Annotated in this window: 50 protein-coding genes, 11 pseudogenes and 1 riboswitch (2 of these 62 only partly in view); of the genes and pseudogenes, 12 read left to right on the top strand and 49 right to left on the bottom strand. The window is 61.5% G+C overall.

All coding sequences use genetic code 11. The annotated features are described in order from the left end of the window. The 20 genes and pseudogenes from OMP38_RS35030 to OMP38_RS23605 all read right to left on the bottom strand — a co-directional run. On the bottom strand, positions 1–347 hold the 5' end (the start) of the coding sequence (locus OMP38_RS35030) for an ABC transporter permease (RefSeq protein WP_338130650.1). It extends 583 nt beyond the left edge of the window; 347 of the gene's 930 nt are visible here — the first part of the coding sequence; it begins with the start codon at positions 345–347; the stop codon falls past the left edge of the window. A gap of 126 nt (positions 348–473) precedes the next feature. Further along, positions 474–1275: pseudogene (locus tag OMP38_RS35025) on the bottom strand (ABC transporter permease); the annotation flags it as partial. Positions 1276–1478: 203 nt separating this feature from the next. Next, a complete protein-coding gene (locus OMP38_RS23690; RefSeq protein ID WP_277567276.1) occupies positions 1479–2300 on the bottom strand; it encodes an ATP-binding cassette domain-containing protein in 822 nt (273 codons plus the stop codon). Continuing rightward, positions 2218–3006, bottom strand: a complete 789-nt coding sequence (locus tag OMP38_RS23685; RefSeq protein WP_277567275.1) for an ATP-binding cassette domain-containing protein — start codon at positions 3004–3006, stop codon at positions 2218–2220. The genes OMP38_RS23690 and OMP38_RS23685 overlap by 83 nt, the downstream gene beginning before the upstream one ends. 140 nt (positions 3007–3146) lie before the next feature. Further along, on the bottom strand, positions 3147–4352 hold the full coding sequence (locus tag OMP38_RS23680) for a BMP family ABC transporter substrate-binding protein (protein WP_277567274.1): 1206 nt from the start codon (positions 4350–4352) through the stop codon (positions 3147–3149). 195 nt (positions 4353–4547) lie between these two features. Further along, positions 4548–5177 (bottom strand): nucleotidyltransferase family protein, encoded by a 630-nt coding sequence (locus OMP38_RS23675; protein WP_277567273.1) that lies wholly within the window; start codon positions 5175–5177, stop codon positions 4548–4550. Beyond that, on the bottom strand, positions 5083–6156 hold the full coding sequence (locus tag OMP38_RS23670; protein ID WP_277567272.1) for an XdhC family protein: 1074 nt from the start codon (positions 6154–6156) through the stop codon (positions 5083–5085). Before OMP38_RS23670 ends, OMP38_RS23675 begins: the two co-directional genes overlap by 95 nt. Then, positions 6153–7497 (bottom strand): annotated as a pseudogene (locus OMP38_RS23665) (5'-deoxyadenosine deaminase). The gene OMP38_RS23670 and the pseudogene OMP38_RS23665 overlap by 4 nt, the downstream one beginning before the upstream one ends. Before the next feature lie 79 nt (positions 7498–7576). Further along, complete coding sequence (locus tag OMP38_RS23660) at positions 7577–7927, bottom strand: PucR family transcriptional regulator (RefSeq protein WP_277567271.1); 351 nt, start codon at positions 7925–7927, stop codon at positions 7577–7579. Positions 7928–8048: 121 nt separating this feature from the next. Then, positions 8049–8984 (bottom strand): PucR family transcriptional regulator ligand-binding domain-containing protein, encoded by a 936-nt coding sequence (locus OMP38_RS23655; protein WP_277567270.1) that lies wholly within the window; start codon positions 8982–8984, stop codon positions 8049–8051. Then, on the bottom strand, positions 8977–9189 hold the full coding sequence (locus OMP38_RS23650) for a PucR family transcriptional regulator ligand-binding domain-containing protein (RefSeq protein WP_277567269.1): 213 nt from the start codon (positions 9187–9189) through the stop codon (positions 8977–8979). The genes OMP38_RS23655 and OMP38_RS23650 overlap by 8 nt, the downstream gene beginning before the upstream one ends. Positions 9190–9441: 252 nt before the next feature. After that, entirely contained in the window at positions 9442–10662 is a 1221-nt protein-coding gene (locus tag OMP38_RS23645) for an amidohydrolase family protein (protein ID WP_277567268.1), read from the bottom strand. 2 nt (positions 10663–10664) lie between these two features. Next, a complete protein-coding gene (locus OMP38_RS23640) occupies positions 10665–11456 on the bottom strand; it encodes a maleate cis-trans isomerase family protein (protein WP_277567267.1) in 792 nt (263 codons plus the stop codon). Then, entirely contained in the window at positions 11453–12811 is a 1359-nt protein-coding gene (locus OMP38_RS23635) for a RidA family protein (RefSeq protein WP_277567266.1), read from the bottom strand. The genes OMP38_RS23640 and OMP38_RS23635 overlap by 4 nt, the downstream gene beginning before the upstream one ends. A 96-nt stretch (positions 12812–12907) precedes the next feature. After that, on the bottom strand, positions 12908–13738 hold the full coding sequence (locus OMP38_RS23630; protein WP_277567265.1) for an alpha/beta fold hydrolase: 831 nt from the start codon (positions 13736–13738) through the stop codon (positions 12908–12910). 13 nt (positions 13739–13751) lie between these two features. Beyond that, positions 13752–14957 (bottom strand): aromatic ring-hydroxylating oxygenase subunit alpha, encoded by a 1206-nt coding sequence (locus OMP38_RS23625; protein WP_277567264.1) that lies wholly within the window; start codon positions 14955–14957, stop codon positions 13752–13754. A gap of 52 nt (positions 14958–15009) precedes the next feature. Then, a complete protein-coding gene (locus OMP38_RS23620) occupies positions 15010–16347 on the bottom strand; it encodes an amidohydrolase family protein (protein WP_277567263.1) in 1338 nt (445 codons plus the stop codon). Positions 16348–16370: 23 nt separating this feature from the next. Continuing rightward, complete coding sequence (locus OMP38_RS23615; RefSeq protein WP_277567262.1) at positions 16371–17108, bottom strand: SDR family NAD(P)-dependent oxidoreductase; 738 nt, start codon at positions 17106–17108, stop codon at positions 16371–16373. Then, a complete protein-coding gene (locus OMP38_RS23610) occupies positions 17105–17974 on the bottom strand; it encodes a C45 family peptidase (RefSeq protein WP_277567261.1) in 870 nt (289 codons plus the stop codon). Before OMP38_RS23610 ends, OMP38_RS23615 begins: the two co-directional genes overlap by 4 nt. A 31-nt stretch (positions 17975–18005) precedes the next feature. Beyond that, positions 18006–19433, bottom strand: a complete 1428-nt coding sequence (locus OMP38_RS23605) for an 8-oxoguanine deaminase (RefSeq protein WP_277567260.1) — start codon at positions 19431–19433, stop codon at positions 18006–18008. Between the two features lie 149 nt (positions 19434–19582). Here OMP38_RS23605 and OMP38_RS23600 point away from each other — a divergent pair, with 149 nt between their 5' ends. Beyond that, complete coding sequence (locus tag OMP38_RS23600; protein WP_277567259.1) at positions 19583–19885, top strand: hypothetical protein; 303 nt, start codon at positions 19583–19585, stop codon at positions 19883–19885. 89 nt (positions 19886–19974) lie between these two features. Here the strand turns inward: OMP38_RS23600 and OMP38_RS23595 are convergent, their stop codons facing one another. The 15 genes and pseudogenes from OMP38_RS23595 to OMP38_RS23525 form a co-directional block, all read right to left on the bottom strand. Next, the gene (locus OMP38_RS23595) at positions 19975–20904 is read right to left on the bottom strand and encodes a hypothetical protein (protein ID WP_277567258.1); all 930 of its coding nucleotides are present in this window, start codon (positions 20902–20904) and stop codon (positions 19975–19977) included. Positions 20905–21168: 264 nt separating this feature from the next. Beyond that, on the bottom strand, positions 21169–22692 hold the full coding sequence (locus OMP38_RS23590) for a DHA2 family efflux MFS transporter permease subunit (RefSeq protein WP_277567257.1): 1524 nt from the start codon (positions 22690–22692) through the stop codon (positions 21169–21171). Continuing rightward, positions 22685–23137: a MarR family winged helix-turn-helix transcriptional regulator gene (locus OMP38_RS23585; RefSeq protein ID WP_277567256.1), complete on the bottom strand. Its 453-nt coding sequence runs from the start codon at positions 23135–23137 to the stop codon at positions 22685–22687. Before OMP38_RS23585 ends, OMP38_RS23590 begins: the two co-directional genes overlap by 8 nt. Before the next feature lie 215 nt (positions 23138–23352). Next, a pseudogene (gene ftsY, locus OMP38_RS23580) lies at positions 23353–24353 on the bottom strand (signal recognition particle-docking protein FtsY). Positions 24354–24449: 96 nt separating this feature from the next. Continuing rightward, positions 24450–28026: pseudogene (gene smc / locus OMP38_RS23575) on the bottom strand (chromosome segregation protein SMC). Next, a complete protein-coding gene (rnc, locus tag OMP38_RS23570) occupies positions 28007–28774 on the bottom strand; it encodes a ribonuclease III (RefSeq protein WP_277567255.1) in 768 nt (255 codons plus the stop codon). Before rnc ends, smc begins: the two are co-directional and overlap by 20 nt. Positions 28775–28906: 132 nt before the next feature. Next, the gene (gene fabF, locus OMP38_RS23565) at positions 28907–30148 is read right to left on the bottom strand and encodes a beta-ketoacyl-ACP synthase II (protein WP_277567254.1); all 1242 of its coding nucleotides are present in this window, start codon (positions 30146–30148) and stop codon (positions 28907–28909) included. 379 nt (positions 30149–30527) lie between these two features. After that, positions 30528–30761, bottom strand: a complete 234-nt coding sequence (acpP, locus tag OMP38_RS23560) for an acyl carrier protein (protein ID WP_090117455.1) — start codon at positions 30759–30761, stop codon at positions 30528–30530. A 133-nt stretch (positions 30762–30894) separates the two neighbouring features. After that, positions 30895–31648, bottom strand: a pseudogene (gene fabG, locus OMP38_RS23555) (3-oxoacyl-[acyl-carrier-protein] reductase). 66 nt (positions 31649–31714) lie between these two features. Continuing rightward, positions 31715–32644 (bottom strand): ACP S-malonyltransferase, encoded by a 930-nt coding sequence (fabD, locus tag OMP38_RS23550; protein WP_277567253.1) that lies wholly within the window; start codon positions 32642–32644, stop codon positions 31715–31717. A 25-nt stretch (positions 32645–32669) separates the two neighbouring features. Then, positions 32670–33656, bottom strand: a complete 987-nt coding sequence (locus tag OMP38_RS23545) for a beta-ketoacyl-ACP synthase III (RefSeq protein ID WP_277567252.1) — start codon at positions 33654–33656, stop codon at positions 32670–32672. 11 nt (positions 33657–33667) lie between these two features. After that, entirely contained in the window at positions 33668–34657 is a 990-nt protein-coding gene (plsX, locus tag OMP38_RS23540; protein ID WP_277567251.1) for a phosphate acyltransferase PlsX, read from the bottom strand. Beyond that, positions 34654–35265: a transcription factor FapR gene (fapR, locus tag OMP38_RS23535; protein ID WP_277567636.1), complete on the bottom strand. Its 612-nt coding sequence runs from the start codon at positions 35263–35265 to the stop codon at positions 34654–34656. The genes plsX and fapR overlap by 4 nt, the downstream gene beginning before the upstream one ends. 82 nt (positions 35266–35347) lie before the next feature. After that, positions 35348–35521, bottom strand: a complete 174-nt coding sequence (rpmF, locus tag OMP38_RS23530) for a 50S ribosomal protein L32 (RefSeq protein ID WP_090117460.1) — start codon at positions 35519–35521, stop codon at positions 35348–35350. Positions 35522–35587: 66 nt separating this feature from the next. Continuing rightward, complete coding sequence (locus tag OMP38_RS23525; protein ID WP_277567250.1) at positions 35588–36112, bottom strand: YceD family protein; 525 nt, start codon at positions 36110–36112, stop codon at positions 35588–35590. A 154-nt stretch (positions 36113–36266) separates the two neighbouring features. Here OMP38_RS23525 and OMP38_RS23520 point away from each other — a divergent pair, with 154 nt between their 5' ends. Continuing rightward, positions 36267–37502 carry a nucleotidyltransferase gene (locus tag OMP38_RS23520; RefSeq protein WP_277567249.1) on the top strand — a complete coding sequence of 412 codons (1236 nt, stop codon included), beginning with the start codon at positions 36267–36269 and terminating at the stop codon, positions 37500–37502. 14 nt (positions 37503–37516) lie between these two features. On the opposite strand, the pseudogene OMP38_RS23515 reads toward OMP38_RS23520, so the two are convergent. Next, positions 37517–37973 (bottom strand): annotated as a pseudogene (locus OMP38_RS23515) (GNAT family N-acetyltransferase). 244 nt (positions 37974–38217) lie between these two features. Here OMP38_RS23515 and OMP38_RS23510 point away from each other — a divergent pair. Further along, positions 38218–39417, top strand: a complete 1200-nt coding sequence (locus OMP38_RS23510) for a nucleoside recognition domain-containing protein (protein ID WP_277567248.1) — start codon at positions 38218–38220, stop codon at positions 39415–39417. A gap of 85 nt (positions 39418–39502) precedes the next feature. Here OMP38_RS23510 and coaD read toward each other — a convergent pair whose 3' ends face one another. Beyond that, positions 39503–40021: a pantetheine-phosphate adenylyltransferase gene (coaD, locus tag OMP38_RS23505; RefSeq protein ID WP_277567247.1), complete on the bottom strand. Its 519-nt coding sequence runs from the start codon at positions 40019–40021 to the stop codon at positions 39503–39505. A gap of 67 nt (positions 40022–40088) precedes the next feature. After that, complete coding sequence (rsmD, locus tag OMP38_RS23500; protein ID WP_338130623.1) at positions 40089–40586, bottom strand: 16S rRNA (guanine(966)-N(2))-methyltransferase RsmD; 498 nt, start codon at positions 40584–40586, stop codon at positions 40089–40091. Between the two features lie 434 nt (positions 40587–41020). Here rsmD and OMP38_RS23495 point away from each other — a divergent pair, with 434 nt between their 5' ends. From OMP38_RS23495 to OMP38_RS23480, 4 genes are all read left to right on the top strand, one after another. Then, a complete protein-coding gene (locus tag OMP38_RS23495; RefSeq protein WP_277567246.1) occupies positions 41021–41638 on the top strand; it encodes a hypothetical protein in 618 nt (205 codons plus the stop codon). A 199-nt stretch (positions 41639–41837) separates the two neighbouring features. Beyond that, on the top strand, positions 41838–42443 hold the full coding sequence (locus OMP38_RS23490) for a pentapeptide repeat-containing protein (protein WP_277567245.1): 606 nt from the start codon (positions 41838–41840) through the stop codon (positions 42441–42443). A 716-nt stretch (positions 42444–43159) separates the two neighbouring features. Continuing rightward, positions 43160–43675 (top strand): CcdC protein domain-containing protein, encoded by a 516-nt coding sequence (locus OMP38_RS23485; protein ID WP_277567244.1) that lies wholly within the window; start codon positions 43160–43162, stop codon positions 43673–43675. Between the two features lie 49 nt (positions 43676–43724). Next, entirely contained in the window at positions 43725–43916 is a 192-nt protein-coding gene (locus OMP38_RS23480) for a hypothetical protein (RefSeq protein WP_090117470.1), read from the top strand. A gap of 126 nt (positions 43917–44042) precedes the next feature. On the opposite strand, the gene OMP38_RS23475 is transcribed toward OMP38_RS23480, so the two are convergent. The 7 genes and pseudogenes from OMP38_RS23475 to OMP38_RS23445 all read right to left on the bottom strand — a co-directional run bounded on the left by OMP38_RS23475 (position 44043) and on the right by OMP38_RS23445 (position 49128). Further along, complete coding sequence (locus OMP38_RS23475; protein WP_277567243.1) at positions 44043–44834, bottom strand: TatD family hydrolase; 792 nt, start codon at positions 44832–44834, stop codon at positions 44043–44045. Then, the gene (locus OMP38_RS23470) at positions 44824–45147 is read right to left on the bottom strand and encodes a hypothetical protein (RefSeq protein ID WP_277567672.1); all 324 of its coding nucleotides are present in this window, start codon (positions 45145–45147) and stop codon (positions 44824–44826) included. The genes OMP38_RS23475 and OMP38_RS23470 overlap by 11 nt, the downstream gene beginning before the upstream one ends. 21 nt (positions 45148–45168) lie before the next feature. After that, positions 45169–45492 (bottom strand): annotated as a pseudogene (locus OMP38_RS23465) (ATP-binding cassette domain-containing protein); the annotation flags it as partial. A gap of 166 nt (positions 45493–45658) precedes the next feature. Next, positions 45659–46243, bottom strand: a pseudogene (locus tag OMP38_RS23460) (ABC transporter permease); the annotation flags it as partial. 89 nt (positions 46244–46332) lie between these two features. Next, complete coding sequence (locus OMP38_RS23455) at positions 46333–46674, bottom strand: thiamine-binding protein (protein ID WP_338130622.1); 342 nt, start codon at positions 46672–46674, stop codon at positions 46333–46335. Positions 46675–46719: 45 nt separating this feature from the next. Next, positions 46720–47790 carry an ABC transporter substrate-binding protein gene (locus OMP38_RS23450; RefSeq protein WP_277567242.1) on the bottom strand — a complete coding sequence of 357 codons (1071 nt, stop codon included), beginning with the start codon at positions 47788–47790 and terminating at the stop codon, positions 46720–46722. Positions 47791–47895: 105 nt separating this feature from the next. After that, a riboswitch (TPP riboswitch) is annotated at positions 47896–48012 on the bottom strand. Positions 48013–48317: 305 nt separating this feature from the next. After that, positions 48318–49128 (bottom strand): annotated as a pseudogene (locus OMP38_RS23445) (phytanoyl-CoA dioxygenase family protein). Positions 49129–49419: 291 nt separating this feature from the next. On the opposite strand from OMP38_RS23445, the pseudogene OMP38_RS23440 reads away from it, so the two are divergent. Both OMP38_RS23440 and OMP38_RS23435 read left to right on the top strand, forming a co-directional pair. Beyond that, a pseudogene (locus OMP38_RS23440) lies at positions 49420–49527 on the top strand (helix-turn-helix domain-containing protein); the annotation flags it as partial. A gap of 133 nt (positions 49528–49660) precedes the next feature. Then, positions 49661–50128, top strand: a complete 468-nt coding sequence (locus tag OMP38_RS23435; RefSeq protein ID WP_277567241.1) for a helix-turn-helix domain-containing protein — start codon at positions 49661–49663, stop codon at positions 50126–50128. 65 nt (positions 50129–50193) lie between these two features. Here OMP38_RS23435 and OMP38_RS23430 read toward each other — a convergent pair. Beyond that, positions 50194–53576: pseudogene (locus tag OMP38_RS23430) on the bottom strand (DUF5107 domain-containing protein). Positions 53577–53711: 135 nt separating this feature from the next. Here OMP38_RS23430 and OMP38_RS23425 point away from each other — a divergent pair. The 3 genes from OMP38_RS23425 to OMP38_RS23415 all read left to right on the top strand — a co-directional run bounded on the left by OMP38_RS23425 (position 53712) and on the right by OMP38_RS23415 (position 56273). Then, the gene (locus OMP38_RS23425; protein WP_277567240.1) at positions 53712–54596 is read left to right on the top strand and encodes an AraC family transcriptional regulator; all 885 of its coding nucleotides are present in this window, start codon (positions 53712–53714) and stop codon (positions 54594–54596) included. 247 nt (positions 54597–54843) lie between these two features. Beyond that, complete coding sequence (locus tag OMP38_RS23420; RefSeq protein ID WP_277567239.1) at positions 54844–55791, top strand: IS1595 family transposase; 948 nt, start codon at positions 54844–54846, stop codon at positions 55789–55791. Positions 55792–55970: 179 nt separating this feature from the next. Then, positions 55971–56273 (top strand): hypothetical protein, encoded by a 303-nt coding sequence (locus OMP38_RS23415; RefSeq protein ID WP_277567238.1) that lies wholly within the window; start codon positions 55971–55973, stop codon positions 56271–56273. A gap of 10 nt (positions 56274–56283) precedes the next feature. Here the strand turns inward: OMP38_RS23415 and OMP38_RS23410 are convergent, their stop codons facing one another. The 3 genes from OMP38_RS23410 to OMP38_RS23400 all read right to left on the bottom strand — a co-directional run. Next, a complete protein-coding gene (locus OMP38_RS23410) occupies positions 56284–56718 on the bottom strand; it encodes a hypothetical protein (RefSeq protein ID WP_277567237.1) in 435 nt (144 codons plus the stop codon). Next, the gene (locus tag OMP38_RS23405; RefSeq protein WP_277567236.1) at positions 56652–56855 is read right to left on the bottom strand and encodes a hypothetical protein; all 204 of its coding nucleotides are present in this window, start codon (positions 56853–56855) and stop codon (positions 56652–56654) included. Before OMP38_RS23405 ends, OMP38_RS23410 begins: the two co-directional genes overlap by 67 nt. Positions 56856–57055: 200 nt before the next feature. After that, positions 57056–57671, bottom strand: the 3' portion of a protein-coding gene (locus OMP38_RS23400; RefSeq protein WP_277567235.1) for a golvesin C-terminal-like domain-containing protein. It continues 2204 nt past the right edge of the window; only the last 616 of its 2820 coding nucleotides appear in the window; its start codon lies off the right edge, out of view; the stop codon is at positions 57056–57058.

Raw genomic sequence — 57671 nt, 5'->3', positions numbered from 1 at the left:
GGTATCGGGGTGCCGGCGACGGACTTGCCGAGATAGGCGCTGAGGCCCGTGCCGAACAGCGTCATCGCGAGACCGCTCACCGTCTGGTTCGCCCGAAGCGTCACCGTCATGAAGGCGTGCACCAGTCCGAGCGCGATGCTGATGCCGGCGACCGCGAGCAGCGCGAGGGGCAGGCTGCCCGTATGGATGAATGTCATGCAGGAGATGACGGCGCCGAGCAGCATGATCCCTTCCGCGCCGAGCTGAATGATGCCGGAGCGTTCGATCAGGATGCCGCCGAGCGCGGCGAACAGCAGCGGCGTGCCGGAAGAGATCGCGGCGATGACGATCTGCGTGAAAGTATCCATGGTCGATCTCTCCTCTACTGAAGCGTTGCGCCGAAGCCGGAACTTGCCGAACATGCCGCCGGCGATCAGGAAAAACAATATCGCGCCTTGAATCATATTGGAGATGGACGACGGCAAGCCGATCGTCTGCACGCTGTAGCCGCCGACGATCAGGCCGCCGAACAGGACGGCGGAGACGACGAGGCCGACCGGATTCAGCTTGGCGAGCCAAGCGACGATGATCGCCGTATAGCCGTAGCCCGGCGAGATGCCGTACATAAGCCTGTGCGATACGCCGGACACCTCCGCCATGCCGGCGAGACCCGCGAGGCCTCCGCTGATGAGCATGACGAGCAAAATGTGACGCTTGATCGGGATGCCTGCGTTTTTGGCCGCTTCGGGATTGGCGCCGATGAGCCGCAGCTCGTAGCCCCACTTCGTATACTTGACGAGCAGTCCGTACAGGACGACGGCGACCAGCGCGAAAACGAGGCCGAAGTGAAGCCGCGTATCGCCGAGCGCCGGCAGCGTCTGCGCTTCGTTAAACATCGGGGTACCGGGGGAAGTTGAAGCCTTTCGGATCTTTCCATGGCCCGAACACGAAGTAGTCGAGCAGCAGGATCGCGACGTAGTTCAGCATGAGCGAGGTGACGAGCTCGTTGACCTGGAAATAGGTGCGTGGTATTGCCGTAAGCAAACCCCATATGCCGCCCGCGGCGATCGCGAAGACGACCATGAGCGGGATCGTGCCGTAAATCGGAAGGCCGGGGAACCAAATCGTGACGGCCGTCGCCGCGACGGCGCCGACGAGGAACTGGCCTTCAGCGCCGATATTCCAGACGGAGATGCGGTAGGCGATCGCCACGCCGATGCCGCACAAGAGGAGCGGGATCGCCTTGACGAGCGTCTCGGTGATGCCGAACGAGGAGCCGAAGGCGCCTTTGATCATTTTCGCGTAGACGGTCATCGGATTCATGCCGTTGGCGGCGATGAAAATGCCGCAAAGCACGAGCGCGAGCAGGATGGAGAGCGGCGTGATCCACCATGGATTGCGCGTACCCGACGGATCGATCTCGATTCGGTACGACCAGCGGCGGCGGCGCGGCGCTTCGGCCGGCTCGAGCGGCAGCGCGGACGCGGCTTGGATCTTGCTCATATCGCTTCCTCCTCCGCTCCGTGCAGTCCGGCCATGTACATGCCGATGATCTCCCTATCCGCTTCTCCTCGGTTCAGCTCGGCGACGATGCGCCCGCCGAAGATGACGAGGATGCGATCGGAGAGCTGCATCACCTCGTCGAGATCCTCCGAGATGAGCAGCACGCTCTTGTCCTCGGCGCGCAGCTTGGCGAGCAGCCGGTGCACGCCCTCGGTCGCGCCGACGTCGAGACCTTGCGTCGGATGGACCGCGACCATCAGCTTCGGGTCGTGATGGATCTCGCGCGCCAGCAGCAGCTTCTGCTGATTGCCGCCCGAGAGCTGCTGCACCGGCGTGTCGATGCCCGGCGTCCGCACGTCGAACTCCTCGACCAGCCGCTGTCCCCAGGCTTTGTTGCGGCCGATGCGCAGAAAGCCGAGCCTGGCGCGGTCGGCGGACCGGTAAGACTTGAACAGCAAATTGTCGACGAGTCCGAGGCTGCCGGCCAGCCCGCTTTTCATGCGATTTTCCGGCACGTGCGAGATGCCGGCTTCGATCGCGCCGCGTACGGACGCGTTGCGAAGCGGCTTGCCGTCGAACTCGATCTGTCCGCGCCGCCAAGGGAGGAGGCCGGTCAGCACTTCGGCCAGCTCCTTCTGCCCGTTGCCCGCGACGCCCGCGACGCCTACGATTTCCCCGGCGCGAATGCTGAGGGACAAGCCGTCCAACGCTTTGCGTCCGTGCTCGGCCATGACTTCAAGCCGATTGACCTCGAGCAGCATCCTTCCGGGCGTTCGGGCAGGCAGTTCTCGCTGCGCGGCGATCTCTTTGCCGACCATAAGCCTGGCCAGCTCTTTTTTCGTTCGTATCGTTCTTGTCGATCGCGTGGATCATCTTCCCTTTGCGCATGACCGAGATGCGGTCGGCGACGGCCATGACTTCCTTCAGCTTGTGCGTCGTCACGATGACGGTCTTGCCCTCCGCTTTCATCGTTCGCAGCGTTTCGAACAGCTGATCCGCCTCGCCGGGCGTCAGCACGGAGGTCGGTTCGTCCAAAATGATGAACTGCGCGCCCCGGTACAGCGTCTTGACGATCTCCACGCGCTGCTGCTCGCCCACCGACAACTGCCAGATCGGACGGTCGACCGGGAAGTCCAAGCCGAATTTTTGGGCCAGGCCCTTGATCTCCCGCTGCTTGTTTTTCATCCAGTTCGGGCCGCGCCAGAAGGAAGAGCGCTCGCCGAGCACGATATTCTCCGCGGCCGTCAGCGTGGCGACGAGCCTGAAGTTCTGGAACACCATGCCGACGCCGAGCTTGGCGGCGTCCTTGGGCGATCGGATGCGGACCTGCTCGCCGCGGAGCAGGATCTCTCCGCTCGTGGGGCGGTAGACGCCGGACAGCATGCACATCATCGTGCTTTTGCCCGCCCCGTTTTCTCCGAGCAGCGCATGGATCTCTCCCGCCCCTGCCGTAAAGTCCACGTGATCATTGGCGACGACAGACCCGAACTGCTTGACGATCCGGCGCATCTCGATAGCGTGCATCGTTGTTGTCCTCCTTCGTACGGGGGAGGGGCCGCCCCCCTCCCGTCTGCCGATTGCTTTCGCGGTACATCCGCCCTCGCGGCCTTAAATCAACAAATCCCTTGGCTCAAGGGATTTGTCGAAAACCTGCTTGCCGGATTTTATTGCGGAATCGTGCCCTCGACGCCTTTAACGAACCAGTTCATATCGAGAATCTCGGCGTCCGTCAGCGACTTGCCGCTCGGGATTTTCTCCGCGCCGCTCTGATCAAGGATCGGGCCGCTATAAATGTTGTCTTCGCCGGCGAGGAACTTCGCCTTCTGGTCTTCGACCAGCTTTTTCACGTCGTCCGGAACGCTCTCGCCGATCGGCGCGATGTCGACCATGCCGTCCGTGAACGAGCCCAGGTATTGATCGTTGGTCCATGTGCCGTCCATCAGCGCCTTGACCTTCTTCACATAGTAAGGGCCCCAGTTCCAGATCGGATTCGTCAGGTAAGCCTTCGGGGCGTAACGCGTCATGTCGGAGTCGTTGCCGCCCGCCATCGCGCCCTTCTCCGCAGCCGCTTGGAGCGAAGCCGGCGAATCCTGGTAGGCCATCAGCACGTCTGCGCCCTTGTCGAGCAGGCTCATGGCCGCATTGCGCTCGGTCGTCGGATCGAACCAGGTGTTCGTCCAGACGACGTCGACCTTGACGTCCTTGTTGACGGATTGCGCGCCGAGCGTGAAGGCGTTGATGTTATAAATAAGCTCCGGAATCGGGAACGCCGCGACGTAGCCGAGGTGGTTTTTATTCGTCATCTTGCCCGCCGCGATGCCGCTCAGATAGCTGGCCTCCCAGTTTTTTCCGAAGTAGGTGGCCATGTTATCGTTCGTCTTATAGCCGCCGGCATGCTCGAACTTGACGTTCGGGAACTTCTTGGCGACATTCAGCGTGTAGTCCATATAACCGAAGCTGGTCGTAAAAATGATATCGTGGCTTTGCGCGAGCTCGGTGATGATCCGCTCCGCGTCGGCGCTCTCCGGTACGTTTTCGACCGTGTCCGCTTTGATGCCGAGCTCTTTCTCCATGTACTTGACGCCTTGATCGTGCTGGAACGTCCAACCGCCGTCTCCCGGAGGACCGATATAGATGAACGCGACGCGCGGATTCGCGATGCCTTCGCCGGACGCCGACGCCGATGGCGAAGCCGATGCCGACGCGCTTGGCGACGCGCTAGCGGCGGTCGATGCGCTTGGCGATTCTGAGGAAGATGCCGATGGACCGGCGCTCTCGCCGTTGTTCGAATTGCCGCAGCCCGCCAGCACGAGCACCATCATGACGACGAATACCAAACTTGCGCTCCACGTGCTTTTAATCTTTTTCATACCGTTCCTCCCCCGACTCCCTGATTGTTGGTCGATTTGGCGTGCACCAATGACGTATTCCCAATATAGATTCGCGTCATTTCAACGTCAACATAGATGACATCTCATTGGAGAATCGTCTAATTCGCCGTTGCGCGAATTGTGCATGGTGCACTTCCGAATGATCGATTCAGATGTCGAGGAAAACGATGCCTTTTAACTCTTATATCCGAACGATTTACAAGCCATTCGCTTCGCCGCCTGCCAATCTCCCGGCGTATCGACATCCATGGCGATCCGTTCGTCTTCAATAGAGATACGAATTCCCTTATAGGCAGCATCGCTTAAAAGCCTCCTCGCCCCCGCATCGCCTTCAAGCGCCTCCAAAGCATCGTACATGCGGGGAGAAAAGATCGCAGGCGGGGCAGAAAAGCTGCCATAATTGCAAGCCGCATAGTCTAGCGCAGGCGAATCCGCGAATGCGCAGGCGAGACGATTCAACAGCAAAGGCGTTAAAAACGGCTGATCGGCCAGCGCGACGAGCACCGCATCCGGCAAGCGCTCGCGCGCAGCCCGAAGCCCTGCACGGATCGAATAAGCCATGCCGAACTTCGACTCGGGACTGCGCACGACCGTCGCTTCCGACGCGTCGCGCAGCCATTCGAGCGGATCTTCCGGACTTACGACGGCGACGACATGCGATACGACGGCGCTCTTCCGCAGCGCCCGCCACCCCTTTTCGCCGAGGCGCTCACCATCCGCAAACGCCAGGGACAGCTTCGGCCTGCCCATCCGGACGCTCTGTCCGGCCGCCAGGTAGATAGCCGCGATATTTAACGCGTCCATCCTCATCACCGCCTTTGCCCTTCCTCCGGATCGCGACCAATTCCGCGGCGACGCTGATCGCGACCTCTTCCGGCCCTTCCGCGCCGATCGGAAGGCCGACCGGCGCATGGACGAATGGCGGCATCGGCAGTCCTTCGAACAGATGCGCGATTCGCCGCGCCGAACCGATCACGCCGACGTACGCAGGCTTCACAGACAGCAGCGTCTCGATCAGCGCCCTGTCCCTTTGCAGCTGGTGGCCCATCACGAGCGCATAATCGGCCGGCCCGATTCCTAGCGATAACGCGATCTCGGCAGGAGAACCGCAAACGAGCGCCATGCCGGGAAAGCGCTCGCCCGAGAGCAATCCGGGACGCCAGTCGGCCACAGTCACCCTGAACCCGAGCGCGCTTGCGATTCGCGCGACGGGCTCCGCATCGTAGCCCGCGCCGAACAGCAGCAGCCGCGGCCGAGGCGCGATCGACTGCGCGAACAACAGACGCGCCGAACGAGCGGCTCGCGGCAGAGCCGCATCCCCCACCTGCGAGGCCCGGACCTCGTAAGCAATCCCGTCTCCATGCCGATAGCGAAGAAGCGAAGCGCCCTCCCCGGCTCGCAGCCGGAAGCCCAGCTCGCGAAGCGCGTCGGCCGCGGCGCCGGCCAGCGGCTCCAGCAGTACGTCGACGATGCCGCCGCAGCCGACGGCTTCGCCCCAAACCGCATCCTCCTCGGATTTCATGTTGTACCGAACCATTTCGCAGCGACCCGTTGCCAGCAACCCCGACGTCCGTTCGAGCAAGTCGCCCTCGAGACAGCCGGGACTGATCGTTCCGCGCTTCCTCCCGTCCGCGTACAGCAGCATCATCGCGCCCGGTTTGCGATAAGCGTGGCCCTCTACGCCGATGACCGTGGCGAGCAACGCGGGAGCGGCATCCGTCATCCAATATTCCACGATCTCGCAGGCTTCCAAGGCCGCCGCCCCCTTTTTTGTCCGGTTCACATGCCGATTCGCGCCAGCAAAGCCTTGAGCGATCGATCCGACTCCGTCAGCACGCGACTACGATCGACCGTCAACACGCTTTTGCCCGACATGACGACCTTGCCGTCGATCAACACCGTGTCTACGTCCCCGCGGGTCGCCGCGTACACGACCCGGGAAAAGACGTCGGCGTCGTAAGACGGATAAACGTGAAAATCCTCCAGGTCGAGCAGCTGCAGGTCCGCTTTTTTTACCGATTTCGACGCTGCCGATCTCGCCTTCGAGCCCAAGCACCTCGGCACCGCCCATCGTCGCCATCCGCAGCACCTTTCTCGCGTCCATGACCGTTGGTCCGTGCTGCACCTTTTGAATAAACGCCGCAAGGCGCATTTCCTGAAACATGTCGAGGTTGTTGTTGCAAGGCGCGCCGTCCGCGCCGAGCCCGAGCGGTATGTTCATCTCGAGCAGCGCAGGCACCTCGGCGATGCCAGAAGCGAGCTTCAGATTAGATCCCGGACAATGCGTCACTTTCACGCCGCGCTTTTGAATGATCGCCTTTTCCGCCTCGTCGAGCCAGATGCTGTGCGCGAGGATCAAATTAGGCCGAGCAAGGCCAATATGGTCCAAATAAACGACGTTTCGCATGCCGCGCTCAGCTTCGACCATCGCGATCTCGTCCTGATTTTCCGAAGCATGCGTGTGCACGCGCACGCCGTACTTCGCGGATAAATCCCGCACGCCGATCAGCAGTTCCTCCGTGCAAGAGACGACGAAGCGGGGACAGAACGCATATTGGATTCGCCCGTTCGCCGCGCCATGCCATTTTTCCAGCAGGTCCACGCTCTCCTGAAGCGATCGCTCCGTCGTCTCCTGCAGGGCGAGCGGCACCTCCGTGCCGTGATCCATCATGACCTTGCCGGAAAAGGCGCGAATCCCGCTCTCCTCGATCGCCCGAAAAGCCGCATCCGCATGATGAACCGTCTCCATATCGAGAATCGTCGTCGTCCCGCTGCGAATCAGCTCGCCGATCCCGAGCAGCGCGGAGTAATAAACCGAATCTTCGCTGTGCGCGGCTTCGAGCGGCCAGATGCGCTTGCGCAGCCAATCGATCAATGCCAGATCGTCGGCCCTCCCGCGGAACAGCGTTTGGCATAGGTGGATGTGCGTCTGTACGAAACCGGGCAGCAGCACCTTGCCGCCGGCGTTGATCACCTGCGCGTCCGGCGCCTCGATGCCTGCTCCGATCCGAACGATCCTGCCGCCTTCGACGAGAACGTCGCCGGCGATCACTTCATTATCCGCGTTCATCGTCAAAATGAGGGCGTCGCGTATCCATATTTTCGAGCTCGTTCGAGTATCCATCGCTTCCGCCCTCCCTGGTTCAGCCGACATAAAACGGGACGTGCATATATAATAGAAGAAATGTCGTTTTCGCTGCCGTTTACCGGGTCCTTGACGGCGCTTTTGACAGCTCGCCGCCGAGCATTTTACGGAACTGGAACACCAGCTTCAGCTTCAGCAAATCGTTGATCCGCTTGAAGTCGACATCCAGCAGCTCGCCTAGCTTTTCGATCCGGTAGGTCGCCGTGTTTCGGTGGATGAACAGCTTCTTTGCCGTCTCGTTAAGCTGACCGTCGTTGTCCAAGTAAGTCTCGAGCGTCCGCATCATCTCCTGGACATAATCCGGGTCCTTGCCCTCGAGACCGGCCAGCAGGCGATCGCAGTACGTCGTCATTCGCTGGCGGGATACTTGTTCGAAAATGTAGGCGAAATCCAGCGTTTCATACCGCACGACCTCGCCGCCAAGCCCCCACTGTTCGGATAACCGATGCGCTTCTCCGCATTCCCGGTATGCTTCGGCAAGCTGCGCCGCCTTCTTTTTGCGGCTGCTGACCGCGGAGCGCGCGTTTTCTTTATTCGCCCCCCTTCAATCCCGACAGGAAGCTCGATAACGCCATGGACAGCCGCTCCTCTTCCCCGCCCGCATCCCGCTCCGGAAAAAGCGAAAGCACCCCCTCCTCCAGCACGACATGCGTGCCCGACAGCGCCTGGATGAGCGCATGGCTCAACAATTCGTTTTTCAAAGCTTCCAGCCGTTCGGCCCGCACTGCAGGATCCGGGGACGAACAAACGGTCAGCACGCATCGATACGCGCCTTCAAACAGGGTCAACTCCCACTTGGCGGCATAGGATTCCAGCGATTCATGGGACATGCCGTTGCGAAGATGCCGTTTGACCAACTGGCCGAAATCCCGCTGGATCGACTGTTCGAGATAATCCTCGTAGTTAAAATTCAAGTGGAAGGAAAGCAGCTCGGCCGCCTGGCTGTACAGACTCTCTTCGATGGCCGACAAATAGATGCGCGGCGTAAAGAACAGGACATGCCCCGTACACCGCGAAGACTTCATGAGCGGTACGCCGAACGCTTGCCAGCCCTCGGTCTTGATCCATTTGCCGTTCGGGCTCCAAGGCCATCCGGCCAGCAAATCCGCGTCCGCGTTCTCCGAGCCGTTGTACACGATCTGCCCCCGGGATCCGATCACGGCGATCGGCTCGCCGATCACCTCGGAAACGGTCTCGAACAGCTCCCGGACATGATCCGACCGGAGCGCAAATCTCATGAGCCGCACCTGTTTATCGAGCACGTCCTGCAAGATGCCGGTGCTCTTGCGCATCTCGGCGTTGAACAATCCGTTCATCTGATCGGAAAAAGTGAACGCGTACGGCAGCTCGATGAGCGGAAAACCCAATTCGTCGGCCTTGCTGACGAGCGCTTCCGGAACGGACGTCCAGAAGCGGCCGAGCTTGATGCCGAGTCCCGAAGCGCCGCGCTGGTGGAGCTTATGCAAAAAAGGCTGTCGCTTCTTCGGGGTCGTCCTTGATCAAATACGCCGTCGTGAACAGCATCTCGCCTTCTTTGATCCAGTCCGCGATGTCCGGGGCGTCCATGACGTTCACCGACTTCACGACGCGGGACCGGCCGGCTCCTCCGGCGATCAGCTTTCCTTCCGAGAGCGGATAGACCGCAAGCGCTTGCTCTACCGTTAGATGCATCTTCGTCACTCCTCGGATCAAAATCGAAGCTCGTCGGCCTTTTATGTGAATATATATTACATAATAGTTCCGAAAACGTTTTTTTGACAACCATTTGTGTAATGTATATTAACATAACCCCTTTAAATGATATGCCGGCGGAAAAAGCAGATCCTGCCTTCAACGGCAGCAAAATAAACAACGGGCTGAAGCAAGATCAAACTGCTTCAACCCGTTTGTTTATTTTACGAAGAGACGCCTTTTATTCATCGGTCAGGCTAGAAGCCTGCCCCCGCGGAGCGATAAGCGCTCGCGCGGCCTGTCGTATATCAGGTCTTGCACGCTATCGGCCCGAATGAGCGCAAAGTCGGCCGGCGCGCCGGGACGAAGCGCCCAGCTATCGATGCCGAGCGCAGTCGCGGCACGGTCCGTGCACATCCCGAGCAGCCGGGCCGCGTCCGCTTCGGTCCCCATGTACGACGTTTGCGCGAGCAGCAGCGCGATGTCGAGCGGATCGCCCGTGCCGAACGGCGTGAAGGCGTTGCGCAGATTGTTCGTCCCGAAGCAGACGTTGACGCCTGCATCGAGGAGCAGTCCGACTGGCGCGATGCCGCGGCGGACGGCATGCGTATCGCCCCTTCCGTTCAGGTACAAGTCCGTCGCGGGGAGCGTGAAGACGTGAATGCCGGCCTTGGCCAAGTGCTCCGCGATTCGGCGCGCCCTGTCCGGCGGGACGGATCCAAGCGAGGTCAGATGACCGACGCAGACGCGTCCTTCGAGCCCGTATTCCAACGTGCGCACGATCACGTCCTCGATCGCCAGCTGCATCGGATCGTCTGAAAAATCCAGGTGAAGGTCGACGGGCAGTCCGGCTTCGGCGGCGAGCCTAAAAACGAAGTCCAGATGCTCGCCGGCATCCCGGTCGTTATAAGGTATGCCGCCCACCGCATCGGCGCCGAGCCGTATCGCTTCCCGCAGCAGGCGCGCCGCGCCCGGTTGATTAAAGATACCCTCCTGGGGAAAGGCGACGAACTGAAGCGTCATGCGGCCTGCGAATTCGGCCTTCAAAGCGAGCGCCGACTCGAGACTGAGCAGTCCGAGCACCGGATCGATCTCGACCTGCGCGCGCAGCAGCGACACCCCGAACGACAAGGACCGCTCGAGCGCGCGGCGCGAACGCGCGGTGACGTCTGCCAACGTATAGCCGGGCTTGAGCGCGGCTGTCATCTCTATCGCTTCGCCAAGGGTCGCCGCAGGCCGCTCGAGCCGCTCGGACAGGAACGCCTTGTCCATATGAATATGCGTCTCCACGAGACCAGGCGTCGCCACATAACCGCTGGCGTCAAGCACGCGAGAATCCCCCGCGGCCGAATCCGCCCGATTGGCGGCCGGCACGACCCGTTCAACCAAACCGTTCCGGACATAAATGTCGATCTTCTCCCTGCGGAATGGATCGTACGCGCCGGCAATGATTCCGAATGGTTCTCGGTCCATGACTATTCCCCCCGCTCGCCTTTTTCGCACGGAACCGCGAACACCCGGCCCCACTGATCGGTCAACTTCGGCTGCGGCATTCCCGTCAGCGCGAGCGCTTGCCATGCAGTCGTCGCCACCGAATCGAGAATCGGCTTGCCATACGCCCGCTCGGCCTTCGCCGCCAGTCGCGCGCCGTCCATATTCGTGCAGACGACGGCAACCGCATCCGTCTCCGGCGAGGCCGCCGCGATGCGGATCATTTCCTCGACCGCCTCCGGCTCGACGCAAGCGAATTGTTCGTTCATCCGAAGACCGCAGCCGAGCTTGACCGGGCAGGTCAGCCCAGCGAGCGCGTAATTCGCCGCGATCGCTTCGTTGACGTCCGCCGTATACGGCGTAACGAGCCCGATTCGACGGACGCCGAACGCCGCGTAGGCGTCGGCAAGCGCCAGCGCGGACGTCGTCGCCGGCACGCCCGTCTCCGCGGCGATCATCGCGCATAGCTCGCGGTCGTAGTCGAGCCCGAGCCAACTGCCGGCCGTGCCGTTCCATACGATGACGTCGACGAGCGCGTCGGCGAGCATCCGCGCGGCAGCAAGCATCGGCGCTGCGGCGAACTGCGCGCCGGCGTCTTCGCTTAGCGCGATCTGCGTGACCCGAAGCCGGGAATAATGGACGGTCACGCCCGTCACGCCCATTAGGATCGCCGACGTGACCGGCTCCAGCACCGTGTTGGAGGACGGCGTCAGCATACCGATTCGCTTGCCGCGGGGGGCCAGGGAGACAGCGGACGCCAGCCCGTCCGTCCTCATGCTTCCTGCGGATCGTACAGCGTCAGATCCGCCATAATGCCGCAGCCGGGCACCCACAGCTCACGGTTGATCTCGACCGCGGTCACGGCCGGCTTGTGACCGTCCGCGAATGCCTCCGCCCAAACCTCCATCGCGCCCGCATAAAGGCTCAGGTCCGTAAAATACAGCGTCGCCTTCACGACCCGCTTCAGGTCGACGCCTGCCGCGTCCGCGATCCGCCTTGCCTTCAGCAGAATGTAACGCATCTGCAGCTTGCCGGGGATTCCGAAGTACGGCAGTCCCGGAGGCGGCGACGCCTCGGCCGCGAGTCCGACGCCCGGATCGGTCGCCATCAGGCCGCTGAAAAATACGAGATCGTCCGCGCGCACCGCCGCCGGCTCCTTGCTCTTCGGCGCCCAGCCGCCGACGACGGGCCGCTTCAGATGCGCGGCTTCCGGCATGAGCAGATCGAGTCCGATCTCGACGCGGCAGCCCTTCGCGCCGAGCTCGACGTTCGGCACCAGGATGCGCGCCGGCGCCTTGGACGGATCCGGGAACCACTTGGCCCACGCCTCCTCGAAAGCCGAATAATCGTCCGGATCGGCCAAATAGACATATGCCTTGACCGCGAGCGCCAGGCTCGTGCCCGCCTCCTCCGCAACGCGGCTCAGCCGCTCCAAGATATAATCCGTCTGCCGCGCGCACGGCTCATCGCCCCAGAACAGCCCGCTCGTGCGCGCTTCGGGCGCCAGCCCGACAAGCTCGCCGCCGTCGTACGCCTCCGAGCCCCAATTGCCTTTCCAGTCCGAAGCCAGGTCGCCGGACAGAAACACCCACTTCCCCATCCGTACGCCCTCCGCGAATCCTGCCGCCGGCTTGGGCAAGCCCGGCGCGGACACCTTTTCCGGCATGTCCCCGTCGAGCCTTGCCGTAAAGTCGGCTTCGACCTTGGCGCCTTCCACGAGCGTGCCGCGAACGCCGATGCCGGTGCTTGGGGGGCTGAGCTTGGTGAAATACCGGTTTTTCTCCTGCACGTAACGTTTATTGTTGACCGTCAGGTCGAGCGCACGGTAGTCGGGCGACGCCATGCCGGCGACGTACCATTGATTGACCCGCACGACCTGTTCGGGCTTGGCGCCCGCCGCTTCCACGATCGCGCCGACGCGGGCGTACAGCACGGCGGCCTGTTTGGCCATCGCGTTTTGATAATACGGGAACGCTTCGGGCACGACCGCCTCCGGCGCGAGACCCGTCACGAGATCGGAGGCCGATTGCCCCGATACGAACAGCCAGTCTCCGGCCCGGACGGCCGGACTGTACGGGATGGTCAGGCGAGGCATGCCCGCCGGCCATATTTCCTGAATTTGATGCGGCACGCTGGTCCGCCTCCTCGATTTGAATTGTTCTAAACGTCGTCTGGACGGATTCGGATCGCGGCTCCGAAAGGAACGCATCCGGCCTTCTCAGCGCCGTCAGGACAGCGAAGCCAAAAAAGCCGTGAGCGATGCGAGCAAGCGCTCGGGGGCCAGCTTGTGCACCTCGTGACCGACATACGCGAGCCGCTCCGTGCGGATGTCGGGGTTCATCGCCCGCAGCTCCTCCTCCGCCTCCTCGGATATGAACGGCGCGAGACCTGCGGACAACAGCAAGGCGGGCAGCCGCAGCATGCGGTAATAGGCATGGAACGGCTCCGCGTTCATCGCCGAATAGGACTGTTCAATCGCCGCAACCGCGCATGACTGCAGCTCCAGCGCCTTGCGTTCGTAGTCGAAGCCGGGCGTCGTATAGCAAGCCTTGAAGTCGTCGTACCGACCTTCGTCGATCGCTCTTTTCGGTTCGAGAAAACGCGCCAGCGGCAGCGGGAACGCCGAACGGCCCGGCCCCGAGAGCGGCGGATCGACGAGCACGACACCGCCTGCCATCGCCGGGTACGTCGCCGCGAACGCCGCCGCGATCCGCGCGCCCATCGAATGACCGACGAGCACGGGGCGCTCCGCGAAGCCGCTCAAGCTGTTGCAGACGATCAGCAGATCCTCCATGTAATCGGCCATCTGATAGCCCGAATCAGGCTTGAACGATCGGCCCCTGCCCCGCAGGTCGAGCGCCATCGGACGAAGATGACCGGGCAATTGCCGCATGAGCGGCTCGAAGGCGGATGCGTTCTCGGTAATGCCATGCAGGAAAAGCACGGGCCGCCCCTGCGGATTGCCACGCTGCAGCAGGCGCAGCCGGACGTCGCCCGGCCCGCTTAGCACGACTGAATTCGCGTCGTCCGTTCCGGCAGTCAGAATCGGCAGTGTCATAGGCGGTTCTCCTTTAGGCTCGTTCCAGTTCGACGGACAGCCCTTGCGTTTCCAGGTAATCGAGATACCGCTTGGCGAGCCATTTGTTCAGCTGCGGCAGCGTGCGTTCAAGCGCCGCGTATCGGCCTCGCCTCGACAGTTTCGAGTAGAGCCCCTTCTGCAGGGACGCGTTGGCCGCCAGATCCTGGGCGTTGATTTCCTGGATGCTCTCGTTCGCCTGCTCGTAGCGCGCCGCGAAGTCGGGCAGCGCGACCGTTTCCGGCGGGTACAGCAGACCGGACCGGAACAGAATTTTCCCCGGACCGTTCGGCAATATGACGTTCCAAAACACTTGGTCGGGCATCAGGCCGAGCGTCAGCATCGGCGGCACCGTCGCGATCGTCATGCGCTGGCGCTGCTCTGCGGTGAGTCCTTCGATCGGCGGGAAGTTCGCGGTCATGTCCGGGGAGAACCCCGCGTCCATATGCGTGAAGCCCGTCGGATGCATGATCTGGCCGTCGCCTTCCTCGTAATCGACGAAGCCCGCGAGCTGGCTTGGCGCGAAGTCGTGCGGACCTTTGTGAAGGTAATTGGTGTGGTAGGGCTCGATCGAAGATTCGATCATGATTTTCCAATTCCAATCGCCTTCGATGTCGACGAACGGCATCGCCGTCAGCTCGTTCAGGCGATAGTTTTTCATCTCTTCGTCGAGCTTGGCGAGCGTTGGCGCGAGCGGCGGCGCATCCTGGTCGTAGTGGGCGAAAATAAAGCCGTTCCAAATCTCCACCTTGAGCGGCGGCAGGCTATGGTCGTGGCGGAGGATGTCGAACGGCTCGATGCGAATCATCTCCGGCGCGGAGATCAACTCGCCGTCCATGCCGTAGGTCCACCAGTGAAGGGGACAGCGGAAGTTTTTGCAGTTGCCGGCGCCCTCCGCAACGATATGCCCGCGATGCTGGCAGACGGCGGAGATGACATGGATGCGCATGTCCTTGGCGCGCGTCACGATGATCGGGTCGTCGTTCAGCAGCAGCGTATAGTAATCGCCCGGATGGGGCACTTGCTCCTGACGGCCCACGCACAACCAGCTGCGTCCGAACACCGCTTCCTTTTCGAACGCGAAGAAGGAATCGCTCGTATAGCATTCGGCGGGCATGGACCGGGCTTCCTTGGTCTCCAGCAGCGAGGGGCCGAGCTGGGACAGCACTTCAAGGACGTCGTTCGTCACTTTATAAGCCATATTTACTTCCTCCTCGATGAACTAAACGTTGAAAAGCGCCGAGTGGCGATCTCTAGGCGGGAACGAACGGCTCGCGCAGCTCGAACAGACGCTCCGCCGCGGATTGCGCGGACAGGCGGATCTCTTCGGCATCCGCCGTCAGGAGCTTGCGGCCGAGCACGAGCGGCTTGCCGTCGACGAACACATGATTCACGTCCGCGCCGGAAGCCGCGTACACGAGATTGCTGACCGCGTTGTCGTATTTCCCCCGAATGATCGGCGTTAAGTGGTGCTTGCGGAAATCGACGGCGATCAGGTCCGCCTTCTTGCCGATCTCGAGCGAGCCGATCTCGCCGTCCAGCCCAAGCGCCCGGGCGCCGTCGATCGTCGCCATCCGCAGCGCGGTCTCGGCTTTGATGACCGTTGCGTCGAGCAGCCGAGCCTTCTGAAGCAGCGGCACGAACTTCAGCTCCTCGAGCATGTCGAGATTGTTGTTCTCCTTCACGCCGTCGGTCCCGATGCCGACCGTGACGCCGAGATCGAGCAGCTCCTTGACCGGCGCGATGCCGGAGGCGAGCTTCAGATTGCTGACCGGACAGTGCGCCACCGCCGTCCCGGTGCGCGCGAGCAGCTCCCGCTCCGAATCCTGCAGCCAGACGCAGTGCGCGAGCACGGTCCGGGGCCCGAGGATGCCGCGGTCGTAGAACAGCTCGACGGGCCATCGCCCCGTCTGCGCTTGCAGCCGTCTCGCCATCTCGATCGATTCCTCGCCGTGGGTATGGATGCCGGTATCGTACTTTTCGGCATAGGCGGCGGCTTTGCGGTATGCGTCCTCTGTGCAATAGGTCAAGTGTTCGAGCGCGAACCATACCTGGATTCTGCCGTTTGCCGTCTTGTTGCGATCCAGCACGAGCTGCACGTTTTTGTCGAGCGACTCGAAGTAATCCATGCCGGGCTTATCGACGACATAGGGCGCGAGCGTGGCGCGCAAGCCCAGCGACTCGGCCGCGTCCGCGCATTTGTGCATATACCGGTACATGTCCATCACGCAGGTCGTGCCGGAGAGGAGCGCCTCGGTATAGCTGAGCCGCGCCGCGTCGAACGCGATATCCTCGGTCAACGCGCGATGCTTCGGATCGACGTACTTGGTCAGCCATTCGAACACCGGCAGATCCTCCGCCGTCCCCCGGATCAAGCCCGAGTGAAGGTGCAAATTGACGAGGCCCGGCAGCAGGACGTGACCTGTCGCATCCAATCGTTCGACGCCGGCGTATTTAGCCTCCAGCGCGTCCGACGGTCCGATATCCGCTATTCGTCCTTTCTCGATCAGCAGCGCGCCGCCGTGAATCACTTCATCTACCGGGTTCACCGTCAGGATCGTGGCGTTCGTAATCAGCAAGCTGTCGTTCAACGCATCCATCCCCCATCGTGTCGTTAATGAATCGTATATCCGCCGTCCGCCAGCATCGCGCTTCCCGTGACGAACGACGCGAGCGGGCTGCCCATGAAAAGGATGCAGCTCGCGATCTCCTCCGGACGCCCGAGTCTGCCTATCGGATGCAGTCCGATCAGATCGTCGATCGTGCCCTGCGGACCGCGCTTGCCCTCGAACTGCCTGCGCAGCAGCGGCGTATCGACCGCGCCCGGGCAGATGCAGTTGACCCGCACGCCGTCCGCCGCCGTCTCCAGCGCCAGGCTGCGCGTGAAGTTGACGACCGCCGCCTTTGAAGCGGTATACGCCGTGAAGCTCCCGGCGCCGACGAAGGCGAGCTGGGAAGCGGTATTGACGATGCAGCCCCGCGAAATCTTAAGCTTCGGCAGCGCCGCTTTGCAGCACAGGAACACGCTTTTCAGATTTACGCCCATCAGCCGGTCCCAGGCCGCTTCGGTCGTCTCCTCCAGGCTGGCTACCAGCTCGATCCCGGCGTTATTGACCAATACGTCAAGGCCGTCCCAGTGCCGCCATAAACGCTCGAACGCGGCTTTCACCGCATCCGAATCGGACAGGTCGACCGGCAGCTCCAGAACGCCTTCCGCCAGTCGTTCTTCCTTGAATGCGATATCGAAGACGGCCGTCGACGCGCCGGCTTGCTTGAAGGCCGCTGCAGCGGCTGCGCCGATACCGCTCGCGCCGCCGGCGATCAGCACCCTTTTGCCTGTCAAATCCATCATGGCCCCGTCCCCCTTGTCCCCAAATTCATCTTTCGCCAAGGCGCTTCGCCCGGGCGGCCCGCCGTATAATGCATGACACGCGCCGAGGCGTCCCAGATGAGGCCGCTTAACGTCACGTGCGGCAGCGCCGCATTGGAACGCCCGTGGATGATGCCATCCGCGCAAATATCCCCTGGCGTCGCGCCGCCCGTTCCGCCCTCGCTCTCATGCTTGCTCGCGAGCAAGGACGCCAAAGCCTCCCATGCCTCCTCCCGTTCGCAGCCGGACCGTACGAGCGAGGCGAGCGTCTTCTGCGTCTTTGCGAGCCGAAGCTCGCGGTCGGACCGGATCGCTTCAGGGAGCGAAGCCTGCTCGGCCAATTTGAGCCCCAGCGCCTGATTGCTCCGCGCGGTCCACCTTTGCGCCGAGTCGTCATGCCAGGCCGTCTCGGCGCCCTCATGCTCGAACACGAGCAGCTTGCCGTCGCGGTCCGCGATGACATGGCTGCCGCCGACCGTCGGCTCGGCCGTCTCCCGGTACCGCTCCAGCATGAGCGCAAGCGCCTCCTCCGCGGTGCGGGAGCGCGCCAACGCTTCCGCTTGCGCGCTCCCGCGCAGGTCGTTCAGCCAGAAGCTCTCGGCGGGGCGGCCGTCCGGCTCCGGAATCTCGCAGCCGAAGTAGCTGCTGATGAGCATGACGCCTCGCTCGTTCATGCCTGCGTTGACGCCCTTCTGGGGCTGGATGCCGTAGGCCAACGAGGCATAGCCGCCTTCGGCGCGCGCGATGCCGTGCCAGTAGCCTACCGGGGGCGAATCCGAATTTTTGAACCCCAGCACCTTCGCCTCGCCGTTTGCGCCCCGGCATACGATCGCCCCGATTGTGCACATCCGCCGACCTCCCCTTTCCTGGCGACCGCCTTCAGAAGTTCGGATAAGCGCGATTCGCGCGCATTCGGCCATAGTCGATTTTCGTCCTGAGCGACGCTTCGTTCAGCAGCCGGTTCGATGCCGCCTGGGCCATCCTCGCCAGCTTCTCTTCGTCCACGCCGACGAGGCGTCCTTCCTTGACGACGACTTTGCCGCTGACGATCGTCGTGTCGACGGTCTGCGACAGGCCCGCCAATACCGGCAGCGTCGCGTCATTGTGGAGCGCGCCGGCGAAAGCAAGCTGCCGCGAATCGATCATGAACAAATCGGCCGCCTTGCCGATCTCGAGCGACCCGATGTCGTCGGCCCAGCCAAGCACCTTCGCCGACCTCATCGTCGCGACCCGCAGGCAATCTTCTGCGCCGATGTCCGTCGTGCCGTGCATCAGGTTGTGCAGCAAATGCGCGGCTCTCACCTCGCCCAACATATTCGAGCCGTCGTTCGATGCCGAACCGTCCACGCCGAGTCCGACCGAGACGCCGGCCTGCAGCATTTTGACGATTGGCATGACCCCGGAGCCCATCTTCATATTGCTGCACGGACAGTGCGCCACGCCGCAGCCGCGATGGGCGAGCCGTCCGATCTCTCCGTCGTCGAAATAAATGCCGTGCGCGTACCAGACGTCCGGACCGACCCAGCCGTTCGCTTCCATGAATTCGAGCGGCCGCATGCCGAGCCTTTCTAGGCAATACGCATCTTCGTCCTTTGTCTCGGCCAGATGCGTATGCATCCGCACGCCGTAGCTGCGGGCGAGACTCGCCGATTCGCGGAGCAGGTCCGCCGTGATCGAAAAAGGCGAGCAAGGCGCGACGCCGACGCGCACCATCGCGAAGCGGCCCGGATCGTGATACGTCTCGATGAGCCGGCGCGAATCGCGCATAATGGCCCCCTCGGTCTGGCACACCTCGTCCGGCGGCAAGCCGCCTTTGGAGCGCCCGAGCGACATCGAGCCGCGCGTCGGGAAAAACCGGATGCCGAGCTCGCCGGCCGCCCGGATCTCTTCGTCGATCAGCTCGCCGGAGACGCCGTTCGGAAAGCAGTAAAAATGGTCCGCAGCCGTCGTGCAGCCGCTTTTGAGCAGCTCGCCCAGCCCGACTTTGGCGCTGAGATAAATATCCTCGGGACGCAGGCAGCGCCAGATGTCGTATAACGTGATCAACCAGTCGAACAGCTCGGTCTTTTGAACGAACGGAATGTTCCTCGTGAGGTTTTGATAAAGGTGGTGATGCGTATTGATGAGGCCCGGGTAAACGATTTTTCCCGTCGCGTCGATGACCGTATCCGCCGCCTGGTACGGAATGTCGTTTCCGATCGCCACGATCTGCTGGTCGACCGCGTAAAGGCTCCCTCCCGGATAGGCGTTGCGGTCCTTGTCCATCGTGATGATATTTTTAGCGTTTTTGATAAGGAGCGTTCGCAAGGTCCGTCACCTGTCCTCTCCGCCTCGATGGATTCATTCTAGCGGCGAATGCATGGACCGAACAATCGAAAAATCGAGCGTTTGTCATATTCTATAACACAAACGCTCGTTTTTCGTTGGTCTGCATGATTTACGTTCGAATTCAAGTTATGTTTACTCACATTATCCATGAATATTGTTTTTTTTACTGCAGCGCCGATCCGCTTGATGCAGCAGTGCGAGACGGCTCTCGTCTGATCGAGCAGGCGTTGCAGGAATTCGCGGGCATCTGCGAAACCGTGCAGGTTCTGGATGCGACGGCGCGATGCTTGATCGATTGCATGAAGAAAGACCGCTTTGCGCGTTTGCGCGAAGCGGTCTTTCTTTATATACGCCCGTTTCGAGCGCGCGCCTTGGACTTGATCGGCCTGGCGTTAGCGAGAATCGCCAACTCTGCGAGTCATGGTTCATGACTCATGAGCTGCCTATTCTCGCCGCCTGTTAGACTCCTATTCGCTGCCTAACGGCCTCCTCCGAACTAGCGAGGCACCGCGCCAAGCAGTCAGCCGGGCGGCTCGGCGGCATGTTTGAGGACCCATGGGTACCAGCGGTGACCGGCTTTTTTTTTCAATATTGCTCCAATATCTTCGTCGTCTTGAGACCGTCTTGCGGCAAAAACCAGCCTTCCGAGATCAGCTTGTTCTTGAGCGAATCTCTCACTGCGGATGCTGTCGCGTAATCGTCTTCCTTGAAGGAAGCTTCGACGAGATAATCGTAGCCGGTTCCCGTCGCTTTTTTTGATTTCCCAAATCTCGATGTAGAGCTCCTCGCCGGCCCACTCGCCGATCGAACGCTTGGCGCTGACCGGCCCGTATATATGGGCGTCATGGAGAATGTCTTCCGCCCAGTCTCCCGATTGCCAATTTTCCAGTTTGCCCGCAATGAGGTCCTCCGCGAGATCTCTCGAATCCCCCTTGCCCGGCAGCTCCATGCCTTCGTAACCGTCAAGCTCCGCGTCCTTCTTGTTGCTGAAACTGAGCGTCTGCGACGAGAAGCCCCAATCGATCTGCGCCTCGTAGTCGTCCTCGTCCGCGTCAAAGCCGTCCGCCGCAGCCCAATTTAACGCAGCCTGAATGTTGCCGCCCGCGATCGGATATCGCATTTTATACGTGACCTCGAACGCCTTGTCGCTGTAGGCCTCCATTTTCCGGATTCGGACGTCCCAGCCCTCGGCGTTCAGATCCAGATCGTCGCTGTCCAGGTACTCCACGTTCATTTTTTCGACCGTTGAAGGCATGTCGAACGCGTTCAGCACCGCACTCTTCAGCTTGTGGTCGAAGCCCAACACGACAGCCGGGTCCAGATACCATTTCACCTCGTAGTTCGGCGTCGCGACGCCTGCGGCTTGAACGGTCTGGCCGCAGGGCCATGCAGATAGGAGCGTGCTTGCGCCGAGCAAGGCGCAGGCCAAGAGCAGCGAGCTTCTTTTCATTAATGAATCCCTCCTTCGAATACCGGGCCGTACAGCGTCCCACGATCGACATGCGACCCTGCCGGCCCGGCTTACTACAACTTTATCAAGCGATTATTCGGCGCGCATTCGATCGGCATCAACGCTGGGTCAAGCCATTTTCGGCATTCTCTTGTTCCATATCGAATGTATTTATAAGGCGTATAACAAATAAACTACGCATAAACAAAAAAACGCCTCGCGGCCGGGATAGCATCCCTTACGCGAGACGGTGGGCGCCGGCAATCAGCGCGACGATTGAGCTTTGGATTTGGCCGCTTCGGCCTCGGCGTTGCCCTCGGACTTGAGCACCTCGTGGTGCGGCTTCACCTTCCGGATGAAGAATGCCAGCACAAGCGCGGCGATCGTGATCCAAGTGGCGACGACGAACGCGTGCTGGATGCCGTAAAGCGTCGCTTCCTTACCGATATCGGCCACTTGAGCGGCATTCGCTTTGTCTTTTGGATCGATACCAGCGGCGGTGAAGAGCGTATTTCTTTCGGTTGCCGCCTTGTTATTCATGATGGTGACGAGCAAGGCGGTGCCGAGCGCGCCGGCGACGTTACGCAGCGTCTGGGACATGGCCGAACCGTGGGAGTTGAGCGTCTGCGGCAGCTGGTTCATGCCCGCCGTCTGGATCGGCATCATGAGCAGCGACATGCCGAACATCCGCGCCGAGTAAATTAAAATGATGTGCATATAAGTGGAGTCCAGCGCGATCCGGCTCAGCTCCCACGTCGTAAGCGACGTGATGATGAGACCGACGACGGCCAGCCAACGCGCGCCGATCTTGTCGAAGATCATGCCCGTGATCGGTGACATAATCCCCATCAGGATCGCGCCCGGCAGCAGCAAGAGGCCGGATTCGAGCGGCGTGAAGCCGCGAATGTTTTGCAGGTAGATCGGCATGAGCACCATGGCGGAGAACATCGCCATCGTGATGATGACGTTGATGACCGTCGTCAGCGAGTACATATTGAACTTGAACACGCGAAACTCGAGCAGCGGCTTCTTCGCCGTCAGCTCTCGCCAGACGAACAGCACGAGCGCGACTGCGCCGACGATCAAGCTGACGATGACTCTCGTGCTATCCCAGCCGTCGTTGCCGGCGTCGCTGAAGCCATACAGGATTCCGCCGAAGCCGAGCGTGGAGAGTACGACGCCAAGTACGTCCAATTTCGGCTTGGAGTTCGGCGTGACGTTTTTCATCGAGATGGCGCCGTAAATGAGCGAAAATATGGCCAGCGGAAGTACGATGTAGAACAGGACGCGCCAGGAATAGTGTTCGACGACCCATCCGGAAAGCGTCGGACCGACGGCCGGCGCGAAGATCATGGCCAGACCCATCATGCCCATCGCCTTGCCGCGTTGTTCGATCGGGAAGATCGTCAGGAACACGACGGACATGAGCGGCATCATGATGCCCGCCCCGACGGCCTGGATCAAACGGCCCGTCAGCAGCGTGCCGAAGTTCGGCGCGAGCGCGGCCACGACTGTACCTACCGTGAAAAGCCCCATGGCGACCGTGTACAATTGACGGGTCGTAAACTTGGATATCAAATAGGCGGTAACCGGAATGACGACGCCGTTAACGAGCATATAGCCCGTCACGAGCCATTGAATCGTATTGGACCCGATGTTCAGATCCGCCATCATTTTCGGCAGCGCGACGTTCAGCAGCGTCTGGCTTAGCAGCGCGACGAAGGCGCCGATGAGGAGCGACGCGACGATCGGACCTTTTCTCAGGGTGGATGTTAAGGCATTACTCATCTTTATTTTCCTCTCTCGCTTTGTGTAATATTTGCACGATGCGGCCGTGTATGCGCAGCAGGTCGTTCAGGTCTTCCTCGCCGAGCTCGTTAAGCGGCTCCAGCATCAATTTGCGCCGCTCGTCGATTTTCACCCACAATCCATCGCCTTCAGGCGTCAATCTCAGCGAGATGGATCGACGATCGTTTTCCGGCCGCTCCCGCGTGACGAGCTTCGCCTTGACCATCCGATCCACGATACCGCTCGCCGTGCTGGGGCCGACGAACAGGCATTCGGCCAACTCCGACAGGCTCATCCGCGGCCTCTCCCTCAGGTTCTTCAAAACGAGCAGTTGGATCGGAGTGACGCCCAGATGATGGCCTGCACGCTGCATCGAATGGTAAAACGACTGGTTGACTTCTCTAAAAGACGTGAATAGTTCCGAGATCAACGATTGATCTTGCATCTCCCTCCCCCCTTATCCGTTATGATTAGAATTAGTGCTTAGAACCTTTTCCTTGCAAATAATTGCTTAACAAATAATTCGCATACGAAGTATATTAGTACAGCCGGCTTTTCGGGTCAAACCTTATATTTGCCCAAAAACAAAGAAAATCCGCAGCAAGCTGCCCTGAGGGCGGCTGCTGCGGCCGGATGATCACGGTATTCCGCTTTGACGCATTATTGCTCTTCGGCAGTCGGCTGCTCCTCCGCCAGGCCCGCGAATAGCGCGTGGACGAACTGCTCGGCGTCGAACTGCTGCAGGTCGTCCATCTTTTCGCCGAGTCCGACGAACTTGACCGGCAGCGACATTTCGCGCCGGATGGCGATCACGATGCCGCCCTTGGCCGTGCCGTCGAGCTTGGTCAGCACGAGGCCGGAGACGCCGCTTTTCTCGCCGAACAGCTTGGCTTGCTGGAGCGCATTCTGTCCTGTGGCCGCGTCCAGCACGAGAAGCGTCTCGTGCGGCGCGCTCGGAATCTCCCGCTGGATGACGCGATAGATTTTGGACAGCTCCTCCATCAGGTTCGCTTTGTTCTGCAGGCGTCCGGCCGTATCGCAGAGCAGGACGTCGACGCCGCGCTGCTTGGCAGCCTGAACGGCATCGTACATGACCGCCGCAGGGTCGGAGCCGGCTTGCTGGCTGATCACCTCGACGCCGACGCGCTCGCCCCAGACTTGCAGCTGTTCGATCGCGCCGGCGCGGAACGTATCGCCCGCGGCCAACAGCACCTTTTTTGCCCTCTTGCTTGAACCGGTGCGCGAGCTTGCCGATCGTCGTCGTTTTGCCGACGCCGTTGACGCCGACGAACAAAATGACCGTAATGCCGTTCGGATTCATCTTGAGCTGGGACGATTCGCCGCTATCCGTCAATAGTCCGACCAGCTTTTCGGACAAAATAGGCTGAAGCTCCGACGGCTGCTCGATGCGGCGCTTTTTCACTTCGTCGCGAAGATCCTCGATCAGCTCCATGACCGTATTGACGCCAACGTCGGCGCCGATCAGAATTTCTTCGAGCTCCTCGAAGAACGCCTCGTCGATTTTTTTTGCGCCGGGTGAAAAGGTCGGTCACCTGTCCGACGAAGGCGTCGCGCGTTTTCGAGAGACCTTCCTTGAACTTGTTCGTTACCGCCTCCGTCTTCGAGGCGATGCTTTCCTTCAATCGTTTAAAAAAACTCATCCTTCGTTCCTCCTGCCGGTCAGTCCGCCGACCCATAAAACGCTCGGCGTCCGCCCCGTCCTTCATTATGAATCATCGTGCCGAACGCGGTGGCCATCAGGCCGTCGCTTCCGCCGTAAACGTTTCGCTCTCTTCCAGCTTGACGGATACGAGCTTGGACACGCCGCCTTCCTCCATCGTCACGCCGTACAGCATATCCGCTTCCTCCATCGTGCCTTTGCGGTGCGTGACGACGATGAACTGCGTCAGTTCGGAAAAATCGCGCATATATCTCGCGTAGCGCGCGACATTCGCCTCGTCCAGCGCGGCCTCGACTTCGTCGAGCACGCAGAACGGCACCGGCTTTACGTTCAGTATCGCGAAAAGCAGGGCGATCGCCGTCAAAGCCCGCTCGCCGCCGGAGAGCAGCTGCAGGTTTTGCAGCTTTTTGCCCGGCGGCTGGGCGACGATCTCGATGCCGGTGTCGAGCGGGCGCTCCGGCTCGCTTAAAATAAGGTCGGCTCTTCCGCCGCCGAACAGCTTGGAGAAGACGACGACGAAGTGTCCGCGAATCTGGTCGAACGTCGTGCGGAACCGTCTCGACATCTCCTCGTCCATCTCGTGGATAATCGCGTGAAGCTTACTTTTGGCCTCCATCAGGTCGTTCTTTTGGGCGTCCAAAAATTCGTAGCGCTCGCTAACGCGCTTGAATTCTTCGATGGCGCCCAGATTGACCTCGCCAAGCATCGTAATCTTGCGCTTCAGCTCGCGCACGTCGTTTTGCGCGGCGGGCACGTCCTCGGGGACGGCATACTTTTCCTTCGCCCACTCGTAGCCGATCTCGTATTCTTCGCTGAGCTTGCGGAGGAGATTGTCGAGCTCGACGTCCATCCGGTTCGAGGAGATCTCCGCCTGGCGAAGCTGGTCCTCGACCTGGCGCAGCTGGTTGCGCTGCTCGCGCGTCTCGTTTTCCTTGCGCTCGAGCTCGCGCTGCCGCTGGCTCCGGTCCGCTCGCCGGAATTCGATCCCTTCGGTGAATTCCTTCTTGGCGAGCCGCAGCTCGTTGAGCCGTTCGCGCTGCTGGTTTTGCTCGGCGGCCGTACGCTCGGTGTCCGCCGCATTTTGCGCGAGCGTCTCCTTCAGTTGGCGCGACTCGGCGGACAGTCGCATCTCTTCGCCGCGATGGCGGCCGGACTGTTCGACGATCGACGCCCGCTCCTGCTCCATGCGCGCGATGGACACTTTCATCTCGGTCAGCTGCGCCTGCAGCTCTTCCTTCGCGCTCGCGCTCCGGCGCTTGAGCTCCTCCGCCTCGCGAATCGCGCGCGACAGGCGCTCTTCTTCGGCGGTATGCTTGACGAGCCGCGTTTCAGCTTCGGCACGGGCAGTCGCAAGCTCTGCCTTCTCGCGGCCGAGTCCGCCTTCGTCGCCGCCGATCGCGGCCAGCTGCGCCTCGAGCTGTTCCCGTTCCTCCGCGTGCCGCTGCCGCTGGGCCGACGCCTGCTGCTCTTCCATCCGCGCGCGCTCGCCGGATTCGCGGAGCTGCTCGATATTTTGCTGTGCCAGCGCCAGCTCTTTCTTCAGATCGTCGAACTCGGCGCGCAGCTTGATTCGCGCCTGCTCCGCGGCTTTGATCTCCTTGGCAAGCTCTTCAAGCTGGCGTTGCCGGCCAAGCAGGTTGGACGATTTGCGCGCCATGCTGCCGCCCGTCATCGAGCCGCCCGCATTGACGACGTCGCCGTCGAGCGTCACGACCCGGTAACGGTACTGCAGCCGCGAAGCGATCCGGTTCGCATGCTCGAGCTTCTCCGCGATCATCACGTTGCCGAGCATGCTGCCGACGATCGCCGCGTACTTGTGCTCAAAGCTTACGAGCTCGGACGCTACGCCGACAAAACCTTCCAGCTCGGACACGCTTCTGCGATCGCTGTCTCCGACGTTCCGCGCCTTGATGACGTCGAGCGGCAGGAACGTCGCGCGTCCGGACTGCCGCTGCTTCAGGTATCCGATCGCGGCCCGCGAGGTCGCTTCGTTTTCCATGACGATATTTTGCAGCGCGGCGCCGAGCGCCGTCTCCACGGCCACTTCAAGGTGCGCAGGCACGGTCACGAGCTCGGCGACCGCGCCGTGAACGCCGTGCAGATGCCCGCGCTTCGCGGCCTTCAGCACTTCGCGAACGCCGTGCTGGAAGCCGTCGTAATCGTTCGCCAGCTCCGCGATCGTATCGCGGCGCGACACGAGCGCTTCGCGCTTCTGATCCCAGCGGCGTCCCTCGCCCTGCGTCTCCTCGAGCCGTCGCTGCAGGTCGGCCACGCGGGTGCCCTCGGCGATATAGCGGTCACGCGTCTGCGCGACCGCCTGCGCGCAAGCCGCAACCCGGAGCTCGAGCTCCGCCCCGCGCAGCTTGAGCGCTTCGCGCTGTTCCTCGAGCTTGGCGCGCTCGCCGGCCGTGCGGGCCGACTTGCGCGCGAGCTCTTCCCGCTGCTGCTCGCAGTAGCGGATATCGTTGCGCGCCTGGGCCATCGCGTTCATCGTCTCGAACAGATCCGTCTTCAGCCGCTCTTCGGCGTCCTCGCTGCCGTCCGCGATCGCGAGCTTCACTTCTTCCTCGATCAGCTTCGTCTGAAGCGCCTCGAGCTCGCCTTCGACTTCCTCGCGGCGCCTCTCGACTTTCTCGCCCTCGGCCTTCGACGCAGTCAGCCGCTCGGTCACCAGGGCCAGACTCTCTTCGAGCTGCGCGCGGCCGCGCGACAGATTCGCCATGCGCTCCGTGAGCAGCTCGCCGTAGCCTTCGCTCTTCTCCGTCTCCTCTGTCGTCCGCAGCAGCTCGTCCTGAAGGCGCTCGAGCGCTTCCTCGAGCCGCTGCAGCGCCTGACGCTCCTCTTCGAGCTGGGCGTCGTGGGCCGACACGACTGTCGAGAGCTCGAGTTGTTCCTTGCGGAGCTTCTCGAGCTTGCCGTTCGTCTCCGCCCAGGTTTTGTGCACCGTATCGATCTGATGCACGTATAGCGCGATCTCTTTGTTTTTCAGCTCTTCCTTCAGCAGCTTGAACGACTCGGCCTTCGCGGCTTGCTTGCGAAGCGGCTCGACCTGGCTCTCGAGCTCGACGACGAGGTCGTTGATCCGCAGCAGGTTGCCTTCGGTATCTTCAAGCTTGCGCTGCGCTTCCTTTTTTGCGAGACTTGTACTTGACGATGCCGGACGCTTCCTCGAAAATGCCGCGACGGTCCTCGGAGCGCGTACTCAAAATCTCCTCGATGCGCCCTTGGCCGATGATCGAATAAGCTTCTTTGCCGATGCCGGTATCCATGAACAGCTCCGTGATGTCCTTCAGGCGGCACGGCTGCTTGTTGATCAAATATTCGCTGTCCCCGCTCCGGTGCACGCGGCGCGTAACCGTGACCTCCGCGAAATCGAGCGGCAGCGCCTTGTCGCTGTTGTCGAGCGTCAGCGACACCTCGCCGAAGTTAACCGCCTTGCGGGCGTCGCTGCCGGCGAAGATGACGTCCTGCATATTGCCGCCGCGCAGGCTCTTGGCGCTTTGCTCCCCGAGTACCCAGCGGATGCCGTCGGAGATGTTGCTCTTGCCGCTGCCGTTCGGGCCGACGACCGCGGTGATGCCGCGGCCGAACTCCAGCTGCGTCCGGTCCGCGAACGATTTGAAGCCGGCAAGCTCAATGCCTTTCAGATACATGGGGATCCCTCACCTTTTGTCTCTCGCTGCCCGCGGCTTGTCCGCCACCCGTCTCCGCGTCCGTCCGTAATTGGCGAAGCGCCTGCGCGGCCGACTGCTGCTCGGCTTCCTTCTTGGAACGCCCGGCCCCTTGGCCGAGCCTGCGTTCGCCGATTCGGACCTCGACGACGAATTCCCTGTCGTGCGCCGGTCCCCGCTCCTCCAGAATCCGGTAATCGAGCGTCCCGAGACCTAGATGCTGCACGCGTTCCTGCAGCTCCGTCTTGTGATCCTTGATCGGCGCTTGGCCTTCCTTGGGCAAATGCGCGAACAGGTGCTCGCCGAGGAAGCGGTTGACCTCGGCCAACCCCTGATCCAAATACAACGCGCCGACGAAAGCCTCGAAGGCATCCGCCAGCAGCGACGGACGGCTCCGCCCGCCCGTCTGCTCCTCCCCTTTGCCGAGCAGCACGACCTGCCCGAATTCGAGCGCCTCGGCAAAACGGACAAGCGACGGCTCGCATACGATCGCGGCCCTAAGACGCGTGAGTTCGCCCTCGGGACGGTCCGGATACATCCGGTACAGCGCCTCGGACACGGTCAGCTGAAGAACGGCGTCTCCCAGAAATTCAAGGCGCTCGTTGTGCTCCACGCGGGAGCCCCGCTGCTCGTTCACGTACGACGTATGGGTAAAAGCTTGCCTAAGCAGCGAGACGTTGCGGAAACGGACGCCCGCTCTCTCCTGCAGCCGGTTCATGGCTTCGCTCATGTACGGCATCCTCCTTCGTGATCCTCCGCAAGTTAGACCCTTCGTTCCCCCCGTCGTTAAGCGGATACGAACGTCTTACTTTAGAAAAAACGCAGGCGGCACGCCGCCTGCGTCATGGCCGATCGCTTACTGTCAAGCCTCGTATTTGCGCAAAATAACCGTGGCGTTGTGACCGCCGAAGCCGAACGAATTCGACAGCGCCACCTTTACGTCCGCTTTTCGCGGCTCGTTCGGGACGTAATCCAGGTCGCACTCGGGATCCTGGTTGTCGAGATTGATCGTCGGCGGGAGCACGCCGTTCTGGAGCGCCAGCCCGACGATGACGGCTTCGACGCCGCCGGCGGCGCCGAGCATATGGCCGGTCATCGACTTGGTCGAACTGACGGCCAGCTTTTTGGCATGCTCGCCGAACGTGCGCTTAATTGCCTCGGTCTCCGATTTGTCGCCGACAGGCGTCGAAGTGCCGTGCGCGTTGATATAACCGATCTCTTCGGGCGCGATGCCCGCATCCTTGATCGCTCTGGCCATGCAGCGCGCCGCGCCGTCCGGATCCGGCTCGGTCATGTGATGGGCGTCCCCGCTCATGCCGTAACCGATCACCTCGGCGTAGATGTGCGCGCCGCGCGCCGTCGCGTGTTCAAGCGACTCCAGAATAAGCACGCCGGCACCCTCGCCCATGACGAAACCGTCGCGGTCCGTATCGAACGGACGGCTCGCCTTTTCAGGCTCTTCGTTGCGCGTGCTCATCGCGCGCATGTTGGAAAATCCGGCGACCGCGATCGGGCGAATCGTCGCCTCGGCGCCGCCGCAGATCATGACGTCGGCGTCGCCGCGCTGGATCAGCTTGTACGAGTCGCCGATGGAATGCGTACCCGTCGCGCAAGCCGTGACCGCCGTCGTATTAGGGCCTTTGGCGCCCGTCACGATGGAGATCTGGCCGCTCGCCATGTTCGCGATCATCATCGGGATAAAGAAAGGGCTGACGCGGCGCGGTCCTTTTTCCATAAGGATCGTATGCTGATCCTCCCAAGTGCCGAGACCGCCGATGCCGGAGCCGACGCTCACGCCGACGCGGTCGGCTTCGGCGTTGACGCCGATCTCGAGCCCGGCGTCCTTCACCGCGCTGAGGGAAGCCGCCAAGCCGAACTGCACGAAGCGGTCCATCCGGCGCGCTTCCTTCTTGTCGATCCCGTGCGCTTCCGGCTCCCAGTTCTTCACTTCGGCCGCGATCTTCGTCGGATAGTCGGTCGTATCGAACGCCTCGATTAGGCTCACGCCCGACTTGCCGGCGAGCAGGCTGTCCCAAAACGTATTCAAATCCGTACTCAGGGAGGTAACGACTCCCATGCCGGTTACAACTACACGATGTGCCAACCCATGTTCACCTCTTCAGCCGATGCGTAAACGTTCGGCATCGCCCTTGACGGACGAGCCCGTTTCGCGTAGAAATCCGGGCGATCCGGATGCTAGAAGCGTCCGAATCCCCGGAACGATGGTAAGCAAGACTGACGAACTTAAGGCCGGCGTCCGCGCGAGGACGGATCCCGTCATTTATTGCAGCGATTCGTCCCTGACGTGAAGAATCGTTCTAATAAATACGGCGTCCGCCGCTGCTAGGCGCGTATACGGTCCTGTACAGGTAGCGACGGCCCGGGACCGTCCGTTCAAGGATGGCCGCCGGGCCGCAGACCCAAAAAATCGATGCATAATGTGGAGAAGTCCCGCTCTTCGAAGCGGGACCTTGTCAGATCAGTTAGGCATGAGATTGTATGTAATTTACGACTTCTCCCACCGTAGTGATCTTCTCTGCATCCTCATCGGAGATCTCCAAGTCGAATTCGTCTTCGAGTTCCATTACCAGTTCGACGACATCAAGAGAGTCGGCGCCCAAGTCATCCTTAAAGTTCGCTTCGTTGGTGACTTCGGCCTCTTCTACGCCCAGGCGTTCGACCACGATGCGTTTAACGCGATCATATACATCGGACATCCGGTTCACCTCCCTTTTGGTATTATACGAGATAGATGGACAAAAAGCCAGCGCGTAAACGGTTCCGCGAAAGCCTATTCATCCGTTGCGCCGCACGCCCGCGGCCCCAAGTCCGCCGGGGTACGGCAGCGTTTTACATATACATGCCTCCGTCGACATGGATCGTCTGCCCGGTCATGTAAGACGCGCTATCCGACGCCAAGTAAAGCACGCTCGAAGCGATCTCCTCCGGCCTGCCCATACGGCCGAGCGGAATGTCCTTCAGCATGGCTTCGCGGAGATCGGCCGGCAGCTTGTCCGTCATGTCCGTCTCGATGAAACCCGGCGCGACCGCGTTGACCGTGATGCCGCGCGACGCCAGCTCCCTCGCCGCGGACTTCGTCAGTCCGATGACGCCGGCTTTGGCAGCCACGTAATTCGCCTGTCCCGCATTGCCGAGCACGCCGACGACCGAGGAAATGTTGATGATGCGTCCGTAACGCTGCTTCATCATCGGACGGGTGACCGCCTTGATGCCGTTGAACACGCCCTTGAGGTTCGTCTCGATCACGGCGTCGAATTCTTCTTCCTTCATCCGCATGATCAGGTTGTCCCGCGTAATGCCGGCGTTGTTCACGAGAATGTCGAGCTTGCCGAACGCCTCGATCGCGGTCTGCACCATCGCATCGAACTCCGCGGCCTTGCCGACGTTCGCCTGAACCAGAATCGCCTTGCGGCCAAGCGCCTCGATCGCGTTCGCCGTCTCCCGCGCGGCGGCTTCGCCCCCCCGCGTAGTTCACGGCAACGTCGCAGCCCGCTTCGGCGAGCGCGAGCGCGATGGCCCTGCCGATTCCCCGCGATGCGCCGGTCACGAGCGCGGCTTTGCCGCTAAGATCAAACTCCGCCATATTATTACCCCTCTCGCGTTAGGCATAATCACCAAATCCGAAGCTTCATTAGGCAGTGTCCCGATTTCAACCGAATTCCGCTTCGTTTACGTCGGCTGCACCGTTAACGGAAACGATCCGCACGGTCTTGTCGATCTTCTTGATCAGACCCGCGAGCACGGCGCCCGAGCCGATCTCGACGAACGTATCGACGCCTTCGCCGATCAAATAGCGAATGCTATCTTCCCAGAGCACGGGGGACACGACCTGGTCCACGAGCAGCTCCCGCAGGCGCGCGCCCTCGCTGACCGCGGTCGCCGTCACGTTGGCGACCACCGGCACTTCGGCATCGCGGAAGGCGACCTCGTCGAGCTTGGCCGCGAGCCGGTCGGCCGCGGGACGCATGAGCGACGAGTGGAACGGCCCGCTGACTTCCAGCGGGATGACCCGCTTGGCGCCGGCTTCCTTGCCGCGCTCGACGACCGCCGCGACGCCCGCCGCCGTGCCGGATACGACGATCTGCCCCGGGCAGTTGACGTTGGCGAGTTCGACCTGCGCGCCGGAAGCCGAGATATCCCGGCAAAGCGCTTCGAGCGCCTCGCGCTCGGCGCCGAGCGTCGCCGCCATCGCGCCTTGGCCGCTAGGCACGGCTTCTTCCATGAACGTGCCCCGCGCGCGGACGAGACGGATCGCGTCCGCGAAGTCGAGGACGTTCGCCGCGACGAGCGCGCTGTATTCGCCGAGGCTGTGGCCGGCGACATAGTCCGGCTTCACGCCGCGCGCCTTGAACGCTTCGAGCAGCGCCACGCTCGTCGCAAGCAGCGCCGGCTGCGTGTTCGCCGTCTGACGGAGCGATTCCTCGGGTCCTTCGAAGCAAAGCGCCGATACGGAAAATCCGAGCGCCCGGTCGGCAGCCTCGTATACGTGCCGCGAAGCTTCGAACGCTTCGGCGGCATCCTTGCCCATGCCGACCGCCTGCGCCCCTTGTCCGGGAAATACGAATGCGATTTTGCCCATGTTGGAAGTCAGCCTCCTCTATCCTTTACCAGACCAGTACCGAAGCGCCCCAAGTGAGACCGCCGCCGAAGCCGACAAGCGCGATCGTATCGCCTTCGCTTACGCGGCCTTCTTCCGCAGCCTCCGCCAGCGCCAACGGAATCGAAGCCGCCGACATATTGCCGTAGCGATCCACGTTGATCACGCACTTCTCCGGCGGCAGCTCGAGCCGCTCGAGCGAAGCCTGGATGATGCGGATGTTCGCCTGATGCGGCACGAGCAGGTCGATCTCGGACTTGTCCACGCCCGCCTTGCGGAGCGCCTCTTCGGCCGCGTTGCCCATGATGCGCGCCGCGAACTTGAACACCTCGCGGCCGTTCATCTCGATGAAGTGACGCTTGCCGGCCACCGTCTCTTCGGACGAAGGCTGGCGCGAGCCGCCGCCTTGGATGCGCAAGTGAGGCCCGCCGGAACCGTCCGCCCCGAGCTCGAACGACTTGAAGCCGCGTCCCTCGGGCACTTCGCCGATGACGACGGCGCCGGCGCCGTCGCCGAAAAGCACGCAGGTATTGCGGTCGGTGTAATCGGTAATCCGGGACAGCGTGTCCGCGCCGATGACGAGCGCGTACTTGTACATGCCGAGCGCGATGAACCCGGATGCGTTGGCGAGTCCGTAAATGAAGCCGGAGCAAGCGGCGGACAGATCGAACGCGGCCGCCTTTTTCGCGCCGAGCCGGTCCTGCAGGATGCAGGCGGTCGACGGGAAAAACATGTCGGGCGTGATCGTCGCGACGATGATCAGATCGAGCTGATCCGCCGTGATGTTCGCCGACGCCAGCGCCTTGACGGCCGCCTCGTACGCCAGATCGCTCGTCGCCTCGTGCTCGGCCGCGATGCGGCGCTCGCGGATGCCGGTGCGGCTCACGATCCATTCGTCGTTCGTGTCCACCATTTGCTCGAGCTCTTGGTTCGTCAGACTGCGCTCCGGCGCGTACTTGCCGATGCCGAGGATGCCCACGGGAATTCCATTCATCGTCTTCTCTCTCACTTTCCGCCGAATTCTTCGGCCAATGCAGGGATGAGTCCGTTGTCGATCGCGGCTACCGTATGGCGGATCGCGTGCATCGTCGCGGTGGCGTCCGAGGAGCCGTGGCTCTTGACGACCAGCCCGTTCACGCCGAGCAACGGCGCGCCGTTGTACACCTTGTAATCCATCATTTTGCCGACGCGCCTGAAGTTCGGGCGAAGCACGGCCGCCGCCAGCTTGGAGCGCAGGCTGCTCGTCAACTCCTGCTTCAGGAGGCCGAACACCGTCTCGGCCGCGCCCTCGATCGCCTTCAGCAGGATGTTGCCAGAAAACCCGTCGCAGACGAGCACGTCGCAGCTGCGGCTAAGCACGTCGCGCGCTTCGACGTTGCCGATAAAGTGGATCGGCGCCGTCTCGAGCAGCTCGAACGCGGCTTTGCTCAGCTCATTGCCTTTGGCCGCCTCGGTACCGACGTTAAGCAGCCCTACCTTGGGCTTCGCGAGCCCGTGTACCTTCTGCCTGTACATGCTGCCCATCAGGGCGTACTGCAGCAGATGCTCCGGCTTGGCGTCCATATTGGCGCCGAGATCGAGCGTCAGGACGCCCTTGCCGTCCGTCGTCGGAAAAAGCGAGGTCAGGCCCGGCCGGTCGATGCCTTTGAGCCTGCCCAGCACGAGCAAGCCTGCCGTCATCAACGCACCGGTATTGCCCGCGGAGATCATCGCGTCGGCGGCGCCCTCTTTCACCATGCGGGCGGCCACGTTCATCGAAGCTTCAGGCTTGCGGCGCACGGCGCGAACCGGTTCGTCGTCCGGCTCGATGACGTCGGCCGCAGGCACGACCGTCACGTTCGAAGGTTTGCCGGCGCCTAGCAGCGGATTCAGCGCTTCGGGCCGTCCGACGAGCAGCAGCTCCGCCTTCGGCCACTGCGCGGCCGCTGCCAGCGCGCCTTCTACCGTCGAACGGGGCGCATGGTCGCCGCCCATCGCGTCTATGGCGATTTTCATGCCTCTCCCGCTCCTTCCTCGTCCGCAGAGCCTGCGGAGCGATAAATCACAAAGTTGCCTTGGAACACCATTTCGTCGCCGACGTAGGTGAACACCTCCACCTTCGCCTTGCCTTTCTGAACGCCGCTGGATCTCACATACGCCTTTGCGATGCACTTTTCCCCAAGCCTGGCAGGACGAATGAACCGGATATCCGCCGATGCGGTCAGCGCGATCTCGTCGTTGATGACGGCGACCGCGAGCGAGTTGGCCTGCGCGAACACGTGATGCCCCCGCGCGATGCCGCTTCGGGAGAAGACGTGCTCGTCCCGGATCTCGAACATGGAGATGCCGCTCTTGTCGAGCTGAAGATCGAGGATGTCCCCGATCACTTCGTGCAGCGGCAGCGATCGGACCGGATCGTAGGAGCGCTCCGCCATCAGCTTGAGCCGCTCGCGCAGCTCGGGAATCGCCAGCTCCAGCCGGTCGAGCCGGATCGTCTGGATGCTGACCTTAAGCAGGCGGGTCAATTCCCGGTCGGTCAGGAACGGATTGTCTTCGATGAGGCGGGCGAGCTGCTGATGGCGTTGCTTTTTTGGGCATGCGTTCCATGGGCGACACCGCCTTATATGTTCATACTGATACCTGGTGCCAATCCGATATAAAGAAAAACGCGCCTTGACGCTAGTCACGCCGGGACGCGTTATTTCATTATTGCTTGATGATTTCGCGGGATTTGTACGTGCCGCAAACCTTGCACACGCGGTGCGAGATTTTCAATTCTCCGCATTGTTCGCACTTGACCAAACCCGGAACGACCAATTTGAAGTGCGTCCGGCGCTTGTTTTTGCGGGCTTTGGATGTTTTGCCAAAAGGTACTGCCATGTTCCCACCTCCTTACCAGAGTCGAAAGCGAAAGCGGCCTCTATCGGCATTCCTATTTCGATGTCGTTATGAACGTTCGGAATCGAACCAGCCTTTGAGCGCCTCCAGCCTAGGGTCGATCTTGATCGGCCGAGGCCGCTCGGGCTTGCCGTTCAGGTCTTCGCCGGTCTCCGGGTCGAGTCCCTTGCAGTCATCGCTGCAGGTCGGCGACAGCGGCAAATTCAGCAGCAGTTCGTCCGTTAAATAAGGCCGAAGCTCCAACCGATCGCCGTGGAAAGGCACGAAGTCCTCGTCGTCCTGCTCTCCGAGATCCGCCACTTCCTGCGAGACCTGCTTAAAGCTCTCGCTGTATGGAATGTGAAGCGGCTCTTCGAACTTGGTCAAGCAACGAACGCATGTCCATTCGAGATTGCAGTCCAGCTGGCCGGCTACGTTGACGAACTCGCCGGAAGGCTCGGCCGTGACGTCCGCTTCGAGCGGACCGGCCGGACGCACGCCGGGCACCTGCGACAGCAGATCGGCGACGTCTATCGTCTCGCGCAGCGCAAGCTTAGCCTTGGCTGCCTTCAGTTCCTGCACATTGAGCAACATATTATCACTCCAAACAAACAAAAGTAATTATAGACGCGGGACGGCGCTTTTGTCAACATTTAACGCGGCGGACGATCCGGGCGCTACCATTGGGAATTCAAGCCTTCTTTCATGTTATCATATCTTTAATTCGCGCTTCAAAGGAGCGTTCGCCATGTCCACCGTCGGCCTCGTCGTCGAATACAATCCGCTGCATAACGGTCATCTCTATCATATACAACAATCGCGCAAAATAACGGACGCCGAATCGGTGATCGCCGTCATGAGCGGCCACTTCCTGCAGCGCGGCGAGCCCGCCATCGCGGATAAGTGGTCCCGCGCGGAAATGGCGCTGCGCGCAGGCTGCGATCTCGTGCTCGAGCTGCCCGTCGCTTACAGCGGCCAGCCTGCCCAGTGGTTCGCCTACGGCGCGGTCGCCGCGCTGGCCGCGACAGGCGTCTGCGATGCGCTCTGCTTCGGCAGCGAGAGCGGTAACGCCGATGCGCTGTCCCGCATCGCGGATCGACTGGCCGCCGAGCCCGAGTCGATGCGGCTTCGCCTTGGCGCGCTGCTGAAGGAGGGCTTGCCTTACCCGAGCGCCTATGCCGCGGCCGCCCGCCAGCTGCTGGAAGCCTCGGGCGAAGCGGACGCCGCGTTCGGCCTGGCGCAGCCGAACCATACGCTCGGACTCCATTATATGCTCGCATTGCGCAAGCTGGGCAGCCCGATGCGGGCGCTCTCCATCCGGCGCGAAAAGTCGGACTACAATCAAAGCTCGATCACCGACACGGCCATCGCCAGCGCGACGGCGCTGCGCAAGCTGGTCGTCGAATCGGGAGGCGCGCTGGACGGGTTGGCGCCCTATGTTCCCGGCTCTACGCTTGCCGTATTGCGCAGAGAGGCGGCAGCCGGAAAGGCACCGGTGACTTGGGACGCCTTCGCCAGGCCGCTGTTCCATTTGCTTAGCTCCCTGCCCGCCTCCGAGCTGGGGACGTACGCCGAGGTGACCGAAGGGCTTGAGCACCGCATCAAGGGCGCGCTGCGGGAGCTGCGGTCGTGGCGAGTGGACGAGCTGCTCGACCTGCTCAAGACGAAGCGGTACACGCGCACGAAGCTGCAGCGGACGCTCGCGCGCATCCTCCTCGGCCATCGGAAGGAAGACCTGGACGCCGAGCGGCTGGCTGCGGGCGTGCAGTACGTACGCGTGCTCGGGTTCACGGCGCGCGGACAGGCGCTGCTGAAGCGCATGAAAAAGACGGCGGCCGTGCCCGTCGTTCACACCGCGGCCGACGGCGACTGGCCGTATCTGGCGATGGACGCGCGTGCGACCGCGGTCTATGCCGCGGCGCTACCCGCCTCGCGACCCGCGGACGCCTGGCGGGATTATACGGTGCCGCCGGTACGCGCTTAGCGACGGCGGTAGCCTTATAGATCCCGGGACATCCGGATCATGTCTCTGCAAGGGATGCCGTTTTCGAAGATCGGCTCGTCATAATGCCTTACGAAGAAATCGACGTCCACGCCGACGATGCGAAACCCGCACTTTTGATACAATGCCAGTTGACCGACGCCCGAATTGCCCGTTCCCACCTCTATCGTCCGATAGCCTACCTTACGCGCGGTATCGATCGCATGAAGGACGAGCGCCTTGCCGATCCCCTTCCCCCTGGCGGCGTTCGTCGACCGCTACGTTCACGAGCTCCGCCGTGTCCGGCCTGGTAGGCAGCAGGACATATACGCCGACAAGGTCCTCGTCCGCCGTCTTCGCGACGTAGCACGCGCCGCGTCGCAAGTACTGCGTTACCAGCTTTTCGGACGGATCGGCGAGCAGCAGCAAATCCAGCGGCGGCTTTTCCCCGGGACCCAGTATTTCAATGCGCATGAACGATCTCTCCCCCTCGCCCCGCTGCCCGCTTTCGCGGACAAGGCTGGTCTATCGCCGGACGGGCATGCGTACATTGTACCATGTCCCATTGAGCGGCCATGGCCCTGTCTTGCGCTCCCGCGGCGCTTCGCACCACTTGCCATCCGTTAGACCCGAATGGGCGTGAGGAGGCGGCGTCAATGCCGGGATCCGCATTGCGCAAAAAATCGTTTATGATCTCCGTTTTCTCGGCGGCTGCGCGTTGGCGCTCGTCGTAGGCATCGTGAGATCGCCGGAAGAGGCGTTCCGCGCTTCGCTGGGCGGACTTGAAATCTGGTGGAAAACCGTCTTCCCCGGCCTCCTCCCTCCACTTATGCTCGCCGAGCTGCTCGCCGCCTCGGGCCTGCTGCACGGCATCGCGGCGCTGGGCAGTCCGCTCTTCCGTCGGTTGTTCAGGCTGCCGGCGGCGGCGGGCTGGGTCGCGGCTTTCGGCTGGACGGCAGGCTTGCCCGCCGGCGCCAGAGAGACGGCGCGCCTACGGGAGCGCGGGCTCGTTCGCGGCCGCGAAGCCGAGTCGCTGCTTCTGCTCTCGCATATGCCCAATCCATTCCTCGTCATTGTCGTGGTAGGCAGCGGCTTCCTGCAAGCTCCGGCCTACGGCTGGGCGATCGCCGCGGGATTGTGGATATCGGGCATCGCGACGGGTATGCTCTGGCCGCGATTGTCCGGAAACGAGTCCAATACAACTGAGGCCGCCGGAGAACCGCCCATCGACGGCGACGTATCCCATCAGCCTTCCGGCTCCGCCCTACGCCGGGCCTACCGGGCGATGCAGGAGGCGCGCCTCGCCGATGCGCGCCCCTTCGGCAAGCAGACCGCCGACGCCGTGACGAGCGCCGTCGCCACGTTGTTCGCGATCGGGGGACTCATGATGATGAGCGCCGTGCTGCTGCGGATCGTTCAGACCGCGCTGCCGGGCACGGACGCTTGGCTGACAATCCCGAGCCTATACGAGATGCATCTCGGCGCCTATGCTTCCGGACGCTCTGCGCTGTTCGAATCCGCGCCGGCCAAAGCCGCCGCGCTCATCGCGGCGGCGCTCGCGTGGAGCGGCCTGAGCGGCTTGCTCCAGGCCAGGGCCGCCTGGAGCGGCAGCCGTTTCCCTTGGCCCCGCTTCATCGCCGGCCGCCTGCTTCACGCCGCGCTCGCCTTGGTCGCGACTTATCCGCTCGCCATCGCCGCCGAGCGCGGCTGGTTCGCGCCCCTCACTCCCGTCTGGCGCGGCTTCGCCGGCCCGCTGGCGGCGACCGAGCCCGCGGCCGGTCCGCTCCCTTCGGGCTGGGCGCTGCTGCCCGGCACGACGCTCGCCGCCGTCGCTTGTCTGGGCATCTTTGTCCTGCTAGCGTTGCTCGCCGCGCTCATCTCGCCTCGCCGCCGGGGTGGCGACAAGCGTCCAAAGTAATCGCGGCCGACGCGGGCATGCAAAAGGCTCCTAGGGCGAAATTACGCCGGTCGGAGCCTTTTGCATGCATATCCCTGGTTGCCGGTCAGTCCCGCTTGCCGAACTTGCCTCGCAGCGCCGCCTCGACCGCCGGCGGCACGAGATCCTGCACCGCGCCGTCGAACTTGGCAATCTCTTTCACGATGCTCGAGCTGAGGTACGAATATTTAGGATTGGTCATCATGAAAATCGTCTCGATGCCCTCGTCGAGCTGACGGTTCGTCGAAGCCATCTGCAGCTCGTATTCGAAGTCCGTGACGGACCGAATGCCGCGCACGATCACCTGGGCTTGCTGCGACCGCATGTACCGCACGAGCAGATCCCTGAAGCTGTCGATTTCCACGTTCGGCAGGTCCTTCGTCACCTCGAGCAGCAAGCTCCTCCGCTCTTCGACGGTGAATAGCGGGCTTTTGCTCGTATTGTTCAGCACCGCGACGATCAATCTGTCGTACTGCTTCGCCGCGCGCCGGATAATGTCCAGATGGCCGAACGTGACCGGGTCGAAGCTGCCCGGATACACTGCGATGCGATGCTCGCTTTCCGGCCGATTCGCTTTGGCATTCATCTAGGCTTCGCCTCCGTATTTATAGATGGAAATCGCGGTCTCGCCGTACAGGGCCAACCTTCGCCGTTCAAAGATTCCGATGCGCTCCCCCGTAAGCGAAGCCCGATTCATGCTCGATGACCGCCACCGTATCCTCGCCCGCGAGCCCGCGCGCCGTCAGATCAAGCAGCAGCTCGTCGCACGTTTTCATGACATAGGGCGGATCGAGGAATACCAGGTCGAAGGGCTCGCCGACGCGCTGCTCCAGCAGTCTGATCGCCTTGCCGGCGTCCTGCCGGTACACCTCGGCTTTGTCCGCGAGACGCGTCGCAGCCAGGTTGGCGCGAACGACCTCGATGCTGCGCATGTTCGCATCGACGAAGACGGCCCGTCCAGCGCCTCGGCTGAGCGCCTCGATCCCGAGCCCGCCGGTGCCGGCGAACAGGTCGAGCACGCGCTCCCCGTCAAAGTACGGCCCGATCATGCTGAAGAGGGCTTCTTTGACCTTGTCCGTCGTCGGACGGGTCGTCTGGCCCGGCACCGCCTTGAGCGGCCGTCCTCTGGCCTCTCCGGATATGACTCTCATCTGTGATGTTCGACCCCCCGCGCACATGGAATGCCTGAATTTTACAGCAAGACAGCCGCGGGTCCGCCGCGGCTTAGATGAGGCTTATGTTACCATATCGTGCCGCCGGCGGGAAGCCCGTCCCCGACGGTCGGCCGCCGAGCCTAAAATTATAGTCCATCGCGTATATTTTTCCGCCTAACGGCGATACTGCTACTACCGGCGTCGAGAGATGCCGGGGATAACCGCGGAGAAGGCTTACGTTTCCCCATAAGTTCTTCGTCCGGTTTCTCCTCTCCCATGAGGCCCTCGTCGCGAGACGGGGGTCGTTTTTTTTATATGCGCCGTTCGCCCAAATTTGTAACGCAGGTTACAGATTCGAATCGCTCCGCTGTGGTATTATTTAAAGGTACTTAATGGATAAAAGATACTAATAGCGACGGAGTGTTGAGCCCATGAAAAAGAAGATTATCCTGCTTACCTTGATCGGCCTGCTGGCCGTAGGCGGCGTCGTCAGCGCCGCAAGCTTGTGGGGAACGTACAAAGGATACGCGAAAGTCAGATTGACGCTTGGCGGCCAGGCAATTGCGACGCAAGATACGCCCGCCATCAACTTCCAAGGCTCGACGATGCTGCCGTTGTCCGCGCTGAAAAGCGCCGGCGTCACCTACAGTTATGACGCGAAAAAGCAGACGGTCGACCTGAAGCCTGCCGGCGCCAATCTGGTGCAGTTGACGGAAGACGTCATCAATCTCGGCGGAGACGGAATTTCGCTTACGGACATCGAAGGCGACGTGACGGCGGTCGTCTATTATCCGTCTTTATACGGCTTCGACGACGATTGGACGGATATCGACCAGATTTTCAAAAAGCTCGTGCCGGTCGGCGCCGTCTACATGCGGGTCGTCTACACCGACGACGACGAGGAAAATATGATCGAGATCAAAACGTCCGACTACGACAAGTTTCTGAAGGGCACGATCACGGACGACCAGCTGCAACAGCTGTGGATTACGAGCGGTCCGCTGTTCGACGACACGACAGATTCGAGCGAAGCGGAGAGCCTTGGCTAACGCATCTCCTAACGAATCGCTCAATCTCGCGTTCTGCCGAATCCATGATACGTAAGGCCGAAGACCTCCGCAGCGAGGTCTTTTTTTTGCGCTCGGCTAAAAATAAAACGCTTGACTTTTATGCCGGAGCGAACGGGCTCTTGACAGCCTTATGCTATAGTAAAAAAAGGTAAAACGGTCCCCGAAAGGAGTCTTTCGTTTGTTCCAACACCATCAACAAAACTATGAAAGCGTCAATTTCGGCAGCCAGGATCTAAGATACGGCGAGCTGACCGGGTGCACGTTTGTCCGATGCTCGTTCGCTCACGGCTCATTGGAGGAGATCGCGTCCGTCAAATGCCGCTTCGTCGGCTGCGATTTTCGCGGCGCGGCGCTGAACGGCTCCGTACATACAGAATCCGCGTTCGAAAATTGCAACTTCGACGGCGCGGATCTGTTCGTCTCCAAGTTCGATCGCTGCAAAATGATGGGCTCGACGTTTTCCGGCGCTACATTGGACGGCATCTCCATCCTTCAGGGCGACTGGTCTTATACGAATCTGAGACAAGCCAAGCTGGCCAAGCAGGATTTGCGCGGCATTAAATTTTACGAAGCCGATTTGTCCGGCGCGCAGCTGGCCAAGGCGGATCTCAGGGACTGCGACCTGTCGATGGCTTCCCTCGCCAAAGCAGACCTTCAAGGAGCGGACGCGAGAGGCGCCAAAATGGACGGCGTCGACTTCAAGCAGTTCGCCGTCGCCGGCCTGCGGATGGACCACGAACAAGCGGTGCTGTTTTCTCTGTCGCATGGCGCCAAAGTCGGCTGATCGCCGATCGCTCGCCGTCGCTTATGGGCGATGCGCGCGCCATGCGCGCCGATCGTTCACAAACGCGTCATTTCATTTCTCCCGGCATCGTCCTGTATAATAGAAGCATTAAGTACTGGGCGGTGAATCGACAATGAACGGTCCGAAAGCGGTTGGGCTCGTGCTGGGCTACTGCCTGGCGGTATTTTTGTTCGTCGTGGTCATCTATTTGACGATCCGGTTCTCGACCTGAAGCGCTTTGCGCGCATGGCCGGCTCCTTCCGAGGGGCCGGCTTTTTTTGTCGCCCGCCGCTGCAAAAAGAAGCCGACCGGTTCGATTTTGCGTCGTTTCGTGTCCGCTTACGTTTCAACCATTCGCCGGATGTGTAAGAAAAATATAACAGTCCCGTGACGGAAGGAGGTGTGATGACGCATGAAGCAGCAACGTCTCTCGCTTAGAAATTACCTGGCGTTCTTGGTGACCGAGGTGTCGGAAACGCTCAAGCAAGATCCGCAATCCACGCCGCGTTCACGCCGCTGACTCGTCATCACGCCTCTTCCTGACAGACCGAAGCCGCCGTCTTCCGGCGGCTTTTTGTCGTTCAACCTCTCGATTGTGCGGGAGCCGGCCGACCGGCAGGAAAAAAACGCCATTTCAGTCTGCGGGAGGATAGACGAATCCCCCGGTCCGTATGATAAACTAAGCGAATCAAACGATCCCGAAAGGACGATTCTTCATGAACCAAGCCGCGCAATACGCGGTCCCCATCCTCTTGGTCGCGTTTATTATGTACCGCCGCATCCGGCGGACGGTCGGCTTCCAGTTGCTGCGGCCGAGAAGACTTCAGATTCGAATCGGCATCTTCTCCGCCATCGGCGTCATTCTGATCGCAGCCGGATTCGTCCATCCCATCGTATTCGCAGCGGACGCCGCCGGACTCGCCCTGGGCGGCCTGCTCGCCTGGTTCGCCATCAGGCACAGCATCGTGGAACGACGCAGCGACGGCCTCTACTATCGGACGCATGTCGTCATCGAATCGCTCGTCATCGCGCTGTTCGTCGGCAGGATCGCATACCGGTTCCTGTTCGCGATGCAAGGCGCGCAGACGGCCGCGAATGCCGCCGGAGGCGCGGACTCGCTGCAGCAATACGGCCGCGACCCCTGGACGGCCGCCATCTTCTTCATTCTGATCGCTTACTACGCTGGCTATTATATTTACGTGCTGCGCGCCGCTCCCAAGCGGGCCGCCTAACCGGCATCCGCAAACGCAAGCGCCGACTGCCACAGAGAGGAAGTCGAACTTGAGAACCGCAGACCAAGTCAAACGGAAATATCACGAGCTCGCCTCGCGGAAGCAGGCGCTCGAGGCGCTGTACGCTGAGGCGGGCGAGGAAGCCCGCCCCGAGCTGCAGGCGCAGGCCGAGCGGCTGGAGGACCAGCTGCTGCTGCTCGAATGGGTGCTGAACGCGCCCTCCGGCAGCTATCACGGCTGAGCGGATGATTCGATCGGCGCAGCCGTGACGCAATCGGGACGCAATCGGGAGCCGAGTTTGAACAAACAAGCCTTGCGGCCCTTCTAGCGAAGGGCTGCAAGGCTTGTTCTGTCATGCATCGATGCGTCATTCAAAACCGTAAAAAGCCGCCGTATTGCGATCCAGCTCCCGCTCGACCGCCTCAAGCTTCAGCCCGCGCAGCGCCGCGATCTCTCGCGCGACCGCAAGCGTCATTTCCGGCGTCGTCTCCATTCCCGCAAACGGGCCTTCGAACGGCCAGGGGCCGTCCGTTTCCGCCATCAGCTGTCCGAGCGGAAACGACGCGGCCAGTGCCCGGATGTCCGGCTCGTACAGCACGTCCGGCGTGAGCGAGATGAAGTATCCGCGCGCAGCGATGTGCGCCGTCGTCTCCGGCGCTCCCTTGTACCAGTGGAAGTGCGCCCGGCGCACGCCGCGGCGATCCAGCACGGCGAGCGCTTTGTCCGCGTCTTCGTATACCGCGTGGAGAGCGATCGGCCGGTCCAGCTCGGCGGCGAGGCCCGCGAAGACGTCGAGCTGCGCCAAGTACGGCGTTTCGTCGAACGCTTCGCCGCGCGCCTCGGCCTCGGTTCGCGTATAATACGGCAGTCCGACCTCGCCGATCGCGAACGCTTCGCCGTTCTCCGCAAGCCGGCGAATCCAGCTGCATAGCCGCTCGAGCTCGTCCGTCGCGAGCGGCGGCTGCTCGGGGTGATGGCCATAGGCTGGCATCGTTCGTCCAGGCCATAAAGCCGCAAGCCGCCGCGTCTCGGCGCAAGATTCGGGGTTCATCGAGACGGCGACGATGCCTCGTATGCCCGCCGCGAACGCTTCGGCGAGCAGCGTCTCCCGGCGCTCTGGCGGATATTGGTCGGCGTGCAGATGCGCGTCATACGCCATCGCCGGCACCTCCCCGCTCGAGCAGCGCCAGCACTTCTTCCTTGAGCGCCACGAACGCCGGCTCCTTCCAGACATCCGCCCGCCGCGGCCGTTCGAACGGGACGCGAATCTCCCGCAGCACGGTGGCCGGCGCCTTGGACAGCACGTAGATGCGGTCCGACAGCGTCAGCGCCTCTTCGATGCTGTGCGTGACGAACAGCACCGAACGCCGCTCCTCTTCCCACAGGCGCAGCAGCCACGCCTGCATGTCCGCTCGGGTAAGCGCGTCAAGCGCGGCGAACGGCTCGTCGAGGCACATGACGCCCCGCGGCATGAGCAGCGCCCGCAAAAACGTTACGCGCTGCTGCATCCCGCCGGACAGCACGCGCGGGTATTCGCCCGCCACGTCGCCGAGGCCGATCCGGTCCAGCCACTGCGACGCGAGCGCCGTCGCCTGTCGCCGCTCGATCCCCGCCGTCACCAGCGCGGAGGCGATATTGGCGCCGACCGACATCCAAGGAAAGAGCGAGGCTTGCTGCGGCATATAGCTGATGTGCCCGCGCTGTCCGGTCGTCTCCGCCCCGTCGATCAGGATGCGCCCCGCCTCCGGACGCTCGACGCCGCCGATCAGGCGGAACAGCGTCGACTTGCCGCTGCCGGAAGGGCCGAGCAGCGTCACGAACTCGCCTTCGCCGACCGTCAGCGAAATGCCGCCAAGCACGGGATGGGCTTTTTTTGCCGCGCGAATAGCGATGATGAATATCGATCAGTTCGAGTTTTGGCTGTGCCCTCATCGCGCGCCCCCCTTCCCGGCCCGCCGACCGCCAGCGGACGACGAGGCGCTCGAGCAGCGCGGCGATGCCGTAGAACGCCAGCGCCATGCCCACGATGCATACGATCGCGGCGAACACGCTCGTCGTATCGTAGCCCTTGGACTTGAGCACCAGATAATAACCGATGCCCTCGCTCGCGCCAAGCCACTCTGCCACGATCGCCGCCGTGATGCTGTAGGTCGCCGTAATTTTCAAACCCGAGAAAAAGTACGGCAGCGATGCTGGCAGCTCCAAGCGCCGCAGCACCGTCAGCCGGCTCGCGCCGATCATCGCGAGATACTCGCGCAAATTCGAATCGGCCTGCCCGAGGCCGGCGAGCATCGACCAAGCGATCGGAAAGTAGCAGACGAGCGCCAGCAGCACGAGCTTCGGCGTCAGTCCGAAGCCGAACCAGATGATGAGCAGCGGGCTGAGCGCGATCAGCGGAATGTTCTGCGTAATGATGATGATCGGAGACAGCGCCGCGCGAACGAACGGAATGAGATGAAATACGATGGCCGACAGCACGCCTAGACCGATGCCGAGACCGATGCCTTTCAGGGCGAGCCGCAGCGTCGAGCCGCTCTGCGCAAGCAGCCGGTCCCGCTGCTCCCACATCCGCTCGCCGATCGCGAGCGGCGACGGAAGCGAGAAGGGCTTGATATGCCATATGGCTACGCTCAACTGCCAGAGCGCCAGCACGGCGATCAACGTGCCGACCGGCAGCAGCCATCGGCTGATTTTACTGTCCATCGGGATATTTTCGCAGCAGATGCGCCATCGAGGCGCCGTCCGTTCCGTGAACGAGCAGCTTGATTTGCGACAGGACGGATGGGCTTCCCCTTTTCGAACATCGCCCGGTTCATTTCCTTCACGATATCGAGCAGTTGGTCGAGATCGCCCTCCATCGTCGTCTCGAGCGGCCCGACCCGGTACGCTACGCCGGATGCCTTGATGATCTCGATCGCCCGGTCGACGTACAGATGCGTGTCGTCCTCCGGCTTTGCGGCCTTCGGCAAAATCTGAATGCTGAGCAGCGCTTGCGACATGTCCGTTGTCCTCCTCGGTTAGGTTCTATCTTTAGTTCATTAGATTTAAGGTTGAGGCAAAAAGTCGTTCGTGAACATCGCGTCGTAGTCCAATTCCTTCGTCAGCAGCTTGTGCTCCTTGAGGAATTCGGCGTAGCCGGACCACACTTCGCGCTTCTGTTCGCCCCAACGCGGCGCATCGTCTTTGTATTTCGGGCTTAGCCAGGCTTGGCTCGCCTTGACGAGGTCCGCGTTCAGGTCGGGATTGGCCTTGATCAAGATGTCCGCGGCTTCCGAAGGATGGTCGATCGCGTATTGATAGCCTTCCGACGCCCCTTCGACGAACGCGCGGACGACGTCCGGCTTGTCCTTGATCATTTTTTCGCTCGACGTCAGCACCGGCGTGTAGTAATCGAGACGCTTGTCGAAGTCCGAGAGATAGACCATGTTGAGCTTGATGCCGCGCTGCTCGGCCTCGATGCCGGTCCAGGCGTAGAAGATCCATTCGAAGTCGATATCCTTCTGCACGGCGGTGAAAAAGTCCGCGGTGCCCGCGTTGACGAACTTCACCTTGTTCACGTCTGCGCCCTGCTTCTGCATCATCGAGCCGATGACGGCTTGCTCCGCCGGCGAGCCCCAGCCGCCGTAGCTATGACCTTCGAAGTCTTTGGGCGCCTTGATGTTTTTGTCCGCGGGGGACGCGAAGCCCGACGTATTGTGCTGGATGATGGCGGCCAGCGAGACGATCGGCATGTCGTTTTCTCTCGCCAGGGTGAGACCCTCCTGCGCGCCTACGCCGAAGTCCGCCGCGCCCGTCGCGACCATCTGGTCCGCGCCGCTCTCCGGCGGCAGCACGATCTCGACGTCGAGGCCGCGCTTTTTCCAATAGCCCTGGTCGGCCGCGACGTACAAGCCTGTGTGATTCGTATTCGGCGTCCAGTCGAGCACGACCTTCACCTTACCGAGATCGGCGGCCTGCCCATCCGAGGCGGAGGCCGACGCGCCTGCGCTCTGTGATGCCGGTACCGGTCCTCCGCCGCTGTCGTTGCCGCCGTTCCCTCCGCAACCCGCCAGGATCAGCAGCGCCGCGATCGCCGCCGCGCCCTTGCCGCGCCAGCTTTTGCCCACCATACCCATCTGTCTCTACTCCCTCTCCATGCCGTCCGGCACGCAGACATTCAAAAAACGCCCCCCCGTATACGGAGGGCGTCCTGAATAAGCATGGACAACACGCGCGAATCCGATTCGCGCTTCCCGCCTCCCTACGCTGGTACTAACCAGATCAGGTTAAAGGGTCTGCATCGTCGATTGACGGGATGCACTCTCAGCCGGCCTATCCCAGCTCCCCCCGGGGTTTGTTCGATTGTCGACGTACGCGTCGGCGTTGATTGATAACGCTCCTCATTATAGCAGAAGTTCGGATTCTGTCCAGCATTTGCTTGCGTCGGCTCGCTAGGGGAAGAGACGCAAACGACCGACAACAAGCATCCGGAGCGCATCCGGGGGCTTGTTTGGCGCGCGTCATGCCGGCGTCCCGAAAAATTCGAATCATGGCTGCTACAAACTCGGACCGGCATCCGCGGTTCCGTCTCAAGAAGTCTTGCCAGCCTAACAGGATAGGTGCCTGCCGGATTGCAGCTTTCGAAGCCTAGCGTGATCGAATCTCAATGCGGATAGAGCGTCTCGAATTCGACGCCGCACGGCCCCCCGTCGGCGTTCAGCGCCAGTTCCACCTCCGTTCCGTCACCATGATACAATGGCCGGTAATATTGACCGATGCGCGTAGCGGACGCGTTGGCATAGTGGCAGATGAACGCACGGCGGAAACGGTCCTTCGTCTTGTTGCGATACGATCCGTGGATCAGGTTCCCGTTGAAAAACAGTACGTCCCCCGGCTCCATGACGACGGGCACCGCCTTTTGATCCTTCGGGGGGCTTCACGAAGTGGGTCGTGAACGACTCCTTCGCGTCGGCGTGCTCGGGACATACGATCTCGTAATCCTGCGTCTTCGGCACGACCAGCATGCCGCCGTTTTCCTCGTTCGCCTCGTCGACCGCGGTCCATGCGGCGATGCAATTGCCAGGCTCCACCTTCAAATAAAAATTGTCCTGATGCAGCGCCTGGCCTTTGGCCCCGGGAGGCTTGTAGTAAAACATGCTTTGCGCGGCTAGCGGCGGCTCGCCGTATAGATCCTCCAATACCGCTAATACCGGCCGGTGCAGCATATATCGCTTCGCCGTGTCGTTAAACCGGTGCGGATGCATCACCCGCGGATACCGCTTCAGCGGTTCGTCGGCGCCCGCGGTCATGTCCGGTTCGTAATATCCGGGGACGCCCGTACGCCCGATTTCTTCGAAAGTATCTTTGATTTCCTGCAGCTGTTGCGGGTCGTATAGCCCTTTCACGATCAGAAAGCCCTCGTTCTCGAACTTATTTTTTTGCTCCTCGGTCAAGCATTTAAGCGCATATGCCATGCCTTCTCCTCCTCCAAGTCGTTATTGCGGCGATCCGGTCTTGCAGGTCCAGTATATTTTTTTTCGCGCGCAGACGGGGAGTAGCAATCCTGCTTTTCGCTCACACGATTCTGCTGTCCGCTGGATAAGGGCCGCGACAGGCGCTATGCTGTTATAAAAGACTGCGGCAGGGAGAGCGATTCAGTGGAAAAATACGACAAGCCGTCTCAATATAGCGGATTTGCTTCAGGCAACATCGTCGCCGGGCATTTTCAGGTCGACGACAGCTATGCAACCAGCCGGCCCCAGGGGATGGAGGATTGGCTGATTGCCTACACGCTCGACGGCAGCGGCTATTTCGCGATTCCCGGCGAAAAGATAATTTGCGCGCGCGGGGACATCGTCCTGCTAGGTCCCGGCACGCCCCATACGTACGGCACGGTAAAGGGGGGATGCCTGGAACTTCGTATGGGCGCATTTTGCCGCCCGATCGATCGGAGACAAGCTGCTGCCGTCCGAACCGTTATCCTTGCAAGCGTTGGAACCCGGTTCCGTGCAAACGAGAATAGACGAGGCTTTCCGAAGGGTTCTCTCCGATTCGCGAGAGAGGGACGAGTTTTGGCACGACCTGTGCCTGAACTCGCTGCGCGAAATATTAATGCTGCTGGCCAAGCGGCAGAGCCGCAAGCTCGACCCGAGGGTCGTGGATGCCATGCATTTTTTGTCCGAGCATATGCGAAGCCCCGTTCAAATCGAGACGCTGTCGAAGGCGATCGGACTGTCCTCCTCCCGTTTGTCGCATTTGTTCAAAGCGCAAACGGGTTTGTCCGTCATCGACGCGCTCAACCGGATGCGGATCCGGCAGGCCGCGCTGCTCCTGGAGCATACGGACCGCAGCGCCTCGGAGGTCGCCTACGACGTCGGCTTTCACAACTACAACCACTTTATGAACCAATTCCGCAAATGGACGGGGACCAATCCGAGCGCGTTCAGAAAACAGGATCGGCCTGACGGCGAATGAGCGCGCATAAGCAGAAAACGCCAAGAAGAGCGGACCGCTCCGCTCTTCTTGGCATCTCCGTGCGTTCATTGCGCTCCGCGCTCGGTCAATGTCGCGATCAGCGCCAGATGAACCCGCGCGCCTTGATGATTGGCGTCCAGCGCCGTCACCGCTTCGAGCTCCGCCCTCGCTTCTTCTTCGCGTCCCAATCCCAGCAGTCCAAGACCCCTCATATACCGGCAATGAACCCGGTTGCGATAGTTCAGGTCGTCCTCGAACACCAGGAAGTCCGGCAGCGATACGGCGAAGTAATCGAACTTCGCTTCGTCGTTCAAATGCCGCTCGGCATAATCGATCAGCTTGTTGAAGCGGCGCTTCGCTTCTTTCTCGACGCCGAGCTTGCGCCAGGCGAGTCCTTGGTAGAAAATCATATCCGGCGGCTGGTCGTTGTAATACATCGCGCTCGCCGGCTCCTCAAGTCCTTGCGACGCGCTGCGGTAGCTTAAGTCTGCCTGCTCGAGCCGCCCGAGACCTTCATAAGCGAGTCCCAGATAATAATTCACGTTGTTCTCCTGGGCACCTTCAAGCTTGCCTTCGCCTAGATTGTCAGGATAAACGAGCGCCGCCTGCAGATGAGCTACTGCTTCCTCGTATCGCCGCGCCGCGAGATCGAGCTTCGCGGACTCGACATGCGCCAGCACATGCTGTCCCGTCGCTTTGCCTTCGCCGCCCTCCCATGGATGGAAACGCCGAGCTTCAAGCGCGCGGAGCGCTTCGGCATGGCGGTCCATCGCGTTAAGCAACGTGACGTATTCGAGGTACAAGTCGTCGCGACGGTCGACCTTGTCCTTGAGCGGCTCGAGCTTCGCGAAGCGCAGCTCGGGCGCGTAGCCCAGCTTTTTTGTACAGTTGATCGAGCTCGAAGAGCACGCGGGCATCGTCCTCGTCCAGCGCATAAGCACGCTCCAGCGAGGCGAGCGCGCGGTCGGCGTCGCCCATCTTGTTGAAATAGGCAAGCGCCAGATTGCGGTGGACGGTCGGGAAGGCGTCGTTCGACGCACGTGACGATTCCCACGCCGCGATCGCGTCTTGATGACGCTTTTTATCGTACAACCAGTTCCCCAAGTAGTAGCTCGCCTTGTCGTCCGCCGCGTCGGCGCGAATCGCGCTCTCGAGCACCAGCAGGTCGAACAGGCTGTTCGGGAAGCAGTACGCGGGGCTTGCCGCGCGTCCGGCCTTCCGGTACGCTTCGGCAAGCTTGGCATCGCCGGACGCCTCGTGCAAGTAGCCGAGCGCATAATGAACCATCGGATACGCTTCGGCAGAAGCGTCGGGCGCGATGCGGCTCAGGACGCCGATCGCTTCCGCATGCAATCCGGCGGAGGCATAATCGGCCGCCAAGCTCAAGTAGTTGTGCGGGTCTCCCCCGCATCAACCGCAGCAGCTCTTCGCGCGAAGCTTCAGATCCGGCTTGATCGCCGGCCGCGCGCAAGGCAAGGATCCGCTCGTTGGCCGCGCCGAAATCGGCGATATCGATCGCCAGCGTCTCGGCCGCATAGGCTGCGGCTTCTTCCGGGCATCCCAGTCTGCGCAGCATCGCGGACTTCAGATGACGCGCTTTGTAGTTGCGGGCGTTGCGCGCGATGGACCGTTCGGCCAGCTCCAGCGCTTCGGCATAGACGCCCTTGGCGGCCGAAATCTGCGCGAGGGTGAAGTAGCCGGCGTCCTGCCAAGCAGCCGACCATGTCGATTTATACAGCGCGGCGAACGCTTCCCTGTCCTTGCACTGCAGCTTCAGCGCGAAGCCGAGCTGATAGAGCGCCTCGCCGTCGTACGGGTTCGGATTGCGCCATGTGAGCGACTTGACCGCCGTCAGGAAGTGCCGCTCCGCCTCCGCGAATAGGCCGCGGCGCAGCAGCAACGTCCCGTAAGCGACGTTGATCCGGCTATCGGACGGATCCCGCTTCAAGCCTTCGAGGTAATATGCTTCTGGCTCGAACGTCGCGTGACGGTACTGCTCGAGATGCAGGCCGGCCAAGTAGAGCTGCTCGTTCGTGCGCAGCTCTTGCGGCTCCGGCAGCGGCTTCGCCGCTTCCGGCACGTCCTCGATGGACGGCGCGGCGGGGCGGTACGCGACCAGTAAGCGTCCCTCGGCGCTCGCGACCGAAACGGTCAAGTCGTGCGGCCGATCGTCTTCGTCCAGCGTCACGACGGATTTGAACGTCGACACCGGCGAAAGAGACGCCGTTTCCTTAAAGTAAACGCGCTTCCTGCCGCGCAGCTCGACGACCGCGCCCTCGAATACGGAAGTCGCATAGGCCGACACGGTCGCCTCGCGCGCCGTCTCGTCCACCTCGAGGTTGACGGCGGCATCGATCGAGGCGTTTTTGACGACGCCGATGTCTTTGTAAGGCATGAAGTACTGCGTGAACGACTTCTCTTCGTACGGCGCGAGCCAAGTAAAGTCAGGCTGGTTGTCCGTATAGACGCCGGTCATGAGTTCGATGTACGGTCCGTCCTCGTCCGTCAGGTTGCGGTCCCACGCCTGCCCGAACTCGCCGTTGCCCCAGGTCCATTGCTTCTTCCCCGGCGATACGTGATGATTGGCGACATGCAGCAGACCGGCTTGGACGCCGTGGTCATAGCCGCCGACGAAGTTGTAGTCGGACTTGTACGCCATATAGGACGTCGGTACCGGAATGTTGCGGTACCGCGAGATGTCGACGCCGGCCGAGTAGTCCATCTTGTAATAGGTGCCTGTCGCGATCGGAAACCGGGAAACATCGCGCTTGCCATGGTCGAATACGGCGGTCACGTCGGGAGGAAAAACCGATTGAGTGTGATCGTTGACGGCCACCGCGGGGTTCGCCCACCACAGAAACGTCTGCGGCTCAGGCGTGCGATTGTACAGCTGCGCCGAGATCTCCAGGTACGCCTTGCCCGGATGCAGCGTGAAGCCGGCCGTCACCTTCGTGCCGTACATGCGGTCGATCTCGCTCACCCATACGGTGGCGGCGCCGTCCTCGCGCGATTCGAGCTTGTATTCGACCGGCCCGTACGTATTCGGACGGTGGTGCTGAGGCCAGTTGAACTCGATGCCGCCCGAGATCCACGGACCGGCCAGGCCGACGAGAGCCGGCTTGATGACGCGATTGTAATAAACGAAGTCGTAGTCGTTCGTCTTGTCGAGCGCGCGGTAGACGCGGCCGCCGAGCTCGGGCATGATTTCGATGCGCACGTACTCGTTTTCCAGGATGGCAAGCCTGTAGGTCTGCGGCTTCTTGTCGTCCTCGATCTTGTCGACGACCGGGTGCGGATAGACGCGTCCGGAGCTTCCCTGGTAAACCCGCTTCTCCAGGAACATCGGATTGCGGTCGGGCGTGCCGATGCCATAGGTCGGGATGGAGACGTCCGCTTCCCAGATCCGGACGTCACGCTGCCCGGCGGTCGCTGCTTGTTGTGTCAAAATGGTTCCCCTCCTCTTCTCATTAGCTTCACTTTACGATAGGCCGCTCCCCTCGCCAATTGACGGAATTCGGTTTATGATGGAGAATATTCGGATTCTTCATTTTAGTGTTTACTGAGACTGGGGGTTCTGCGATGGATGCCGTTCAGAAGCCGGAGGGCTTCCCCCGAAGAAAAGCTGCTCGTGCTGCCGGACTACCTTGCGACCGAGCTGGCGGGCTTCGAGCTGACCAAAAACTTTTACGTCAGCGACATCGGGTATTTCCCGCGCGCGCGTCATCATTACCGCGAACGGCATGATGGCTGCGACTCCCATATCGTCATTTATTGCGCGGACGGGGCGGGCTGGATCGAGCTGGACGGCAGGACCGATACGCTGTCGTCGCGTCAGCTGGCGGTCATTCCCGCCGGCACGCCTCATCGGTACGGCGCCTCCGCGGAGTCGCCATGGAGCATATACTGGTTTCACCTTCGGGGAGAGCAGGTCGCCGCCCATCTCGGACTCTACGGGCTCGCGGGGCAGCCTACCCCGATGCCGGCCGGCCTTGAGGCCCGCTTTGCGGAGAGCTTCGAGCGGTGCTATGGCCTGTTGGCGGACAAGCCTTACTCGCTGCCGGCGCAGGTTCACGTCTCCCAGACGCTCGGACAACTGCTCGGCGCGATCGGCCTGAGCGCGGCAGGCTCGCCCCGCCATCGCAAGCGCGAGGAGGATCTGGAGCGGGCGGTTCGCTACATGAACGGCCGGCTGCATGCCAGCGTCACGCTGCCCGAGCTCGCCGCGCATGCCGGCTTGTCCAAGCAGCACCTCATCCACCTTTTCAAACAGGAGACCGGTTTTCCGCCGATCGATTACTACTTGCGTCTGAAAATGCAAAAAGCCGGCCAGCTTTTGAGCTTGACCGGAATGTCCGTCAAAGAGATCGCAGCCGCCGTCGGCTTTGGCGATCCGTATTACTTTTCGCGCATGTTCAAGAAGTTGATGGGCGCGTCTCCGACCGATTATCGCAGTGTGCCGAAGGGCTGAGCGGGGCGGACTGGGACGTGCTTCTTGCGGCAGAAGACGCCTATCTTTTTGCCGTTTTAACGATATCCCCTTCGGTAAGGACCGAAGTTTTGCGGAGGCTCTCGTTCATCGCACACCCTATTTTAGCCAGTCTTGCTTCCTTAACTCCGTCGACGAATCCTCGCTCTTCTATGAATCTAACTTCCCTCTTTACTCCCATCTACTTTTTGTTATAATAAGAACAAATGTTCTTATTGGAGGAAGTTCTATGCCCAGCCGCATGTCGATTCGGGATTCTCTGCCGGTCTATCGCGAAGACGATTGCGAGGGCGCTCTTTTCGCCGCCAAGTGGCCGAATGGCTTTCGATGTCCCCGCTGCGCGCATCCTTATCATTATGAAGTGTCGTCCCGCAGACGACGGCTTTTCGAATGCCGCTCCTGCCGCCATCAGACTTCACTCACGGCGGGCACGGTGTTAGAGGGCTCCCGTACGCCGCTGACGAAGTGGTTCCTTGCCATGTACCTGATGCAGCTCGGGATCAGCGCCAAGCGAATGGCCGAGCTGATACAGGTAACTTACAAGACCGCGTGGCTGATCAACCATAAGCTTCGCCATGCCATCGGCCAGTGGGATCGCGACCGACCGCTCGATGGGGCCGTGCAACTGCTTGGCGAATATTACGGCTATGAATACCATCGTCACCTCGGCAGCCCCAACGCTCAAGAGACGCTTAAGCCCCAGCCGGTCGTAGTGGGCGCTTCGCTCGATGAGGCGGACCAGTTCGTTCATCTGAAAATGAAAGCCGTCGACGGTCCAGAAGGGAACGATACGACTCGGAGAGGCGTTTCGGACAGCGAGGCAGCTGCGGAGCGTTTCGTGGAAAGTCATGTCGCCGGCGGGCTTGCCGCAGGACATGCGAAGAAGCACGAGTGCGGCCACCTTGGACGGACGCCACTCCATTTGGCCTGGCGGGAAGCAGTGAGATGGCTGTCCTGGACGTTCGGCGGGATCGGCCCTAAGCACCTGCAAGCCTATCTGAACGAGTTCTGTTTTCGTTTGACGTGCCGCGGCACGTTGTTGGCCGAGCTCATCGAATGCTGCGGGACGAGAAGCAGAATAACTTACCGCGGTCTGGTAGGCCCAAGATCGGGCATTCGTCCGATAAAGTGGGGTTACAGGCGCTCGGCGCAACGACGGGATCGGCGTGCCATTTAAAGGCCTTGCTCCTTAAAAAGCAGTCGGCTTCATAGCGTTCCTTGCTGAACGGAATGCTATATAGCTTGCGGAAGCGTAATCGAACTCTGCCTAGCTTGCGGAACCGTAGACTAAGCCTTACGATGGAACCGCCCCTGAGGCACAAGCATCGCCGGAACGGTTTTTACGCGAAATTCAGCTTGCATCCGGTCAATACATCGCTGACCCTCGTGACTCCCCTGGGCCTGGTGATTGGCCGGCTCTTTCCTGACGCAAGGGGATATCGTTCAAACGTTGCAGAGGGCCGTAGGGTCGCCAACGATCGTTCTGGCACTGACTGCTGGCGAATCGCCGGGGATAAATCTATGGAAATGAATGAAAAAGCAGCTGGTTACTCGGCCGGCTGCTTCTTTCTCCAAGCTTATAGCTGTTTTGCTCACTTCCGCAAAATACCTGCTTGCTCGGCCATCAGCTTCTTGCCGGCGAGCGCGGCGACCGATTGATCGTAGGCTTTCAAAACCCCGCTCTTAGCGGCTTCATCGCCTCGTTGCCGGCCGCGTCGGACGCCTTCGCCGTCACGGCGTTCGCGCCCGGCTCCAGCTCATAGGCCGGCAAGTCTAAGAGCGGCTGTTCGCAACTGTCCGACGCGATGCCGGAGAGCGAATTGGCAGCTGCGCAGCGATCGTCGCGCTTATCGATCCTGAATTTTACGGCGCCGATCCTCGTTAATGCCGGCGCGGTCTTATCGGTATGGATGTCCAGCGTGCGCGGCCTTTCTTGGTTATAGGCCCGATCCTCCGCATAATAGGTAATCGTAGTCGTTCCTTCGGCCGTTACGCGGAATGCCGCCGTATCGCCGGCCGTCGTGACCGGCTCCCCGTTCATCGCGCCATAGACCGCATACGTGACGGAGTATAGCGGCTGCCGGCCGCGAACATCGGGTTCCATCCCGGTACTGCTCCGGCGGTGCCGGGCTCTTCGAAGCCCGCGTTCGCGACCGCGAGCGGGATGCCCGCCGGCGGCGCCTGGATCTCGCGGTCCACCCGAACGCGATACAAGATCGTATTGGTCGCCGCGTCCGTCATATAAAGATTGCCGTCGGCGCCCAGCTCGAATCGGGATGCGTCGGCGATCTTGCGGAAATCCAGCGTCTCCGGATCGAAGACCGTCAGCTTGTTGTTGAATAGGACGTACAGCAGTCCGTCCGCCGCGGATCAATAACCACGTACGAGCCGGTCAGCTCACGCGTCTGACCGGCTGTCCGTGGCAGACACGCGGGCGAATTTTAATCGGACGCCGTCAATGTCATCGCAAGCGCCGTCGTCCTTCCGCTTCGGCTGGCAGCCACGATTTCAATCGCGTTAGACCCTTCCGCCAGATTAAGCGGAACTTGAAACACGTTCACGTAGCGCGTGCTGTATGGGGTCGTCTGCGTCGCGCCATTCAGCTTGACCTCCAGCTTCACGCCTTCGTTCGATCGGCCGTTGAGCAGATAGCTGCCGCTCGGAACGGAGCTGCCGTCCGTTTCGTCCAGCACGACAACGGGATCTTCGGAGCCGCTCGAGGAGACGGGATTATGCGTCGCGCCGAACGGATCCTCGGAAGCTAACGAGAATTTTACGGCGTCGGCGATCGTATACTCGGTAGTGGAGGTCGACGTTATTTTTACATACTGTGCCGTCCCGGTCTCGAACGGATAGGTGCCGATCCATACCCATTGATTGCCGTCCGTCTTCTGGTTTACGGTTTTCGTCGTATCGATCCCGCCGTCGTATCCGATCTCCAATCGGGCGGAGGCGGCGCGGTCCGCGCTTGCATTCCACAGCATATAGACGTTGTACTCGCCCGGAATCGTCACGTACGGCGTCCACGTCGCCTGTTTGTTGGCCAATTTGTTACTG

The organism is Cohnella ginsengisoli (genome assembly GCF_029525555.1).
GTDB classification, from domain to species: Bacteria; Bacillota; Bacilli; order Paenibacillales; family Paenibacillaceae; genus Cohnella; species Cohnella ginsengisoli.
This window is presented reverse-complemented; position numbering and strand designations above follow the sequence as displayed.

Coding starts and splice junctions, on each gene's coding strand:
- OMP38_RS23690 (WP_277567276.1), bottom strand. CDS start 2,300: ATGGTCGGCAAAGAGATCGCCGCGCAGCGAGAACTGCCTGCCCGAACG.
- OMP38_RS23685 (WP_277567275.1), bottom strand. CDS start 3,006: ATGCACGCTATCGAGATGCGCCGGATCGTCAAGCAGTTCGGGTCTGTC.
- OMP38_RS23680 (WP_277567274.1), bottom strand. CDS start 4,352: ATGAAAAAGATTAAAAGCACGTGGAGCGCAAGTTTGGTATTCGTCGTC.
- OMP38_RS23675 (WP_277567273.1), bottom strand. CDS start 5,177: ATGGACGCGTTAAATATCGCGGCTATCTACCTGGCGGCCGGACAGAGC.
- OMP38_RS23650 (WP_277567269.1), bottom strand. CDS start 9,189: ATGCATCTAACGGTAGAGCAAGCGCTTGCGGTCTATCCGCTCTCGGAA.
- OMP38_RS23645 (WP_277567268.1), bottom strand. CDS start 10,662: ATGGACCGAGAACCATTCGGAATCATTGCCGGCGCGTACGATCCATTC.
- OMP38_RS23640 (WP_277567267.1), bottom strand. CDS start 11,456: ATGAGGACGGACGGGCTGGCGTCCGCTGTCTCCCTGGCCCCCCGCGGC.
- OMP38_RS23630 (WP_277567265.1), bottom strand. CDS start 13,738: ATGACACTGCCGATTCTGACTGCCGGAACGGACGACGCGAATTCAGTC.
- OMP38_RS23625 (WP_277567264.1), bottom strand. CDS start 14,957: ATGGCTTATAAAGTGACGAACGACGTCCTTGAAGTGCTGTCCCAGCTC.
- OMP38_RS23615 (WP_277567262.1), bottom strand. CDS start 17,108: ATGATGGATTTGACAGGCAAAAGGGTGCTGATCGCCGGCGGCGCGAGC.
- OMP38_RS23610 (WP_277567261.1), bottom strand. CDS start 17,974: ATGTGCACAATCGGGGCGATCGTATGCCGGGGCGCAAACGGCGAGGCG.
- OMP38_RS23600 (WP_277567259.1), top strand. CDS start 19,583: ATGTTTACTCACATTATCCATGAATATTGTTTTTTTTACTGCAGCGCC.
- OMP38_RS23595 (WP_277567258.1), bottom strand. CDS start 20,904: ATGAAAAGAAGCTCGCTGCTCTTGGCCTGCGCCTTGCTCGGCGCAAGC.
- OMP38_RS23590 (WP_277567257.1), bottom strand. CDS start 22,692: ATGAGTAATGCCTTAACATCCACCCTGAGAAAAGGTCCGATCGTCGCG.
- OMP38_RS23585 (WP_277567256.1), bottom strand. CDS start 23,137: ATGCAAGATCAATCGTTGATCTCGGAACTATTCACGTCTTTTAGAGAA.
- rnc (WP_277567255.1), bottom strand. CDS start 28,774: ATGAGCGAAGCCATGAACCGGCTGCAGGAGAGAGCGGGCGTCCGTTTC.
- acpP (WP_090117455.1), bottom strand. CDS start 30,761: ATGTCCGATGTATATGATCGCGTTAAACGCATCGTGGTCGAACGCCTG.
- fabD (WP_277567253.1), bottom strand. CDS start 32,644: ATGGGCAAAATCGCATTCGTATTTCCCGGACAAGGGGCGCAGGCGGTC.
- OMP38_RS23545 (WP_277567252.1), bottom strand. CDS start 33,656: ATGAATGGAATTCCCGTGGGCATCCTCGGCATCGGCAAGTACGCGCCG.
- plsX (WP_277567251.1), bottom strand. CDS start 34,657: ATGAAAATCGCCATAGACGCGATGGGCGGCGACCATGCGCCCCGTTCG.
- rpmF (WP_090117460.1), bottom strand. CDS start 35,521: ATGGCAGTACCTTTTGGCAAAACATCCAAAGCCCGCAAAAACAAGCGC.
- OMP38_RS23525 (WP_277567250.1), bottom strand. CDS start 36,112: ATGTTGCTCAATGTGCAGGAACTGAAGGCAGCCAAGGCTAAGCTTGCG.
- OMP38_RS23520 (WP_277567249.1), top strand. CDS start 36,267: ATGTCCACCGTCGGCCTCGTCGTCGAATACAATCCGCTGCATAACGGT.
- coaD (WP_277567247.1), bottom strand. CDS start 40,021: ATGAATGCCAAAGCGAATCGGCCGGAAAGCGAGCATCGCATCGCAGTG.
- rsmD (WP_338130623.1), bottom strand. CDS start 40,586: ATGAGAGTCATATCCGGAGAGGCCAGAGGACGGCCGCTCAAGGCGGTG.
- OMP38_RS23495 (WP_277567246.1), top strand. CDS start 41,021: ATGAAAAAGAAGATTATCCTGCTTACCTTGATCGGCCTGCTGGCCGTA.
- OMP38_RS23485 (WP_277567244.1), top strand. CDS start 43,160: ATGAACCAAGCCGCGCAATACGCGGTCCCCATCCTCTTGGTCGCGTTT.
- OMP38_RS23475 (WP_277567243.1), bottom strand. CDS start 44,834: ATGGCGTATGACGCGCATCTGCACGCCGACCAATATCCGCCAGAGCGC.
- OMP38_RS23470 (WP_277567672.1), bottom strand. CDS start 45,147: ATGCCGCGGGGCGTCATGTGCCTCGACGAGCCGTTCGCCGCGCTTGAC.
- OMP38_RS23455 (WP_338130622.1), bottom strand. CDS start 46,674: ATGTCGCAAGCGCTGCTCAGCATTCAGATTTTGCCGAAGGCCGCAAAG.
- OMP38_RS23450 (WP_277567242.1), bottom strand. CDS start 47,790: ATGGGTATGGTGGGCAAAAGCTGGCGCGGCAAGGGCGCGGCGGCGATC.
- OMP38_RS23425 (WP_277567240.1), top strand. CDS start 53,712: ATGCCGTTCAGAAGCCGGAGGGCTTCCCCCGAAGAAAAGCTGCTCGTG.
- OMP38_RS23420 (WP_277567239.1), top strand. CDS start 54,844: ATGCCCAGCCGCATGTCGATTCGGGATTCTCTGCCGGTCTATCGCGAA.
- OMP38_RS23410 (WP_277567237.1), bottom strand. CDS start 56,718: ATGGAACCCGATGTTCGCGGCCGGCAGCCGCTATACTCCGTCACGTAT.
- OMP38_RS23405 (WP_277567236.1), bottom strand. CDS start 56,855: ATGACGGACGCGGCGACCAATACGATCTTGTATCGCGTTCGGGTGGAC.